This is a genomic window from Modestobacter sp. VKM Ac-2983 (assembly GCF_026967885.1).
GTDB lineage: Bacteria > Actinomycetota > Actinomycetes > Mycobacteriales > Geodermatophilaceae > Modestobacter.
On sequence record NZ_JAPVBK010000003.1, the window covers coordinates 667,002 to 723,798 of the forward strand.

Here is a 56,797-nt window from a genome sequence, read left to right on the forward strand (position 1 = left end):
GGAGGCTGGTCCGTTGGGTTATCCGGTGACCGGGTTGATCTGTGGGATGCGGGATGGTGGTTGTGGTCAGGTGTTCCAGGGTGGGCGGATCTACTCCTCGCCGGCCACGGGGGCGCATGCGATGAGCGGGGCGATCCACACCGCGTGGGTGCAGCAGGGCTATGAGGTGGGCCCGCTGGGCTACCCCTCCTCGGGCGCCGTCCTCGTTCCCGGCGGCACAGCCCAGGGCTTCCAGGGTGGCCGACTGGAACACGACCAGGTCACCGGACGGGTTGTCCGCTCGTGAGAGCGAGACCTGCCCGGGACGAGCCGATCGGGGGAGTTACTCGGCGTCGGCGATTGTGCAGAGGATGGCGCCGCTGGTGACGCTGGCGCCGACCTCGGCCGACAGCCCGGACACCGTGCCGGCCTTGTGCGCCGCGATCGGCTGCTCCATCTTCATCGCCTCGAGCACGACCACCAGGTCACCGGCGGCGACGGTGGCGCCGTCGGTCACCGCCACCTTGACGATCGTGCCCTGCATCGGGGCGGTGAGGGAGTCGCCGGAGGCGGCCGACCCGCCGCCGCTGCGCTTGCGCGGCTTGGCCGCACCGGCGCCCGGCGCCGCGCCGCCGGCGGCCAGCCCGGCGGGCAGCGACACCTCCAGGCGGCGGCCGCCGACCTCCACCACCACGGTCTGCCGCGGCTCGGGCTCGTCGGTCTCCGCGGCGGGGCCGTACGGCTGGACCTGGTTGTCCCACTCGGTCTCGATCCAGCGGGTGTGCACCGTGAACGGCTCGCTGGTGAAGGCGGGGTCGGCCACGACCGCGCGGTGGAACGGGACGACGGTCGGCATCCCCTCGACGACCAGTTCCGCCAGCGCACGACGGGCCCGCTGGAGGGCCTCGTCGCGGGTGGCGCCGGTGACGATGAGCTTGGCCAGCATCGAGTCGAACGCACCGGCCACCTCGCCGCCGGTCTCGACCCCGGAGTCCCAGCGCACACCCGGGCCCTGCGGGATCTCCAGCCGGGTCACCGGGCCGGGGGCGGGCATGAAGTTGCGGCCGGCGTCCTCGGCGTTGATCCGGAACTCGAAGCTGTGCCCGCGCGGGGTGGGGTCCTCGGTGATCTCCAACGGCAGGCCCTCGGCGATCCGGAACTGCTGGCGGACCAGGTCGATGCCCGAGGTCTCCTCGCTGACCGGGTGCTCGACCTGCAGCCGGGTGTTGACCTCCAGGAAGGAGATCGAGCCGTCGGTGCCGACCAGGTACTCCACGGTCCCGGCGCCGACGTAGCCGGCCTCGGCGCAGATGGCCTTGGCCGAGGAGTGGATCCGCTGCCGCTGATCGTCGGTGAGGAACGGCGCGGGGGCCTCCTCGACCAGCTTCTGGTTGCGCCGCTGCAGCGAGCAGTCCCGGGTGCCGACGACGACCACCGCGCCGTGCGTGTCGGCCAGCACCTGGGCCTCCACGTGCCGGGGCTTGTCCAGGAACCGCTCGACGAAGCACTCGCCGCGGCCGAACGCCGAGACGGCCTCGCGCACCGCGGAGTCGAACAGCTCGGGGATCTCCTCGAGGGTGCGGGCGACCTTCAGGCCGCGGCCACCGCCGCCGAAGGCGGCCTTGATGGCCACCGGGAGGCCGTGCTCCTGCGCGAAGGCGACCACCTCGTCGGCGTCCGCCACCGGGTCCTTGGTGCCGGGCACCAGCGGCGCGCCCGCGCGGGTGGCGATGTGCCGGGCGGCGACCTTGTCGCCGAGGTCGATGATCGCCTGCGGTGACGGCCCGATCCAGGTGAGGCCGGCGTCGATCACGGCCTGCGCGAAGTCGGCGTTCTCCGACAGGAACCCGTAGCCGGGGTGCACGGCGTCGGCGCCGGACCGGCGGGCGGCGTCGAGGACCTTGGCGATGACCAGGTACGAGTCACCGGGAGTGCTGCCTCCGAGGGCGAAGGCCTCGTCTGCCGTGCGCACGTGCAGCGCGTCCCGATCCGGGTCGGCGTACACGGCGACGCTGGTGAGCCCGGCGTCCCGGCAGGCGCGCGCCACCCGCACCGCGATCTCACCGCGGTTGGCGATAAGGATCTTCTGCACGCTTGCACCCCTTTGATTGGACCGGCTGGCACTTTAGCCAGTGCGGCTAGGCCGTCCGCCAGCGGTGCGGCCGGGGGCTCATGCGTCGATGAGTTCGTCGTCAGATGGGCTGAGCCCGTGCTCGACCACGCCGATTGGGCGGTCATTCGGGCCGGACGGTGCGGTGACGCCCGACCGCCGGGCACGACGCACCGTCTCGAGGTGTCGGCCCAGGAGCTCGGAGCCGACTTTCAGAGCCGTGGCCCGGAGCCTCAGGATCCCGTGCCGCTCGGTGTCTTCCGCTCTGTCCGTCGCCTGGCTCGTCCTCTCTGGACGGATCAGGTCGCTGGTGAGGGCGAGACCGCAGGGGCTGGGGAGGGGCTCGGGCTGACCAACGTCGACCGGCGTCCGCTCCAGCGTGGCGGACTGGATCGTCGCCTCAGAGGCAGTCGGCAACTCCTCAGCGAGTCGCGGCGGGACCTGGTCTCGGCGCAGGAGTCCGATGAGGGCGTCGAGGGCTGCATCCAGTACCTCGGGCTCCCCGATCGACCTCCGGTCGGGCTCGGGCGCGCACGGGCGGATGCGGAGGTCCTCCAAGTCGCCGACGACCGTGCACCCGAGCGCGGTCACCTTCGCGATCATCTCGTCGGCGTGCACCGAAGCCCAGGCACGGGCGGACTGCGGGAGAACGAGAGGAACCGAGTCGGGCCGCTGGGTCAACTCGGTCACTGCGAGGTCGTGCGTGATGCGTGGGCCGTACAGAGGCCATTCCAGGTGGTAGTCCAGCCGTTCGTTGAGCCGACGCAGCAGCTCGCTCTCTGCACGGCCGAGCGAGGTGTTGCGGTGGGACGTTGGTAGCGTGGCAACCGTCGGGTCGACGCCGAGAACCTGCGCGAAGCGGTGCCACAGCTGGGAGGAGCCGGCCCCGGTTTGCGGGAGCGTCACCACGTGCACCTGTGCGGGCGGCAGACTGGCTCCCCAGCGCCCCAGGACGGCGGCGATGTCCTGACGCCTCCAGAAGGCCTCCCCGTGTCCTTCCTCGCCGCGGGCCCAGGGGCGCATGACGTCCGGGCGCGACGTGTCATGTCGGACCACCTCGAGGAAGTCGGCGAAGGGCAGGTACCAACGGTTCTTGAGGTCCTCCTGCCAGACCGCGGGTAGCTGTCGGATCAGGTCGCGGCAGGTGACCACGACGTGCACCTCAGCGAAGTCCAGGTCGGCGACTGCCTGGGCAGCTGCGTCCTGGGACAGGTCGCCGAACAGTTCGTGAGAGATGACCGTCGTGTCCTCGTGGAGACGTGCCGCTTCGACCAAGCGTCCCCACGCGCCCGATACGGCCGGGTCGCGCCAGCCGTGGAAGTCCCCAGCGCTGAGCTCGACCGCAGCATGGAAGTGGTCGACCATCGACTCGCCGGGGACTGACACGCCGACCTCGGCGAGTTCGGCCCGGGACTGCCAGAGGAGTTCCTGGAGGTAGGTGGTGCCGGACTTCGGTGTCCCGACATGGAGGACCACGCGCCGCTGCGTCACCCGTGGAGGGTGACGGCCGGCCGGCCGTCCGCGTCGTCACGCATGAGGGATCTGCGACGTGTGTGGCTCCCGGCGGTGCGTGAGAAGACTGAGGTGCAGATCCGACTCAGCGTCGCCAGAGGTCGGTGATCGCCAGGCCGAGCTTGGCGAGCTGGGTGCGCAGCAGCGGCATCGAGAGGCCGAGCACCGCGGACGGGTCGCCCTCGATCCGGCGCACGAACGGGGCGCCCAGCCCGTCGAGGGTGAAGGCGCCGGCCACCCCCAGCGGTTCACCGGTGGCGAGGTAGGCCTCCAGCTCCTCCGGCGTCGGCGTGGCGAAGTGGACCACGGTGGAGGAGACGCCGACGTCCCGTTGTGCCACGCCGCCGTCCCGCACGTCGAAGACCGCCTGACCGGTGTGCAGGACGCCGCTGCGCCCGCACATCCGCTGCCAGCGGACCCGCGCGTCGGCGGTGTCGGCCGGCTTGCCGAGCGCCTGGCCGCGGAACTCGAGCACCGAGTCGGCGCCGATCACCAGCGCGTCGGTCTGGTCCGCGGCGACCGCGGCGGCCTTGGCGGCGGCGAGCAGGGCGACCAGTTCGCCGACCCGGGGCGCGGTCACCGCCGTCTCGTCGACGCCGCTGACCACCACCTCCGGGTTCAGCCCCGCCTGGCGCATCAGCTGCAGGCGGGCGGGGGACTGCGAGGCGAGCACGAGACGCCGGGTCATGACGCCCGCCCCGAGGCGCGCCAGCCACCGGGGCCGACCAGCAGCGGCCGGCGCAGCACGTCGGCCCGTTCGGCCCACGCCCCGACCGGGGTGGGACGCCGACGGGGACGGCGCTGGGACAGGGCCGCGACGACGACGGTGAGCGCGGCGAGCTCCTCGGCGCTCGGCTCACCGCGGACCACCTGGAGCAGTGCGGGCTGGGTCTGTTCGGTCATCAGAGTGGGATGTTCCCGTGCTTCTTGGCGGGCAGGGTCTGGCGCTTGTTGGCCAGCAGCCGCAGCGCCCGGACGACGTGGACGCGGGTGTGCGACGGCGGGATCACCGCGTCGACGTACCCGCGGTCGGCGGCGATGTAGGGGTTGGCGAGCGTGTCCTCGTAGTCGGTGACCAGCTCGGCGCGCAGCGACTCCGGGTCCTCGGCCGCGGCGAGCTCCTTGCGGTAGAGGATGCCGACGGCGCCCTGGGCGCCGATCACCGCGATCTGGGCGGTCGGCCAGGCCAGGTTGACGTCGGCACCGAGGTGCTTGGAGCCCATCACGTCGTACGCGCCGCCGTAGGCCTTGCGGGTGATCACGGTGATCTTCGGGACGGTTGCCTCGGCGTACGCGTAGATCAGCTTGGCGCCCCGCCGGATGATCCCGTCCCACTCCTGCGAGGTGCCGGGCAGGAAGCCGGGGACGTCGACGAAGGTGAGCACCGGGATGTTGAAGGCGTCGCAGGTCCTCACGAACCGCGCGGCCTTCTCGCTGGCGTCGATGTCCAGCGTGCCGGCGAGCTGGGTGGGCTGGTTGGCGACCACGCCCACCGGACGGCCCTCGACCCGGCCGAAGCCGATCAGGATGTTCGGCCCCCACAGCGCCTGGACCTCGAGGAACTCCCCGTCGTCGAGCACGTGCTCGATCACGGTGTGCATGTCGTAGGGCGTGTTCGGCGAGTCCGGGACGAACGTGTCCAGCTCGCGGTCGTCGTCCGTGAGCGCCTCGGGGAGGGCGATGTCCACCGGCGCGACCTCGATCGCCGGCAGCGGGTCGAGGTTGTTGCTGGGCAGGTGCGACAGCAGCGCCTTCACGTAGTCCAGCGCGTCGGCCTCGTCCTCGGCCAGGTAGTGCGCGACGCCGGACTTGGTGTTGTGGGTGCGGGCGCCGCCCAGCTCCTCCAGCGTCACGTCCTCCCCGGTCACCGTCTTCACCACGTCGGGCCCGGTGATGAACATCTGGCTGGTCTTGTCGACCATGACGATGAAGTCGGTGAGCGCCGGGGAGTAGACGTGGCCGCCGGCGGCGGCGCCCATCACCAGGGAGATCTGCGGGATGACGCCGGAGGCGTGCACGTTCCGCCGGAAGATCTCGGCGTAGAGGCCGAGGGAGACCACGCCCTCCTGGATCCGGGCGCCACCGCCCTCGTTGATCCCGATGATCGGGCAGCCGTTGCGCATGGCCAAGTCCAGCACCTTGACGATCTTCTCGCCGTAGACCTCGCCCAGGCTGCCGCCGAACACGGTGACGTCCTGGGAGAAGACGCAGACCGGCCGGCCGTCGACCGTGCCGTACCCGGTGACGACGCCGTCCCCGAACGGGCGCTTGGCGTCCATCCCGAAGTTCGTGGACCGGTGCCGGGCGAACTCGTCGAGCTCGGTGAACGAGCCGGGGTCCAGCAGCGCATCGATCCGCTCGCGGGCGGTCATCTTGCCGGCGGCGTGCTGCTTGTCGACCGCGCGCTGCGACCCGGCGTGCGTCGCTTCCTCCACCCGCCGCTCGAAGTCGGCCAGCTTGCCGGCGGTGGTGTGCAGGTCGAGGTCGGCAGGGACGGGTTCTCCCGCGCTCTCCAGTTCGGCGGCACTCACAGCGCCGTAGCGTAGGTGACGTGCCCGACAGTCCCCGCACCGCAGCTCCTCCCACCGATCGGCCGGGCCTCGACGCCGCCGCGCTGACCGCCGCCCTCACCCCCGGCAGCAGCCTGTGGCGGGCGGTCGGGGTGGTCGAGGTGGTCGGGTCGACGAACGCCGAGCTGGTCGCTCGGGCGGCCGAGGGCGCCGCCGAGGGGCTGGTTCTGGTCGCCGAGCACCAGGCGGCCGGGCGCGGACGGCTGGACCGCACCTGGGTCTCGCCGCCGCGGGCGGGGCTGACGGTCTCGGTGCTGCTGCGCCCGGACGTCCCCGCGGCCCGGCGGGCCTGGCTCTCGCTGCTGACCGGGGTGGCGCTGGCCGAGGCGGTCGGGGAGGTCACGGGCGTCCGCACGTCGCTGAAGTGGCCCAACGACCTGCTGGCCGCCGACGGCCGGAAGCTGGCCGGCATCCTGGCCGAGAGCTCGGGCACCGCCGTGGTGGTGGGGGTCGGGCTCAACGTCTCGACCCGCCCCGACGAGCTCCCCGACACCGGCACCTCCCTGGAGCTGGTGCGCCAGGAACCGGTCGACCGGGCCGCTGTGCTGCTGGCCTTCCTGCGGGTGCTGGAACGGCGCTACGCCCGCTGGGCGCAGGTGCTCGGTGACCCGGTCCCCTCCGGCCTCGCCCAGGACTACCTGGCCTGGTGCAGCACGGTCGGTTCCGCCGTGACCGTGACGATGCCCGACGGCTCGGCCCTCGACGGGGTCGCCGAGGCGGTGGACTGGGACGGCCGGCTCGTCGTCCGCACCGACGCGGGGGTCCTGGAGCTCGCCTCCGGCGACGTGCGACACGTGCGGCCGAGCCGGTGACGCGCCGAGCCGGGTAGGTCATCCTGGCGGCGTGGCCTACCCCGACAAGGTGCTCGGTGCCGATGAAGAGGTCGAGCGCCATCTGCACCCGCACTGGCTGACCGTCTTCTGGCCGATCGTGGCGTTCCTGGCGCTGGTCGGACTGGCCTCCTTCGGCGCCGCCATCGTCCCCGCGGGGGATCAGCAGGGGCTGTGGCGGCTGGTCGTCGTCGGGGTCGCCGTCGTGCTCGTGGTGTTCCTGGTCGTCACCCCGCTGCTGCGCTGGCGCACCACGCACTACGTGATCACCACCCACCGGCTGCTGTACCGGGTCGGCATCCTGTCCCGGCACGGCCGGGACATCGGCCTGTCCCGGATCACCGACGTCTCCTACCGGCAGACCCTGTGGGAGCGGCTGGTCAACTCCGGCACCGTCTCGATCGAGACGGCAGGGGAGGGTGGCCCGACCGTGTTCCGTGCCGTCCCCGACAGCGAGGGGGTGCAGCAGCTGCTCAACCAGCTCGTCGAGGAGGACGCCGACCGGCGGGCGCGGGAAAGCGCCGCGTACCTGGGCGAGCACCACCGCGTCGACACGCACCCGACCGAGCAGTTCTGAGCCGCACCAGCTCACCCCGGCTTCCCCACGGGTCCGCCCGGACCGGTCCGTCACGGCGTGCCTGGACGGTTCTGTCGGAGGGGACACCTAACGTCCCGGGCATGCGGCTGCTGCACACCTCGGACTGGCACATCGGCCGCTCCCTGCACGGCACCGACCTGCTCGCCGAACAGGAGCAGGTGCTGGGCGGGCTGGCCGACGTCGTCCGCGCGGAGTCCGTCGACGTGGTCCTGGTCGCCGGTGACGTCTACGACCGCGCCGTCCCCTCGGCCGATGCCACCGGGGTGCTCGACCGGGTGCTGATGCGGCTGCGCGGCGCCGGCGCCCAGGTCGTCCTCACCCCCGGCAACCACGACTCGGCCCGCCGGCTGGGCTTCGGCGCGGGGTTGCTGGCCCGGTCCGGGGTGCACGTCCGGGCAGTGACCCCCACGCTCGACGAGCCGGTGCTGCTGAGCGACGAGCACGGTGACGTCGCGGTGTACGGCCTGCCCTACCTCGAGCCGGAGGTGGCCCGGCACGAGCTGGGGCTGCCCGACGCCCGTGGCCACGAGGCGGTCGTTGGCGCGGCGATGGACCGGGTCCGGGCCGACCTGTTCCTCCGCCCGGGCACCCGGTCGGTCGTGCTCGCGCACGCCTTCGTGGGCGGCGGGCTCCCCAGCGAGAGCGAGCGGGACATCTGCGTCGGTGGGGTGGACCTGGTCTCCGCCGCGATCTTCGACGGCGTCGACTACGTCGCACTGGGGCACCTGCACCGGCCGCAGTCCCTCAGCGACCGGATCCGGTACAGCGGCTCGCCGCTCGCCTACTCCTTCGGCGAGGCCGGTCAGCAGAAGCAGGCCTGGCTCGTCGACCTGGACGCCCGCGGCCTGGCGCAGGTGCAGCCCGTCCCGCTCCCGGCGCCCCGTCAGCTGACCGTGCTGCGCGGCGAGCTCGCAGAGCTGCTCGCCGACCCGGAGCTGGCGGCGGTGACCGAGCACTTCGTGTCCGCCCAGCTGACCGACGCGGTCCGGCCGGCCGACCCGATGCGCCAGCTGCAGGGCCGCTTCCCGCACGCGGTGCACCTGGAGTGGGCCGGCACGGGCACCGCCGTCGACCAGCGCAGCTACACCGAGCGGCTGGCCGGCCGCAGCGACCTGGAGGTCGCCGAGGAGTTCGTCGCCCACGTCCGCGCGGTGCCCGCCACCCCGGCCGAGCTCGAGCTGCTCGGCCGTGCGCTGGCTGCGGCCGCGCACGAGGAGTCGCTGGCATGAGGGTCCACTCCCTCTCCCTGACCGCCTTCGGGCCGTTCGCCGACCGGGTCGAGGTCGATCTCGACGACGTGGGCCGAGACGGGCTCTTCCTGCTCTGGGGCCCGACCGGAGCCGGCAAGACGACGCTGCTCGACGCGGTCGTGTACGCCCTGTACGGCACCGTCCCCGGGGCCCGGGGTGAGGAGAAGCGGCTGCGCAGCGACCACGCCGACGAGCAGGTGCGCACCGAGGTGACCTGCGAGGTCACGCTCGGCGGGGAACGGCTGCTGGTCGTCCGCCGGCCCGAGCAGCAGCGGCCCAAGCGGCGCGGCACCGGCTGGACGACCGAGCAGGCCAAGCTCACCGTCCAGCGGTGGACGGCGGACGGATGGGAGCCGGTCAGCACCCGGATCGACGAGGGCTCCGAGCACCTGCGGAGCCGGCTGGGCCTCTCGGCCGAGCAGTTCTGCCAGGTGGTGTTGCTGCCGCAGGGTGACTTCGCGCGCTTCCTGCGCGCCGAGCCGGAAGACCGTGGCCGGCTGCTGCGCACCCTCTTCGACGTCGGGCGCTTCGCCCGGATCGAGGACTGGCTCGCCGACCAGCGCACCGTCGCGCGCGGGCAGTGGGAAGACGTACGGCTGCGGGCGAGCACGCTGCTCGCCCGGGTGGCGCAGGTCGCCGACGTCGACGTGCCCGAGGAGCTGGCGCCGGAGCTGGTCGGCGCCACGCCGCACGCCTCGGCCGGCGCCTGGGTGCAGCGGGTCCGGGCCGAGGTGGCGGCACGGCTGGCCGAGCAGGAGCGGGAGGCCGAACGGGCGGCCACCGAGGTCCAGCGGGTCGACGCCGTGCTGGCCACCGCCCGGGCCGAGGTCGACCGGCACGACCGGCGCGAACGGGCCCGGGCCGAGCTCGGCCGGCTGGAGGCCGAGGCGGCGGAGCTGCTGCCGTTGCGTGCAGCGCTGGACGCCGGGAGTCGGGCCGAGCCGGTCCGGGACGTGCTGGAGGCGGCCGGCCGTGCGGCACTGGACGCCGAGGGTGCGGCGGACCACCTGGCGTCGGCCCGTGACCGCTGGGCGGCGGTGGCCGCCGGCCGTCCGGCCGACACGGCCCTCTCCCGGGCCCTGCGGGACGAGATCGCCGCACTGCGGGCTCTGCTGCCCGACGTCGACCGTGCTGCCGAGCTGGCTCGCGAGGTCGGCCAGGCCACCAGCCGGGTCGAGGCCCTCCACGCCCGCTGCGCCGGCGACGAGGCCGCTGCGCTGGAGTGGCCGGCCCGGCTGGCAGAGCAGGAGGCCCGGGTCGTCGAGGCTGCGGAGGCGGCATCGAGCCTGCCCGGGCTGACCGCTGTGCTCGAGGGGCGGCGTGCCGCCCTCGCCGCGGCCCGGGCCGCCGGTGAGCTGGCCGGGCGGCGGAAGGAGCAGCGCAGCGCCGTCGACGCCGCCCGGGAGGCGTGGCTGGACGCCCGCGAGACGTGGGGCGACCTGCGCACCCGGCGGCTGGAGGGGATGGCCGCTGAACTCGCCGCCGGTCTGGCCGACGGCCAGGACTGCCCGGTGTGCGGTGCGCTGGAGCATCCACGGCCGGCCCGGCACGGCGGCTCCGTGGTGGCCCAGGCCGATGAGAACGCCGCCCGCGCCGTCGCGGAAGCGGCCGAGAGCCGGCTCGCCGATCTGCGCACCGCGCTGGAGGAGACCGACCGGGAGCTGGCGGTGCTCCGGGCCCAGGCCGGGCCGGAACCGCTGGCCGACAAGGAGCACGCGCTCGCCGAGGCGGCCCAGCAGGAGGCGCAGGCACGCACCACAGCCGGGGTCCTGGACGGGGCACGCCGGGCGCTGGCCACGCTCACCGCCGAGCGGGACGCCGCCCTGGCGGCCGCCGCCGCAGCCCGCGAGGAGCTGGCTCGGCGGACAGCCGAGCGCGCGGCAGCGCAGGAGACGCTCGCGACGGTGCAGCAGCGGCTGCTCGCCGCGCAGGGGGAGGACCGCGGCATCGCCCCCCGGATCACCCGCCTCACCACCGAGGCCGAACGGTGCGAGGCCCTCGTGGAGGCCGAGGGTGCGGAACTCCGCGCCCGCACGGCGGCCGATGCAGCGCGCCGGCTCGCCGAGGAGCGCGTCGCCGACGCCGGGTTCCCCGACCTGCTGGCCGCCGCGGACGCGCTGCTGGACCGGGCCACCGCCGCCTCGACCGGTCGGCGGGTGGCCGAGCACGACCAGCGGTGGTCGGTGGTCACCGCGACGCTCGCCGAGCCGGAGCTGGCCGACCTCGCGCCCCGGCCGGACCTGGACGCGCTCACCGCCACGTGCCGAGAGGCAACGAGCACCCGGGAGGACGCCGTGGGTGCACTGGCTGAGGTGCGCCGCTGCGCCGACGCCCTGGAGTCGCTCACCGCCGACCTCACCGAGATCGAGGTGGAGCTGGACGAGTGCCGGGCCCGGGCCGAACAGGTCACCGCGCTCGCCGACCTGGTGAACGGCCGCGGGGCCAACACGCTCCGGATGCGGCTGCAGTCCTTCGTGCTGGCCGCCCGGCTGGAGCAGGTCGCGGCGGTGGCCAGCCGGCGGCTGCGGGACATGTCCGGCGGCCGGTACACGTTCCTGCACAGCGACGCCCAGGGCCGGCACGGGGCCCGGGGCGGGCTGGGTCTGGACGTGCTCGACGAGCACACCGGCGCTCGGCGGCCGACGAAGACCCTCTCCGGTGGCGAGAGCTTCATGGCCTCCCTGGCTCTGGCCCTCGGACTGGCCGACGTCGTCACGGCCGAGAGCGGCGGGGTCCGGATCGACACCCTCTTCGTCGACGAGGGCTTCGGGACCCTGGACCCGCAGGCGCTGGACGCCGTGATGACCGTGCTCGACGAGCTCCGCCGGGGCGGCCGCACCGTCGGGGTGATCAGCCACGTGGAGGAGCTGCGCACCCGGATCTCCAGTCGCCTGGAGGTCGTCGCCGGCCGGCAGGGCTCGCGCCTCGCCGCCTGACCAGCTGCGCCTCGGCTCTGCGCTATCGCCGGGTCGGGGTGGCTGCTGGGGTGGGAACCGCAGCCGGGTGATCGGGGGCGAGGAACACCCAGCGTCGGTAGGACAGGAACCGGATCACCGTACCGACGGCGATCGAGCCGATGTTGGCCACCTGGAGGACGAGTGGCTCCGTCTGGCCGAGTGGGTAGCGCACGGCCGCCACCACGCCGAGCGACAACAACAGGGTCAGCCCGTTCACCATGGCGAACACGAGGTACTCCCTGCGCACGCCGGTGTGGGCCCGATGGCTGAAGGACCAGTACCGGTGCGCGACGAAGGCCACCGACATCGAGACCAGCGTGGACAGCAGTTTTGCGGTCACCGCACCCGTGCCGAGGTGGGCGTACAGCACCTGGAAGAGGCCGACGTCGAGCACGAAACAGGCGAACCCCACCACGCCGAACGCGCCGAGCTCTTTGACCAGCCGGCGCCGGACCGCGGCCGGACCGCGGCCGGCGACCCCGCTGCTCCGCACGACGCCACTGTACGTAGCGGAGGTCCGGTCCCGCAGACGCACCAGACGGCGGTGGGCTTGGCGCCCGGATTCGGGGATGATGGTCCCGTGCGGGCTAGGGCTGGGGCTGGGGCTGGGGCTGGTGTGGTGGGTCGGCGACGTCAACGGGCAGCCCGGACGGTGTGGGCCTCGCTCGTCACCGTGACCCTGTCAGGTTGCGCCGCCTCGGCGGGTGACGAGGAGGTGGCGGCCCGGGTCAGCAGCTCGGCGCCGGTGTCCTCAGCGGTCGCGGATCCGACCAACGCGACGTCCTCGACCACTCCGGCCGTCCGGAGTCTGACGTTCACGGCGGTCGGTGACTCCATCACCGCCGGCAACGTCCCCGACGGCGTCGCCGTGCCCTACAGCGGGTCCTGGGTGCCGGCGGCCACCGGCGGAGCACTGGAGTTCGTGCCGAGCTGGGCTGTCTCCGGCGCCACGACGCAGGACATGCTGGCTGGTGTCACTCCCATCGTCGCTGACGTGGTGGTGGTCATGGCGGGAACCAACGACCTCACCTCGATCCCCTGGGAGGTCTCAGCCGCCAACATCAGGGGCATCGTCGACTCGGTGGGCGTCGACGACGTCGTGCTGTCGGCCGTTCCGCCCTTCGACCCGGCGCCCGAGGTGGCAGTGGCGTTCAACGGTCGGCTGGAAGCGTTGGCGGCTGACGAGGGCTGGCGCTTCTTCGACCCGTGGGCCGACCTATCCCTGGAGGGCACGTACGCCGCCGGGGCAAGCACGGACGGCGTCCACCCGACGCCGGAGACCGCCAGCCTCGTCGGTACCCGAGTTCGGGGCGAGCTGCTCTCCCGGCCCTAAGGTTCGCGCCCTGGGGGCGAGCGGTCGGTCAGCGCGTTCGCCGCCTGACGGGTCAGCGCACACGTAGCCGTCCGTTCCCCCACACCTCTCGCACTCCGGCCCGAGCCGCTCCGTGCACCTGGTGACCGTCCGTCAGGGGGGGGGGGGGGGGGCCGGGGGGCCCCCGCCCCGCCCCCCCCCCCAGGTCGGCGCCGTCCGCTCACGCCACCGGTCGCGGGCGTCCGGTACCGGACGGGCGTGGGCGGACGGCGGTTCATTAGCATCGTCGCCGAGATGACCACCTCCCTGGACCCCCGTACAGGCCTGCCCGTCGTCGCGATGGTGGGCGGCGGACAGCTCTCCCGGATGACGCATCAGGCGGCGATCGCGCTCGGTCAGTCGTTGCGGGTGCTGGCCGCCGAGTCCGCCGAGTCCGCCGCACTCGTCGCCGCCGATGTCCAGCTCGGCGACCATCGCGAGCTCGCTGACCTGCAGCGCCTCGCCGACGGCGCGACGGTCGTGACCTTCGACCACGAGCACGTGACCACCGAGCACCTGCGCGCACTCGAGGCCGCCGGTCACCGGGTCGCCCCGGGCCCGGCCGCCCTGGTGCACGCCCAGGACAAGCTGGTGCTGCGCCGGGCGCTGGCCGAGGCGGGGGAGCCGCAGCCGGCCTGGGCGGAGGTCACCACGGTGCACGACGTCACGGCCTTCGCCGACGGCGTCGGCTGGCCGGTGGTGCTGAAGACCCCGCGCGGCGGCTACGACGGCAAGGGCGTCTTCGTCGTCTCCGGCCCCGACCAGGTCGCCGACCTCCTCGAGCGGCACGGCACCCTGCTCGCCGAGGAGCGGGTGGCCATGGTCCGCGAGCTGTCGGCGCAGGTGGCCCGCTCCCCGTTCGGCCAGGTCGCGGTGTGGCCCGTGGTCGAGACGATCCAGCGGGACGGCGTCTGCAACGAGGTGCTCGCCCCGGCGCCCGGTCTCGCCGAGGAGCTGGCCACCGCCGCCCAGGAGCTCGCCGTCCGGATCGCCGACCGGCTCGGCGTGGTGGGCATGCTGGCCGTGGAGCTGTTCGAGGCCGCGGAGGGGGTGCTGGTCAACGAGCTGGCCATGCGCCCGCACAACTCCGGGCACTGGACCATCGAGGGCGCCCGGACCAGCCAGTTCGAACAGCACCTGCGCGCCGTCCTGGACTACCCGCTGGGGTCCACGGCGATGACCGCGCCGGTGGTCGTGATGGCCAACGTGCTCGGCGGCGCGACCGCGGACGCAGGCTGGGACGGGCCCGGCCTGGACGAGCGGGTGCACCACCTGATGGCGCACTGGCCCGACGTGAAGCTGCACTGGTACGGCAAGGGGCAGCGGCGCGGCCGCAAGCTCGGGCACGTCACCGCGCTGGGCGAGGACCTGGCCGAGGTGCGCGCCCGCGCGGTGGCCGCGGCCCGCTACCTGGCCGACGGCGTCGTCGACCCGGCGTTCGCCTTCGAAACCGAGCACTGAGGAGTGGCTCTGTGAGCGACCCGATCGTCGGCATCGTCATGGGCAGCGACTCCGACTGGCCGATGATGGAGCCGGCCGCCCAGGCGCTGGCCGAGTTCGACGTCCCGTGGGAGGCGCACGTCGTCTCCGCGCACCGCACCCCGCGGCGGATGCTCGACTACGCCGAGTCCGCCGCGGGCCGGGGCCTGCGGGTGGTGATTGCCGGCGCCGGGGGAGCAGCGCACCTGCCCGGGATGGTCGCCGCCGCGACGCCGCTGCCGGTGATCGGTGTGCCCCGGCCGTTGGACCGGCTGGACGGGCTGGACAGCCTGTTGTCGATCGTGCAGATGCCGGCCGGCGTCCCGGTGGCGACGGTGTCGATCGGCGGCGGGCGCAACGCCGGCCTGCTCGCGGTGCGCATCCTGGCGGCCGGCGACGACCGGTTGCGCGCCGCCGTGGAGCGGTTCCAGGCGGACCTGGCGGCGTCGGTCGTCGCCCGGGACGACGCGCTGCAGCAGCGGATCGCACCCTGACCGATCACCACCCCGCCGTGGGGTGAGTCGCTTCTTCCCTGGGCAGCCCGGCCGGGCTTAGCATCTACTGGTGGGTAACAACGCCGGGCCGTACGCGCTGACCGAGGAGCACGAGGCGATCCGGGAGGCGGTCCGCGAGATCGCCGAACGGGAGATCGCCCCCTTCGCTGCGGAGGTGGACGGCGACTCGCGCTACCCGGTGGAGGCGCAGAAGGCGCTCACTGCGGCGGGCTTCCACGCCACGCACGTGCCGGAGTCCTACGGCGGTGAGGGCGCCGACGCGATCGCCACCTGCATCGTGATCGAGGAGGTCGCCCGGGTCGACGTCAGCGCCTCGCTCATCCCCGCGGTCAACAAGCTCGGCTCGGTGCCGGTGATCTTGTCGGCGTCCGAGGACCTGAAGCAGCGGGTGCTTCCCTCGATCGCCGCCGGTGACGCGATGATCAGCTACGGGCTGTCCGAGCGGGAGGCGGGCTCCGACGCGGCGGCGATGCGGACCCGGGCGCGGCTCGAGGGCGACAGCTGGGTGCTCAACGGCACGAAGGCCTGGATCACCAACGCCAGCGTCTCCGAGTGGTTCACGGTCATGGCCGTCACCGACCCGGAGAAGGGCGCCAGCGGCATCTCCGCGTTCGTCGTGCACCGCGACGACCCCGGTTTCGCCGTGGGGCCCAAGGAGAAGAAGATGGGGATCAAGGGCTCGCCGACGTGCGAGCTCTACCTCACCGACTGCACCATCCCGGCCGACCGGATCGTCGGGGAGCCCGGCACCGGGTTCAAGACGGCGCTGCGGACGCTGGACTTCACCCGGCCGACCATCGGCGCCCAGGCGGTCGGTGTCGCCCAGGGCGCACTGGACGCCGCGATCGCTTACACGAAGGACCGTCGCCAGTTCGGCTCCGCGGTCAGCGACTTCCAGGGCGTCCAGTTCATGCTCGCCGACATGGACATGAAAATCCAGGCCGCCCGGCACCTGGTGTACGTCGCTGCAGCGGCCGGTGAGCAGGGGAGCCCCGACGTCACCCGGGTCTCCGCCGCGGCCAAGGCGTTCGCCTCTGACGTCGCCATGCAGGTGACCACCGACGCCGTCCAGCTGTTCGGCGGCGCTGGCTACACCCAGGACTTCCCGGTCGAGCGGATGATGCGGGACGCGAAGATCACCCAGATCTACGAGGGCACCAATCAGGTGCAGCGCATGGTGATCGCGCGGAGCCTCCTGAGGTAGGACGCTCGACCGGCGGCCCGCAGGTCGAGCGTGCGGTGGGGGCCCGGCGGGCCTGCGGGTCGGTGGTCCGTTCGTCCTCGCCGCGACGGTCCGCTCGCCCGGAGCTCATCGATCGGCGGCGGCCCGCTGCGTCGGCATCCTTCCCGGACGGGCCCTGCCGCGCTGACACGCCCATCGGTCGCGCTTTCGTCGGCCCCCGTTCACTGCGAGGATGTCCCGGTGCTGAGAACCGTGCGCGAGCGACTTCGCGAGAAACTGGGCCGCGCTCTCCAGGAGTACGTGGTCGCAGAGCTGCGGGAGCAGGCCGAGGCGAACAGGGCCGCGGTGCAGGCCGCCGCCGACGGCCTGCGGGTTGAGCTGGACCGGGTGGCTCGTGAGCTCCGCGAGGAGCAGGTCGCGGCGGCCGATCGTCTCGATGCGTCGATGCGTGCGTGGGAACGTCGTCAGCGCCGCGATCTCCTGACGGCCAACGACGCCCACGCCGTCGACGCCTCGGCGCGCTTCGTGCACGCAGAGATGGTCCAGGCCACCCCGTACTTCGCGAAGGACGACACCCTCGCTGCAGCGCTGAAGGCGGCCCCGGCCTCGGGACTCCACCTGGAGTTCGGAGTGGCCAGCGGGGGCACGCTGCGGCAGATCGCCGAGGCGGCACCCCCCGGGACCGTCTTCGGCTTCGACTCCTTCGAAGGCCTCCCGGAACACTGGCGGGCCGGCTTCGATGCCGGTGCCTTCGCCATGGACGCACCCCCGGAGGTGCCCGGCGCCGAGCTGGTGATCGGCTGGTTCGACCAGACCCTGCCCGGCTTCCTGGCCGAGCACCCCGAGCCGGTCGCGTTCCTCCACCTGGACGCCGACCTGTACTCCTCGACGGTGACCGTCCTGGAGGCGCTCGAGGGGCGGCTGCGGGTGGGCACGGTGCTGCTGTTCGACGAGTACTTCAACTTCCCCGGCTGGGAGCAGCACGAGCACCGCGCGTGGACCGAGTTTGTGTCCCGGACCGGTGTGGAGTTCGAGTATCTCGGCTTCACCGCCGACGACGAGCAGATGAGCCTGCGGATCACCGGCGTCCCGGGCCGCGCGGCCGCAGCCGGCTGAGCCTACCGCCCGGAGAACGGCGAGACGACGAAGCGCCCGAGACCACACGGTCCCGGGCGCTTCGTCCGTACAGGTAGGTCAGGAGGCGTCGAACAGGCGTGCCCAGTTCTCCCGGCTGGTCAGCTGTGGCATGGCCGCCCGGTACTCCGCGCGCAGGCTCGCTGCCTGCCGGATCAGCCGATAGCAGGCCTTGGCGCCGCGGATGCCGAGCTCACGGGCAGCCTCGGGGTCCCGCCGCCGGATGCGCACGCCCTCCTGCGAGGAGTCCGTGACGACGGTCGTCTCGAAGCGGGAGACGTGGTACCAGCTCGCACCAGCGGCGGGGATGGCCACCGGGTGCTTGATGGTGCGCCCGAGGGCCTGGCCGACGACCCGCCTGGCCAGCACCAGGCGGGACAGGCTCGGCGGCGGGCCGGGCGGGGTGATCGAGACGTCCGCGGCGCGCAGACCCGGCATCGAGGCCGCCGGGTGCCGCACGGTCTCGCCGTACGCCGCGCGCTCCTTGCGGATCTCTGCGGCAGCGGCGACACCGCCGTCCTGTAGGACGGCGGGGCCCTGGCAGAAGTCCTCGACCGCCTTGATCAGCGTGTGCGCGAGGCCGTACTGCATCGACAGCAGGTAGCGCCCCAGCTGCGCCGCGAGTCCCCGGGCCACCTGCCGGCCGTCGAAGTCGCTGTGAAGTGCTGCGGTGACCATGGCGTTGCGCAGGTTGAAGTACCGGTGCCAGTCGTCCCAGTCCTTCCAGCCGAAGTCGGCGTGCCACACGCCGGCGCCGGGCAGGGTGATGGTCGCGTAGCCGGCCTCGCGGGCGCGTACGCCGTACTCGATGTCGTCCCACTGGAAGAAGAGCGGCAGGGGAAGGCCCACCTCGGCGACGATCTCGGCCGGGATCAGGCAGGACCACCAGCCGTTGTAGCCGGCGTCCACCCGGATGTCCTGCTGGTTCTCGATGGCGTCCGCAGCGGTCAGCGCGTTCGGCGACGCGATCCCGGCTGCCAGCAGCGGGAGGTCGGCGGTCTCGGCGCCGACGTGCAACTGGTCGGGGTGCAGCAGGTACAGCATCTGGGCGCCGATGATCGCCGGCTCGGCGGTGCTGTTGGCCATCGCGTTGAGGCGCACGACGGTCTCCGGCTCGCACAGCACGTCGTCGTCCATGAAGATCACGTTCGCGTGCTCGGTGCCGGGCATGCCGGCCACCTCGAACAGACCGCGGGTGAACCCGCCGGCGCCGCCGAGATTGGGCTGGTTGATGTAGACCAGGCGCGATCCGAGGGTGGCGGCGATCTCGGCGAAGCCGGGACGCGAGTCGACCCGGTCGGTGCCCTGGTCGACCACGTAGACGGCGTCGGCGGTCTGCAGCGAGGCCGGGTCGTCGGCGATGGCCGCCAGCGTGTTCAGGCAGTCGTCGGCCCGGTTGTAGGTGCAGATGACGACAGCGACCGGCCGCAGCCGCTCCGGCGGTGCCACCGTCCACACCAGGTCGGAGACCTCGAGCTCGGCCCCGGCGGTCTCGAACTCCAGCCACAGGGCCCCGCCGTCGAGGAAACGGTCGATCCGGCCGACCAGCTCCAGCGCGTCGGTGCCCTTGACGTCGGCGACGGCGATGGAGCGCTCGTCGCCCTCAATGTCGCTTGCCCGCATCGATACTCGGCCCGCGCCGGAGACCTGGGCGGTGACCCGCACCTCGGTGTGCGTGGTCCAGCGCTGCCAGTAGCTCGCCGGGAACCGACCGAAGTAGGTGTTGGTCGTGACGTGCGAGTTGTCTTCCAGCCGCAGTCGGGTCCGCTCGCGGTGTGCGCGGCCGCTTTTCGCGCGGGAGTACATGTCGTCGGAGACCAGTCGGGAGGGTCCGCCGAACAACCCCCGTTGGGCGACGAGCCGCTCGGGCGGCGCGTGCTCGACCAGCGCCTCCTGTACGGCGTCGGCCGTGGTTGGGATGTTGACCATGTGCGTGAGTCCTCCCGGTGCTGCGAGGGCGTCTCGACCCCTCGTCCTGCGTCGGTGCCCCGACGAGGCGGGAGCGACCCCCCGGGGGTCGGATCCGGCGCCGGGCACCCTTTGTCTGCTCGGATCCGGACGGCTCGGCGCGGGTCCGCGCCCGGCCGGTCGGTCGTCATGGCCAGGCTAGCAAGCCCGCCGGGGAAGAGGTGGCCGATGTGGTGGCCGGGTCAGGTGTCGAGCAGGCGGGAGACTGCGGCCAGTCGGGCGTTCCCGGCCATGGAGGCGAGCCAGGTCGACCAGCCCGGGCGGGCGCGCACCGCCTCCAGCGCGCTGCGGGCTCCGGCCCGGTCCCCGCGCCGGGAGGCGGCCAGGGCCGCGTACAGGTCCCGGGCGCCCTCCGGGGCGAAGACGGCGAGGGTCTCGTAGTCGCGCTCGTCGTAGGCGCGCTGCAGGTTGCGCAGCATCCGCAGCTGGGCGACCGGGTCGCCGGAGTCGTCGACCCGCAGGTCCACCCGGACGCCGTCGTCGTCGTCGCTGGCCGGGACCCCGCTCACCACCTGCAGCGCGGCGGACTGCCGGCCACGCAGGTCGCCGCCGGCGTCCTGCCCCGCGGTCAGCGCGGCGATCAACCGATCGGCCAGCGCCCCGCTGGTCGCGGCGAGGGCCTGCGCCATGGCGGGCAGGACGTCCGGCGACGCCAGCATGTTGCCCTGCACGCTGAACCCCTCGCCCAGCACGTGGCCACTGGTCGGCAGGGACCCCGGGCCGGTGTCGGCGGCCACCCGGCCCGCCGGGTCCAGGACGGCGATCTGCCGGTCGGCGTCCTCGGCGTCGTGCGCGGCCCGGCGCACCAGGTCCTGCGGCGAGGCGCCATCGGCCAGGCCGGCCAGCAGGGAGGTGCCCAGCCCTCGCCGGCTGCGCGCCTGGACCGCGATCACCCCCACCCCGGGCCGGACCGTGGGAACGGCCCGGCCGACCGCCAGGATGCAGGAGGAGACCGCGATGCCCAGGTCGCCCGTCGCGGCGTCCCGGGCGATGACGGAGAAGGTCATCGGCTCTCGTTCCTGGATCGTGCACGGCCTCCCTGTAGGGGCCCGCGCCGAGCGTGCGAGGCGTGGGGGGCAGGGGGGTCCTTGCTCAGACTGTGGCCGGCAAGGCCATGGTGGGCACCTCGCCGCCGACCCGCAGGGGGGCGCCGGTGGCGGCGACGACCTGCTCGACGGTGACGCCCGGTGCGGTCTCGCGGAGCACGAGCCCGGCGTCGGTGACGTCGATGACCGCCAGGTCGGTGATCACGCGGTCGACGCAGGTCTTGCCGGTCAGCGGCAGGGAGCACTCCTCGACGATCTTGGGGGAACCGTCGCGGGCGACGTGCTCCATCATCACGATCACCTCACGGGCACCGTGCACGAGGTCCATCGCCCCGCCCATCCCGTTGACCATCTTGCCGGGGATCAGCCAGTTGGCCAGGTCACCGCGGGTGTTGACCTGCATCGCACCCAGGACGGCGACGTCGATGTGGTGGCCGCGGATCATGCCGAAGGACAGCGAGGAGTCGAAGAAGCTCGCCCCGGGCAGGATCGTGATCGTCTCCTTGCCGGCGTTGATCAGGTCGGCGTCCTCCTCACCCTCGAAGGGGTAGGGGCCGACCCCGAGCACGCCGTTCTCGCTCTGCAGCACCACGTGCACCCCGTCGGGGATGTGGTTGGGCACCAGGGTGGGCATGCCGATGCCGAGGTTGACGTACTGGCCGTCCTGCAGGTCGAGGGCGACCCGGGCGGCGAGTTGGTCGCGGGACAGTGCCATCTCAGGCCTCCGTGGTCTCGGTGCCGGCGGCTGCGGGAGCGGCTGCACCCGGACGGGGACGGGTGGTGCGCCGCTCGATCCGCTTGCCCTCCGGGCCCACGACGACGACGCGCTGGACGAACACCCCGGGCAGGTGCACCGACTCAGGGAGGATCTCCCCGGGCTCGACCAGCTCCTCGACCTCGGCGATGGTGATCGCCGCGGCCATGCCGCACAGCGGGTTGAAGTTGCGCGCCGACTCGTGGAACACCAGGTTGCCGTGCCGGTCGCCGACCGCTGCCCGGACCAGGCCGAAGTCGGCGGTCAGCGCGGTCTCCAGCACGAAGTCCTGGTCGCCGAAGCGACGGACCTCCTTGGGCTCGCTGGTGACCACCACGTTGCCCTCGGCGTCGTAGCGCACCGGGATGCCGCCGTCGGCCACCATCGTGCCCACCCCGGTGGGGGTGTAGAAGGCCGGGATCCCGGTGCCACCCGCACGGAGCCGCTCGGCCAGCGACCCCTGCGGCGTCAGTTCGACCTCCAGCTCGCCGGAGAGGTACAGCCGCGCCAGCTCCTTGTTGCCGCCGACGAAGGAGCTGATCGTCTTGGCGATCCGCCCGGCGTAGAGGAGCACCCCGAGCGCCTGGTCGTCGACCCCGCAGTTGTTCGAGATCGTCGTCAGGTCCGACGCGCCCTGCTCCAGCAGTGCGTCGATCAGGGCGACCGGCACCCCGCACAACCCGAACCCGCCGACCGAGAGGGTCGCTCCGTCGGGCACGTCGGCCACGGCCTCCCGTGCGCTCGCGACGACCTTGTCCATGCGCTGACCACCATCCGTTCGAGGGCTGGGCAGGTGGTGCGTCAGGCGGGGCGGCCCAGCTCGCGGATCCCGTCGAGCTTCAGCCCGAGCGTAGCGGTGACCCGTTCGGTCTCCGCGCGACGGAGCAGGCCGGACGGTGCGGCCGCGCGGCAGAGCACCAGCGAGGCCCCGGCGGCCAGCGGGGCGAGCAGCCACGCCACCGGCCCGGCCTCCGTCGCCGCCTGCTGGTCGACCAGGACCCGGTCACCGGCGACGAGGCCCAGCCGCCCGGCCAGTTCGGTCGCCGTCTCGACCAGGGCGGCCAGGCTCAGCTGGCCTCCGCCGAGCACCAGCCCGACCCCGGCGGGGTCGACCGGCTGCCAGGGGGCGAACACGTCACCGTGCCCCCGCACCTCGAGCGCGAAGTCGCGCGCCGGGCCGGTGTAGCCGGTCATGCCCATGCCCAGTGGGTGCAGGGACAGGCCCAGCAGCTCGTCCAGGCCCAGCTCCTCCAGGGCGGGCAGCCGGTCGGCGTCGGCCAGCACGACGTCGGCGTCGGTGAGCCGGTCATCGTCCTCGGCGGCGGTCTCCCAGACCGCGGCGCCGCAGCTCCACACCCCGAGGAGCACCGCGGCGGTCTGCCAGTGCACCGGCAGGGCCAGGCCGACGGTGCTGCCCGGGCCGACGTCGAACTCCTCCTGGAGCAGGTTGGCGGTCTTGGCCACCCAGTTGGCCAGGGTGGTGGCCGACAGCTCGGTCCGCTCGCCGGAGACGTCGTCGTAGAAGGTAATCAGCGGGGCCGCGGCATCGCGGCGGAGGGCTGCGACCAGCAGGTCCGCGGGTGTGGGCCGCATCAGTTGATGCACCCGGTGTCGGCGGCGGTCCGGGCGTCCTCGCCCTCCGTCACCGGCGCCGGGGGTGCGGCGGTCACGGCCTGCCCCACCCCGTTGAAGTCGGATCCGAGCACCAGCTGGACGGTACCGGTGACCGCGTCGTCGACGACCTTGGTCACCGCACCCGGGATCTGGGCGGCCAGCGCCGCCGCCAGCGCCTCTTCCCCGGCGGCGTACCGGATCTCGGTGACCTCGTAGTCCATCGAGTCGGCGTTCGCCGTCCCGGTGACCGGGAAGCCCGCCGCCGTCAGCTCGTCGCCGGCGCTGCCGGCCAGCCCGGAGATGCCGGAGCCGTTGTAGACCTCGACGTCGACGTCGGCCGGGCTGACGACCTTTGCGGCCTCGGGCGTCGGGGCCTCCGCCGCCGGCTCGGGGTCCGCACTGAGCTCGGCGAAGAAGACGTGCAGCGTGTCCTCGTCCTCCAGACGCAGGATGTAACGGCCGTCCTCGTCAGCGTCGTCGCCGACGTAGGGCACGGTCTGGAAGTCGATGCTGTCGGCGGTCACCGACTGCATCTGCTGCGCCAGCTGCAGCAGGTTCAGGTTCTGGTCGATCGTCAGCGACTCGGACGCCGCCGCGACCAGCTCCCGCTGCTTGCTCAGGTCCAGCAGGACCTCGTCGGACAGCATCTTGCGGAGTACGCCGGCGATGAACACCTGCTGGCGGATGATCCGGTCGAAGTCGCCGCGGGGCAGCCCGTGCCGCTGACGGACGAACTCCAGCGCATCGGCGCCGCTGATGGTCTGCGGGCCGGCGGGGAAGACGGCGCCGGAGTAGTACGAGTCGTCGACGGCCTGACAGAGGTTGACCTCGACGCCGCCCACCGCGCTGCTCAGCTCGAAGAAGCCCAGCAGGTCTACCTCGGCGTAGTGGTCGATGCGCAGCCCGGTCAGCTGGCTGATCGTCTGCACCAGCAGCTGGGAGCCCTGCGCCGACCTGGCTGCTTCCGAGGCGCCGTCCGGGACATTCTGGCGACCGTAGGCGTAGGCGGCGTTGAGCTTCCCCTTGCCGTGGCCGGGGATGTCCACGTAAGAGTCGCGCGGGAAGGAGACGAAGGAGGCCTTGGTGCCGTCCGCGGGCACGTGCACGAGAATCACGGTGTCGGTGTTGATCCCGGAGTCCTCCCCGGCGTTGAGCTGCGCGAGCTGCTCCCCGGTGAGGTTGGCGCGGCTGTCGTTGCCGACCAGCAACAGGTTCATCGCCTCACCGGTCTGGACGGCCTGGTCGTTGCCGGAGTCCGGGATGGCGTCGGTGCGATTCACCGACGCCTCGGCCACCCGGGTCAGGTACCAGCCCCAGCCACTGCTCGCCAGCACGGTGACCGAGAGCAGCGCGGCCACGATGCGCCCGGTCCACGCCAGCCGACGTCCGGCCGGGAAGGCCGCGGCGCCGGCGCCGCGGTGGCGGGGCGGGCGGCCGGCACGAGGGTCCAGCTTCGGGGGGAGCGGGCGGCGCGGTGCCTGCGGATCCTGCCCGTCGTGGTCGTCTCTGCGCATGTCCTGGTCCCTCACGTCGAGGTGCCGACGTCGGTCTGCTGACCGGGTGGTCAGTCGTCCAGCGGCGTGATCGAGGGCGACTCTACGACGCAGGGCTGTGTCGGCTGGTCGATTCCGGACCTCGACGGCTGCCGTGTCCGGCTCCCCGTGACCCAGGAGTCACACCGGACTCAGGAGTGGTCGGCCGTGCCCTTGACGCAGGGTGTGCACGGGCGGTTCGCTCCGAGGAGCGCTTCGGGCCGCAGGTAGCGTGCCGGTCATGACCCCGAGTGTGACCGCAGCCGGTCGTAGCTGGCAGCGTGCCTTCGACGACCTCGGCCAGGGGTGGCGTCAGCGGCAGCTGTGGGGACACCTGGGCTGGCAGGACATCCGGCAGCGCTACCGGCGTTCCGTGCTGGGACCCATCTGGATCTCCATCACGATGGCCGTCACCGCCGTCGCCCTGGGCATCCTCTATGCGGGTCTGTTCGGCAACGACCTGTCGACCCAGCTGCCGTACATCCTCGTCGGCTTCATCATCTGGGGCTTCATCAGCGGCTGCATCGCCGAGGGAGCCGAGGTCTTCATCGCCAACGTCGGCCTGATCACCCACCTGCCGGCGCCGCTGAGCGTCCACGTGTACCGCCTGGTCTGGCGCCAGGTGCTGTTCTTCGTGCACAACCTCGTCGTCTACGCCGTCATGTTGATCGTGTTCCCGCAGTCGCTGGACTGGTCGTCGCTGCTCGCCTTCCCGGCCTTCGCCCTGCTGGTCGCCAACGGCGCCTGGGCGGCCCTGCTGCTGGGCATCGTGACGACCCGGTTCCGCGACCTCACGCCGATCACGCAGTCGTTCGTGCAGTTGGCGTTCTTCATGACGCCGATCGTGTGGATCTACGAGGACCTCATCAACAGCGCCAACGAGTCGATCGCCGAGCGCGCCCGGCTGGCCGAGCTCAACCCCTTCCTGCACTTCGTCGAGATCCTGCGCCGGCCCATGCTGGGTGAGTCGATCGAGTGGCGGAACTGGCTCGTCGTCGCCGTCATCACGGTCGTTGGTTGGGCGCTGACGCTCGTCGCGCTGCGCCGCTACCGTTCCCGAATCGCGTATTGGGTGTGACCATGACCGAGATCGCTGACCGGGTGAGCATCACCACCGAGGGCGCGGCCGTCGACTTCCCCATCTTCGATGCGAAGAGCCGGTCGCTGAAGAAGACGGTGATGGGCGTCGTGGGCGGCAATATCGCCAGCGACCACAAGGTGCCGGTCATCGAGGCCCTGCGGGACGTCACCCTGCACCTCGAACACGGCGCCCGGGTGGGCCTCATCGGGCACAACGGCGCCGGGAAGTCGACCCTGCTGCGGCTGCTGTCGGGCATCTACGAGCCGACCCGGGGCACCGCGCAGATCAACGGCCGGGTCGCGCCGGTCTTCGACCTCGGCGTGGGTATGGACCCCGAGGTGTCCGGCCTGGAGAACATCGTCGTACGCGGTCTCTTCCTCGGCATGACGCGCAAGCAGATGGAGGCGCGGGTCGATGACATCGCCGAGTTCACCGAGCTCGGCGACTTCCTGCGGATGCCACTGCGCACCTATTCCACCGGCATGCGGGTGCGCCTGGCCCTCGGGGTGGTGACCAGCATCGATCCGGAGATCCTGCTGCTCGACGAGGGCATCGGGGCCGTGGACGCAGGCTTCCTGGAGAAGTCGAAGAAGCGCCTCTCGGAGCTCGTCGAGCGGGCCGGGCTGCTGGTGTTCGCCTCGCACTCCGACGAGTTCCTGCGCGAACTGTGCGACACCGCGATCTGGATGGAGCACGGCCGGGTCCGCCAGCAGGGCGACCTGGAGGACGTACTGGCCGCCTACCGGGACTCGCGGCGGTGACCGTCGACGGCGAGCGGGTCGTCGCAGTCATCGTCACCCGGCACCGTCGTGAGCTGCTGGCCGAGAGCCTGGCCGCGATCGCCGGGCAGAGCCGGCCGGTCGACCACGTGGTCGTCGTCGACAACGGGCCTGACCAGTCCGCCGAGGACGTGGTGGCCTGCAGCGGGCTCCCGGCGACCTACCTGCCCAGCCAGCGGAATCTCGGCGGGGCGGGTGGGTTCGCGCTGGGCATGCTGCACGCGCTCGGGCTCGGGGCCGATTGGGTCTGGTGCGCCGACGACGACGGGCGGCCGGCCGACGACACCGTGCTCGCCACCCTGCTCGAGGCCGCTCGCCGGCATGGGCTGGTCGAGGTCTCCCCGCTCGTCGTCGACCTCGCCGATCCCGACCGGCTGGCCTTCCCCCTGCGCCGTGGGTTGCGGTGGCGTCGTCAGCGGAGCGACTTCGCCGGCATCGACGTCCTGCCCGGGTACGCCTCGCTGTTCAACGGCGCCCTGTTCGGCGCCCGTGCCCTCGAGGAGGTCGGCGTCCCCGACTACCGACTGTTCTTCCGTGGGGACGAGACGGAGGTGCACCGTCGGTTGGTCCGCTCGGGGCTCCCGTTCGGCACGGCCACCGCAGCGGCGTACCTGCATCCCGAGGGCACCAGCGAGTTCGAGCCGATCCTCGGTGGCCGGTTGTCCGCCCAGTACCCCGGCAACGAGGTGAAGCGGTACTTCACCTACCGCAACCGCGGGTATCTGATGGCGCAGCCCGGGATGCGCTGGCTGTTGCCCCTGGAGTGGCTGCGCTTCGGCTACTTCTTCCTGGTGCACCGGCGTGACCGCGCCGGCTGGCGCGAGTGGCGCCGGCTGACCCGCTCGGGCCGCCGGGAACGGTTCATCCGGCCCGACTGAGCCGCAGCCGGCACGACCGCGACGACGACGAAGGCCCTGCCCCTCCGGAGAGGGGCAGGGCCTTCGTCGTGGTGGTGTCGGGGTCAGCCCCTCGTCACCGTCCCGGTCGCCTGGTCCAGGACGAGCTTGCCGCCCTGGAAGTCCTGGGCGGTGCCGCCGGGCACCGCGTAGGCCTCGGAGGTGGGGTAGCCCAGCGGACCCGTCTCCCAGCCCTGGCCGATCCAGGCGTCCTGGATGGCACCGGAGATGCTGTGGCCCCCGGTGTCCGCCGTGTGGTAGACCCGGCCACCCTGGAACACCTGCCCGCAGCCGCCGTTCCTGAGGCCGCAGATCAGCCCGCTGGTCGGGTAGCCCAACGGGCTGCCCTCTGCGCCGGCCTCGGTCCAGGCGGTGCCGACCGCCCCCGGGACCACGGGGAAGGTGCCCGAGGCGGGGGACGTGTAGAGCGTGCCGCCCTGGAACTGCTGCCTGCACCCGCCGTCGGCCAGGCCGCACACCTGGTCGCCGGTGGCGTACCCCAGCGGGCCGGTCTCCCAGCCCTGCGCGACCCACGTGGTGTGGATCGGGCCGCTGAGCGCGCGGGCGCCGGTGGCGGGGGTGTCGTAGACCCGGCCGCCCTGGAACACCTGCCCGCAGCCGCCGTTCTTGAGGCCGCAGATCAACCCGGTGGTCGGGTAGCCCAGCGGGCCGCCCTCTCCGCCGGCGGCCTGCCAGGCGGTCGCGATGGCCCCGGACACAGTGTGGTTGCCGGCCGTCAGGTGGGTGTAGAGGGTGCCGCCCTGGAACTGCTGCTCGCAGCCGCCGCCGGCCAGGCCGCAGTCCGCGGCGCCGGTCGGGTAGCCGAGCTTGCCGACCTCGTACCCCTGGGCCATCCACGCGGCGTGCAGGACGCCGGTCATGGCGTGCGCGCCGGTACCCGGGGTCGAGTAGATCCGCCCGCCCTGGAACACCTGGCCGCAGCCGCTCTCCTTCATGCCGCAGATCAGGCCGGTGATGGGATAACCGAGCCCACCGCCCTCGCCGCCGGCGGCCGCCCAGGCGGTGGCGATGACCCCCGAGACGGCGTTGGTGCCGGCCGTCGGGTGGCTGTAGAGGGTGCCGCCCTGGAACTGCTGCTCGCAGCCGCCGCCGGCCAGGCCGCAGACCGCGGCGCCGGTCGGGTAGCCGAGCTTGCCGACTTCGTAGCCCTGGGCCACCCACGCCCGGTGCATCGTGCCGGTTATCGCATGCGCGCCGGTCGCCGGGGTGGAGTAGACCCGGCCGTCCTCGAAGACCTGGCCGCAGCCGCTCTCCTTCATGCCGCAGATGACCCCGGTGACGGGGTACCCGAGCGGGCCGTCCTCGCCGCCGGCCGCTTGCCAGGCCGCGGCGATCGTCCCGGAGGTCGGGAACGCGCCCGCCGTCGGTGAGGAGTAGATGGCCCCGCCCTGGAACTCCTGCCGGCAACCCCCGTCGGCCAGGCCGCACACCTGGTCGCTGCGCGGGTAGCCGAGGGGGCCGTTCTCCCAGCCCTGCGCCGTCCAGGCCGTCTGGATCGGGCCGGAGAGGATCCGGGTGCCGGTGCTCCAGGTGCTGTAGATCCGGCCGCCCTGGAACGCCTGGCCGCAGCCACCCTGCGCCATGCCGCAGGCGTAGCCGCTGATCGGGTAGCCCAGGGGGCCGTTCTCATAGCCCTGCGCGGACCAGACCTGACGCACCTCGCCGCTCAGGGCGTGGGCGCCCGTTCCGGGGCTGGCGTACATGACGCCGCCCTGGAAGGTCTGACCGCAGCCGTCCTCCTTCATGCCGCAGCTGAGGTCGGTGGTCGGGTAGCCCAGCGGGCCGGCCTCCCAGCCCTGGGCGATCCAGGCGGACTCGATCGCCCCGCGGACGGCGTGGGTCCCGGTGCTCCAGGTGCTGTAGATGCGTCCGCCCTGGAAGATCTGGCCGCAGCCGCCGTCCTTGAGGCCACAGATCTCCTCGCTCGTCGGGTAGCCGAGCGGGCCGCCCTCGCGCTGCCTGCCCCAGGCAGACAGGTACGGCTCCTTGACGGCGTGCGCGCCGGAGGCCGGGGACCAGTAGAGGGTCGCGTTCTGGAACACCTGACCGCAACCGCCCCCGGGGAGGCCGCAGATCACCCACGTCACCCAGGGGCCCAGGGGGCCCGAGGCGCCGCCGCGATCGGCGTAGGCGGCGATGATCGCGTCACCGCCGGGGGACTGTGTGGAGCCGAACCAGTCGCTGAAGTACAGGAAGAAGTTGCGGTTTCCGTAGGCCGAGCAGCTGTCACCGATGCCGTAGCCGGCTCGCAGTGCCGCCGAGTTGGGCCGGTAGGGCGTGTAGTTGTACAGGCCTGCCGTCGCCTGGTTGGCGATGTAGACCTGCGACGTCCCGCAGGACGCGGTCGGCGACCAGTAGATGGTGTTGGTCAAGCCTGCCCGGTAGGCGTAGTTCCTCGGGTAGGTCGCGTAGCGCTGGTACTGGCGGGCCGCCGAGTAGACCTGGTTGTAGAAGCCGTAGTACTGCGTGTCGCAGGCTGCGGTGTCCGGGCAGCCCATGCCGGCGGCGATCTGGTAGCGGCGGGCGGTCAGACCCGAACCCGTCGCGGTGACCAGCGCCTGCTCCTTCTGCAGCAGGACGAGCAGTGCCTTTGGGCTCAGGTGGCAGGCCTGGCCGACCTTCCAGATGATCATCCCCGCGGACTCGCCGGCGGCGCCGTGGTACCAGCCGTCGCAGATGCCGTCCGGCGCCCGGGTGAACGTGTTCTCCCGGTAGTCCTTGAGGCAGGGGACCCCCGCGCTGGACGCCCGGCAGTTGGCGCCTTTCGCCGCGATGAAGTCCTGCGTCTGCTGGGCGGTCAGCGCGCTGTGGTCGAAGAACATGGCGTCGCTGATGATGTTGCCGGGGTCGAACTGGTTGGTGTCGGCGGCCGTCTGTAGCTCCGGTGAGGCCGGAGCCGTGCTCGCGGCGACACTGAGCAGTCCGGCCACCGTGCAGAGTGCGATGGCGAGAGCGAGCGTGACTCGCGCCCAGGCCGGTGGACGGGTCATCGGACGGTCACCTTCAGCTCGTCGCTGGTGCCCTCGGCACCGGCGGATGCGTAGCTCAGCACCGCCTCCCATGTGCCGGCGGCGAGGTCGGGGGAGGTCTCGAGCAACCCGCACGACGTCGTCGTCGCGTCGGCGGTGGCGTTCGTGGTGGCAATGACCTCGGTGTCGCCGCGGGTGAGGGTGAGGGAGCACGTGCCGCCCTCCTCGATCACCCCGCGGACGTAGCCGTTGGCCTGCACGACGCCGGTCGACTCGTCCTGACCGGCGTAGGTCAGCACCACGAGGACGTTCCCGTCGGAGTCCTCCACCGGTGCCTCCGTGGCGACCTCGGTCGGCTCGGGCTCGATCGTGTACGGAGCCGACGACGTCTCGGCGGCGGGCTGGGCCGGCACCCCGTCGGTGGTCCCGGCCGTGGCCGTGGCGGCCGCTTCGGCGGACGGCCGGTCGTCGGACAGGCGGGGGTTGAAGAGGAAGGCCGCGACCGCGGCCGCCGCGGCTGCGACGAACAGGGCCAGGACGAGCTTGTTCTTACGACGGGGGGTGGTGGACACGAGACCTCGCAGCTATGTCGTGCGGCCGTCACGACCGACGCGCCTCTGGGGGTGAGCAGTTCGCCGCAGGGGCAGGCGAACGCAGGTGCTGACCGCTACGGGTAGAGGTCCAGCACTTTGAGTAACCGGATGATTTCATACCGCGACCTCGACGGCGGGGAGGCGGGCCCGTCGGCGGTTTCTCGGTGGCTCCGTGGCCGTGCGGCCGGTCAGTCCCGGGCGGAGGCGGGCACCGGCACCCGTGGTTCGGGGCGCCGGTGCCGGGGCCGCTGCGGCGAGGCGGTGGTGTGGAGGACGGCCAGCGGATGGGTGGGCAGCCCCCCCACCGCCCGCGGACGGGCCTGGGTGGCGCGCTCAGGCGCGCGGTCCGCGCCGGTGGCGGTGACGGACTCGAGGTCGGGGCGTGCGGCAGCGGGCGTGGCCCGGTCGGTGCTTCGCTGCAGCATGCGAAGCGTCGCGGCGCGCAGGCGGCCACCGAAGGGCTTCTCCACAGCGTGGTGGAGCAGCGTCGCGACCAGCAGTGCGGCCGCGGTGGCTGCCGCCAGGGCCAGCCATGGCGAGACCTCCCCACGCAGCAGGTGGAGGACGTAGTAGCCGACCTTCTCGTGCACGAGGTAGACCGGGTAGGTCAGCGCGCCGAGGACGGTCATCCACTGCGCGCTGAGGCGGGCGACCGGGCTGAGGACGAATAGTGCGACCAGGCCGAAGCAGGAGAGGGAGATCGCGGCGATCACCGTGGTGGACGTGCCCCAGCCCGTAGCCTGGGCGAGCGCCTCGGGGTAGTGGTCGACGGCGAAGTGCAGTGCCAGCAGGGACTGCAGCCCGACGAGCAGCCAGGTTCCCAGGTCGTGACCGTCGCGGTAGATGACGTACAGCAGCATGCCGCCGGCGAAGTAAGGGGCGTAGTCCGCGATCAGCAGAGTTGACAGCAGTGGGCTCTCGGCGCGGGCGGCCATCAGGCCGGCCACCGGCCAGAGGGTCGCAAACGCCAGCACCCGGGCCCGGTTGATGCCGATTAGGATCAACACGGCTATCAGGAGGTAGAACCGCGCCTCGGTCCACAGCGTCCAGAATGCGCCGACCAGGTCGGGCGTCCCGATGCCACCCTGGAGCATCGTCAGGTTGACGAGCGCGTCGACCCTGGTCGGGGCGTATCCCCCGGCGACGGAGCCGGCGGGCCAGATGACGAAGGCGAACAGCGCGGCGATGGCCACGGCGGCCCAGTAGGCGGGGAACAAACGCCCTGCTCGGGAGGCGACGAAGCTCGGCACGTCCCGTCCCCACGCGGTCATTAGCACGACGAAGCCGCTGATGACGAAGAACAGGGGTACGCCCATGGCGCCGTAGGCGGCCCACCTGCCCAGGACGTCGACCTCGATCGGGGCCTGGCCGTCCCACGCAGGGTTGATGCCGGTGAAGTGGAAGGCCACCACGGCCAGGGCGGCGGCGAAGCGCAATGCGTCGAGGGTGCCGAGGCGGGCGGTGCGAACGCCGGCGGAGGGAGCGGCAGGCACCATGTCGGGTTCTCCTGGGTGGCGTCGGGGACGCACCCTCGGTGGTGGAGCCGGCCGGACCGGTTGACTCACACCTAGGATGCTGGCATCGACGCTAACTGACGCAGCGCAGTCGTCCTATGACAACAAGCGACAATCGAACCAGTCCGTCACGGGCGTCTTCTCGTCCCCGTGTGACCCGTGGTGCGACATCGGCGGGGCGGGACGAGGTGACGGGCCAGGCCGGCAGCGTGGCCACCGGTGCCCTTCATCGCCAGGCGCGCAGCCTCGAGTGCGGCTCGGCCAGGGCGACCAGCTGGGCGTGGCTGTCGGGATCGGCGGTGGCGGTCGCGCGGGCCAGCACCCGGCTGGTGCAGGCGTCGAGGGCCGCGGCGGTGTGTGTCTGGCTGTGGGTGTCGACGCCGAGGACGACCTTGACCAGTCCTGCCAGCATGGACGTGCGTCTTCTTCTCACCATGGGACGCAGCAGGTCCCGGTCCGGTGCGGAGATGGCAGGACTGCGATGAGACGGACAAGTCGCCTCGAAGGGACGAGGACGTTCAGACCTGGAGTCACGCCAACCACCGCTGGCCGCCAGCCCATCACCGATGAACCGAACCGGCCAGCCTCACCGTCAGTCCTCGAGGCGCCCGTCGAGGGTCGTGCCGGCGTCGAAGAACGGCCGGATGCGGTTGTCGAACATGCTCAGGGCCGAGCCGATGGCCATGTGCATGTCCAGGTACTTGTACGTGCCCAGCCGGCCGCCGAAGAGCACGCGCTTGTCCGCGGCCTCCTTCTTCGCCAGCTCTCGGTACGTCTCTAGCTTGGCCCTGTCCTCGGGGGTGTTGATCGGGTAGTACGGCTCGTCGCCGGTCTCGGCGAATCGGGAGTACTCCCGCACGACCACGGTCTTGTCGGCCGGGTAGTCGCGCTCGGGGTGGAAATGCCGGAACTCGTGGATCCGGGTGAACGGGACGTCTTCGTCGGCGTAGTTCATGACCGACGTGCCTTGGAAGTCACCGATCGGGAGGACGTCCTGCTCGAAGTCCAGCGTGCGCCAGCCGAGCTCGCCGGCCTGGTAGTCGAAGTACTTGTCGATCGGCCCGGTGAAGATTGTCGGGACGTCGGCGGGGAGCTCGTCGCGCACGTCGAAGTAGTCGGTGGACAGCCGCACCTCGATGTTCGGGTGGTCGGCCATCCGGGTCAGCCAGGCGGTGTAGCCGTCGACCGGCAGGCCCTCGTGGGTGTCGTTGAAGTACCGGTTGTCGAAGGTGTAGCGCACCGGCAGCCGGGCGATGACCGCGGCGGGCAGCTCGGTGGGGTCGGTCTGCCACTGCTTCTTCGTGTAGCCGCGGATGAACGCCTCGTAGAGCGGGCGGCCGATCAGCGAGATCGCCTTCTCCTCAAGGTTGGCCGCCGACGCCGTGTCGATCTCGCCGGCCTGCTCGGCGACGAGGGCGCGGGCCTCGGTGGGGCTGAAGCTCTTGTCGAAGTACTGGCAGATGGTGGCCAGGTTGATCGGCAGGGAGTATGTCTTGCCCGCGTAGATCGAGTAGACCTTGTGCTGGTACTTCGTGAACGCGGTGAACTGGTTGACGTACTGCCAGACCCGCTCGTTCGACGTGTGGAACAGGTGCGCGCCGTACCGGTGGATCTCGATGCCGGTCTCCGGCTCGGGTTCGGAGTAGGCGTTGCCGCCCAGGTGGTCGCGACGGTCGATGACCAGCACCCGCTTGTCCAGCTGGGTCGCCACCCGCTCTGCGACCGTGAGGCCGAAAAAGCCGGAGCCGACGACTACGAGGTCCACAGCGCCAGAGTTCACGGCTGGGACGCTACCTGGTCCCGGGTCTGCGGGCGCCGACCGGCAGAGGTCGCGCACGAGATCCGCCGGGCTCGTACCCACCCCGACGAGCGGTGCCGCCTGCTCACGCCCGGGCGAGCCGCCACAGCAGCGGGACGGCGCACCCGAGGGCGGCGAGAGGACCGACTAGGGAACCCACGGCGGTGGTGGCCACGACGTCCAGCGGGCTCGCCAGCAACCACACGACGGTGGCCGCCACGGCCAGCGCCCACATCGAGATCATCGCGCGGTGGGCGTCCAGGGCGATGAACGCCGCGGACAGCAGTTGGACCCAGGCGAGGAGGCACGCCGACAGCACGAGCAGCGCGATCGCCGATCCGGCGATCCGGTAGGCGTCGCCGTAGACGAGCCGGACGACCCAGGGGCCGACCACCCACGCCACGACTCCGGCCGCTGCCCCCAGCACGACGAACCCGACCGTGCCGAGGACGAGCCCCCGGCGCAGCCGTGAGGTGCTGTCCGGACCACTGTCGGCCCGCGCGCGGACGACGTAGGGCACGGTCAGGGCCTGGACCGGGGAGACCACCAGCAGGGGCACCCGGGAGACGGTCAGCGCCGCGAACACGGTGCCACCCGCAGCGCCGGGGACCTCGCCGGTCAGGACCGTCACCAGCGACGGGAAGCCGGTGATGACGCTCGCGGTCAGGCCGGCGCCGAGCATGAGCGACCCGGCGCGCACCCCCGCCGACCGCCAGATCGCGGTGGACAGCCGCCGGCGGGGGAGGAACTCCCGCGCCCGCCCGAACCAGGCCAGCCACGCGAACGAGCCAGCGGCGACGGCGATCGCTGCGGTGACCAGGCTCAGCTGGAACAGGGCCAGGAGTGCCAGCAGCACGACCAGTCGCGCCGCCGGTTCCACGACGAGCAGCCAGGAGTAGCTGCCGACCGCGTCCGAGCCGATCAGCACGCCACGGACGGCGAACTGAACGGCGAACCCCAGCGCGGCGACCACGACGACCAGCCCGACCCTGCTGTCGGAACCGCCATAGACCCGGTCCGCCACCGCGGGCACCAACGTCAGGGCCGCCACCAGACCGGCGAGGAGGGCGGCGGCGGTCGTCACCGCCGCCACCGGCGGTCCGGTGCCGTCGTCGGCGCCGCCGGCCGCCCGGCGGGCGGTCTCCTGCTCGATGGTCGACAGCGAGGACCCGAGCCCGAACAGGACGCCCCAGAAGGCGACGAACAGGCCGAACTCCGCGGGGTCGAGCGCCCGTCCCACCAGCGCAAGGAGCACGTAGCCGGCCGCGCTCGAGGCGGCGACCGCGACGCCGATCCGCGCCACGCCGGCGCCGGCCCGCTCTCCGGTGGCGCTCACCCCTGCGGTGCTCCCCGGCCGCGTCGTCCCAGCCGGACGGCGGCGAGGGCGAGACCCCGCAGGACGCCGGCCCCGAAGGTGAGCGAGAAGACGGGGGCCAGGAGCGCGGCGCTGCGGACCTCGTCCCGGGAACCGCCGACGGCCGATACCACGACGGGCGCGGCCACCGAGACGGTGCCGAGTCCAAGGACCGCCACGGCGGGCCGGCGGAGGCTGGCCGCGGCGACCACGCCCCCCGCGCCGAGCGCGGCGAGGAGTGCCCGGCGCACCGGCCCGGGCTGACCGAGGTAACCGTCGACAAAGGTGGTGCCGCGGAAGTAGGACTGCCGCAGGAACCCCCGGGCGCCCTGCTTGCCGTGGTATCGGAAGCGGAAGTCGGGGGACAACCAGATGTTCGTGCGGCCGGCGACGTCGCGCAGCAGTCGGGTGTCGTCGCTGGAGAGGTTCTCGTCGTCGAACAGCGACTCGAAGTCGCGCACAGCCTCGTCGAGGAAGGCGGCGGGGATCAGCAAGCCGGTGGTGCCCTTGGGATAGGCGTCGAACTCCTCGGCCCCGAAGGAGACCAGCCGTGGGTCCGACGTGTAGCGGCGCCATCCGATCTTGACCAGCCCCGACCAGAAGGCGGCGTACGGGTTGCCTTCGGTCTCGACGTCCACGTGGCCGCACCAGACGAGCCGGTCGGGGTGCTCGGCGATCGTGCGGCGGACCCAGGACAGCGCAGTGCGGTCGATGATCACCCGGCTGTCGAGCAGCAGCAGCCACGGCTCGCGGGCAGCGGCGCAGCCCGCGGTCCGGGCGGCGAGCCGACCGGCGTTGGCCTGGGTGACCACGCGGATGTCGTGCTCGGCGGCGAGTTCGCGGAGGACCTCGGGGGTGCGGTCGGTGCTGCCGTCGTCGACCACGACGACGTCCAGCAGCAGGTCTGCCTCCTGACCGGATGCCATGAGGGCGGTGACGCACGTCCGGATCCAGGTCTCCTCGTTGTAGACCGGGATGACGACGCTCAGAGCGTCCAGCGGGGGGAGGGGCGCGCCATGACCACGAGCAGCCTGAGTCACCCGATCAGCCTACTGGTGGGCCTCCCGGCCAGGAGCGCACGTGGGACGGGCGGCTCCGGGGTCCACGTCCGGGCCACCTATCCTCTCCTCACGCCGACGACCTAAGGGGACCTGTTGATCGCGTTCATCGTCGGGACCACTGCTGAGCTGATCAAGATGGCTCCCGTCTTCCACGAGCTCACCGGCCGCGGCCGCAACTGTGAGATCTGGTACACGGCGCAGCACGTCGAGGAGCTCTCCGGCACCTTGATCGACCTGGACCTGCCCGCGCCCGCGGAGTGGCTGGTGCCCGAGGACGGGGCCGGCAACCTGGCCAAGGTCAAGGACGTGCCCGGGTGGGGGCTGCGTCTCCTGCGCACCGTCGCGTCGCGCCGCCGGCACCTCGCGCAGCGGTTGGCGAGTGACGGGCAGCCGCCGCTGGTGCTCGTGCACGGCGACACCTTCACCGCCCCGCTGGGCGCCCTGATCGGCCACCGGCTGGGCGCCCGGGTGGGCCACGTCGAGGCCGGCATGCGCAGCGGCAGCCTTCGCCACCCCTTCCCCGAAGAGCTCAACCGCCGGGTCGCCGGCCGGATCGTCGACGTTCACTTCGCGCCCACCGAGACCGAGGCGCACAACCTGCGCGGCCGCCGGGGTGCCGTGGTCACGACCGGGGCGAACACGGTCGTCGACGCCGTCAAGTACGCGCTGGCCCGACCGGAAGGGCCGTCGGTGGAGCTGCCCGCGGAGTTCGCGGTCGCGACGTTGCACCGCTTCGAGCTCGTGCGCCAGGAGAACCAGTACCGCGAGGTGCTGGAGATCTTGCGGGAGCACTCCGAGCGGCTGCCCATTGTCTACTTCGCCGGGGCGTCGGAGCGGGCGCGGCTGTCGTCCTGCGGTCTGCTCGACCTGTTCGACGGTGAGCGCTTCCGCATCGAGGACAAGCTCAACTACGTCCACTTCCTGCCGGTGCTGGCCAGGGCGCGGTTCGTGGTCACCGACAGCGGGGGTCTGCAGCAGGAGACCGGGCACCTGGGCATCCCGTGCGCCGTGCACCGGGCGCACACGGAGGTGATGGCCGGGGAGGGGGAGCGGTTCGTGCTCACCCGGCTGGACGCCGGCCGTCTCCGCGGCTTCCTGGACGACCCCGAGCGCTACCGGTCTGCGGGGACGCTGGGCACCTACCACCCCAGCCGGGTCATCGCCGACGCGATCGAGACGCTCACCTAACACCCGGCGCGCCGCACTCCGCCTGCCGTCGGGGTGCGGCGCGTCAACGGGTAGGGGCCGCCTGCCCGATCCGGACCGTCGCCCCGGTCCGGGCCGACTCCAGAGCGGCCTCGGCCACCTGAAGGGTGCGCAGCCCCTGGCGCATGGTCACGACGCGGTTCTCCCGGCCGAGGACGGCGTCGCGGAACGTCTCGTGCTCGACCAGGAGCGGCTCCCGCTTGGCCAGTGCATAGCGCACGATGTCGCCCTCGGTCACGCCGCGGAAGGGCGTGAGCGACTCCCACTCGGTGAGGAACGTGCCGTTGGCGTAGAAGCTGAGGTCCGCGCTCGCCGTGTCGGCGACGAGCGCGCCCCGCTCTCCGGTGACGGTCGTGGTCCGGACCTTCATCGGCGACAGCCAGTTCACGAGGTGGCTGGTGATGACGCCGTTCTCCAGGATGCCGGTCGCGGCGACCATGTCCTCGTGCGGGCGACCGCTGCGGTGGGCGGTCTGGGCGGCCACGGACACGTAGTCGCTCTGGGACACCCACGAGGTCAGGTCGATGTCGTGTGAGGCGAGGTCCTTGATCACCCCGACGTCGGCGATGCGGCCGGGGAAGGGGCCCTGTCGCTGTGTGGAGATCTGGTACGTCTCACCCAGCTGGCCGTCCTCGATCCGCCGGCGCATCTCCTGCAGGGCGGGGTTGAAGCGCTCGATGTGGCCGACCGCGCCGACCAGGCCGGCGGACTCGAACGCCTCGGCCAGTCGGAGCCCGGCCGTGCTGTTCTCCGCGATCGGCTTCTCGACCATGACGTGGACGCCGGCCGCGGCCAGCGCCAGCCCGACCCGTTCGTGCAGGGCGGTCGGGACGGCGACCACGGCCATGTCGATGCCGGCGGCGATGAGGTGGTCGATGTCGCGGCCCACGGCGAGGTCGCCGGCGACACCGTGGGAGTCGCCGACCGCGTCCGCCACCGCCACCAGCTCGACACCCTCGAGCTGGCGTAGGACGCGGGCGTGGTGACGCCCCATCGAGCCCAGTCCGATGAGCCCCGCGCGCAGCGCGGCCATCAGGCGCCGGCCTTCGCGACCGCGTTGACGGCCTCGACAACCCGCTCGAGGTCACCGGTCGACAGTGACGGGTGCACCGGCAGCGAGATCACCTGGCGGGCGGCCCGCTCGGTCTCCGGCAAGTCGATGTCGAGGTCGAACGAGGGGAGGCGGTGGTTCGGGATCGGGTAGTAGACGCCGCTGCCGACGCCGTGCTCCTCGCGCAGCGCCTGCACCATGCCGTCGCGGTCACCGTCGACCCGGATCGTGTACTGGTGGTACACGTGCGTGGAGCCCTCGCGGACGGTCGGGACGACGACGTTCTCGAGGTGGGCGTCGAGGAACGCGGCGTTGCCCCTGCGGTCCTCGGTCCAGCCGGCTAGACGCCGGAGCTGGACCCGCCCGATGGCCGCGTGGATGTCGGTCATCCGGTTGTTCAGCCCGACCAGCTCGTTGGCGTACTGCTTCGCCATGCCCTGGTTGCGCAGCAGCCGGACCCGGTGGGCGACGTCGCCGTCGCAGCTGACCATGCCGCCCTCGCCCGAGGTCATGTTTTTCGTCGGGTAGAGGCTGAACGTGCCGAAGGTGCCCAAGGTGCCGACGGGGCGGCCCTCGAAGGTGGCGCCGTGCGCCTGCGCCGCATCCTCGAACAGCGCCAGGCCGTGCTGCTGGGCGATCGAGCCCAGGCCGGCCATGTCTGCCGACTGGCCGTACAGGTGCACCGGCATGATGCCCCGGGTCCGGTCGGTGACGACGGCGGCGACGCTGGCCGGGTCGAGGCAGAAGGAGTCCGGCTCAATGTCGGCGAACACCGGCGTGGCCCCGGTCAGCGCGACCGAGTTCGCGGTGGCGGCGAAGGTGAAGGACGGGACGATCACCTCGTCGCCGGGGCCGATGCCGGCCGCGAGGAGGCCGAGGTGCAGCCCGGAGGTTCCGGAGTTCACGGCCACGCACTCGCGGCCGGCGACCAGCGCCGCGGCGAACTCCTCCTCGAAGGTCGCGACCTCGGGGCCCTGCGCGACCATGCCGGAACGCAGGACGCGGTCGACCTCGGCGCGCTCCTCGTCGCCGATGATCGGCTTGGCCACCGGGATGGTCGGGGGTGTCGTCACGGGGTGACCTCTCTGATCGAGTTCTCGAACTGCTCGTACGTGCGCCCGGTGACCGGGCAGTGGAGGCTGCCGTCCCGTTCCTCCAGGCGGGCGCCGGCATGGCCGACCCAGCCGATCCGCCGCGCCGGGACGCCGGCGACGAGCGCGTGCGGCGCCACGTCGCGGGTCACGACGGCGCCCGCTGCGACGGTTGCCCACGCGCCGATCCGCACGGGAGCGACGCACACGGCACGCGCGCCGATGGCGGCACCGGTGTCGACCGTGACGCCGACGGCGGTCCAGTCAGCAGCGCTCTTTGCCGTCCCGTCGGCGTTCACCGCGCGGGGATACTGGTCGTTGGTGAACACCGCGGCGGGCCCCACGAAGACGCCGTCGGCGAGGGTCGCCGGTTCGTACACCAGCGCGTGGTTCTGCACCTTGCAGCGGTCGCCCATGCGCACGCCAATGCCGATGTAGGCGCCGCGTCCGATGATGCAGTCCTCGCCGAGCACGGCCTGCTCGCGCACTTGGGCGAGGTGCCACACCTGCGATCCCTCGCCGATCTGCGCGTCCGGCGAGACGTCGGCCGAGGCCTGGATCCGTGTGCCCATCGATGCGTCGTCCCCCTGCGATTGTGCCGATCGGGCCACCGGGAGCCTAGCCCAGTCGTCCGCCCGGGGCCCCGGCCGAGCGGTGGTCGGGCCGCCCCGGCGAGGCTCGTGGGGAAGGTGGGACACCCGGTGGGGAAGGGGTCCGGCACGTCGCCGGCACCGGCACCGGGCGCCGTCGCTCGGGTACCGTCCGGACGACCGAGGGCAGGGCCACGCGCCCACGACCCGCCCCGGCCGGTGACGCCTCCGGCTGTCCGTCCTGCCGTCCGCGGGACGGCAGGACCTCCTCCACCGCCCATCGGCGTCCGACCAACGGGAGTTGTGCCATGAGCTGGCTCGGCAGTGTGCTCGTCGTCGCCCTGTGCGTGGTCTGCCTCGTCGTCCCCGGCCTGCCGATCGCCCACCTCCTGGGTCTCCGGGGCCTGGCGGCCGTCGGGCTGGCGCCCGTCGCCGTGGTGGGCGTGGTCGGGGTGACCGCGATCGGCGCATCGCAGGTCGGGGTCGAGTGGTCGCCCCTGCTGCTCCTGGCCGTGTTCGCCGGTCTGACCGCCCTGGTCGCGTGCATCGCACTGCCCCTCCGGCAACGCCTGCCCCGGCCGCTCCCGGCGGACCGCCGATCGGTCCTGGGGGCCGCGTCGGCGGGGTTGGTGGCCGCGATGCTCCTGGGTGCGTTCACCGTGCGGCGGGCGATCGCGAGCCCCGAGGAGCTGATCCAGAGCTCCGACTCGCCGTTCCACTACAACGCCGTCGTCACCATCCTGAACTCCGGCGACGCGTCGAGCTTCGCCCTCGACACGCTCGGCGTCCCCGGCCAGGCGCAGGGCTTCTACCCCGGGGCCTGGCACGGGCTGGCCTCGCTGCTGGTGATGATGTCCGGGGTGTCGGTGCCCGCGGCGGCGAACATCCTGTCGGTGTCGATCGCCCTCGTGGTCTGGCCGCTGGGCTGCCTGCTGCTGATGCGTCAGTTGGCCGGTCCGTCGCCCCTCGCACTGGGGCTCGCAGGGGTGCTGAGCATCGGCTTCGGTGCGTTCCCCTGGGAGCTGCTCGGCTGGGGGGTCCTCTGGCCGAACCTGCTCGGGCTGGCCCTGGTCCCGGCGGGCCTGGCCACCTTGCTGTCGGCGGTCGGCCTTGCGGAGGAGGACGTCATCGGCCGCTGGCGGGCGTGGTGCCTGCTGCCGGTGATGGTGGTGGCCATCGGCCTGGCCCACCCGAACGCGGTCATCAGCCTCAGCGCGATCGCCGTGGCTCCCACGGCCGTGGCGTTGGGCCGGGCTGCGCGACGGCGGTACCGGGCGGGGGACCGCCCATGCGCCGTCTTGCTCGCCGCGCCGCTGTTGCTCGCCGCACCGGCCTACTGGCTGGTGGTCGCGGAGTCCGGCCTGTTCGACCGCACCATGGAGGCGGACTCGCCGCCGTTCGAGTCGCCGTCGCACGCCATCGGCGAGGTGCTCACCGGGGCGACGAACGGGTGGGGCGCCGGCTGGGTGCTGGCCGCGCTCGTCGTGGTCGGAGCGGTGTCGACCTTCGTGCACCGCCGTCGGCGCTGGCTGGTGGCCAGCCACCTGGTTGCCGGGGGCCTGTACGTGCTGGCCGCCGGCGTCCCCGGAGCGGGGCGGCGGATCTTCACGGGCTTCTGGTACACCGACTCACACCGGCTCGCGGCCATCCTGCCCGTCACGGCGGTCCCGCTCGCCGTCACCGGGCTGCTCGCCCTGATCGCCCTCGCCCAGGCCCGGGTCGGGGCACTCGCCGACCGGCGGGCGCTCGGCGGCGCGCCCCGGTGGTCCGCCCTCGTGGTGCCGGCGGCACTGGGCCTGTTGCTGCTGGCGTCGGTCGGCCTGTACTCCACCGACAACCGGGACCGTGTCCTGGCCGCGTACCCCAAGGTGGACCCCCTGGTCGACCAGGCGGAGTACGACCTGTTCACCCGGGCGGCGGAGCACGTCGAGCCGGGCGCGGTCATCGCTCAGATGCCCCTAAACGGCAGCCCGGCCGTGATGGCGCTGTCCCGACGGCAGGTGCTGTTCCCGCAGATCAACACCGGCCGGGTCACCCCCGACCAGATGTACCTGGCCCAGCACCTGGTGGACGCGGCGACGGATCCGGAGGTCTGCCGGATCGCCGACCGCCTCGACGTCCGGTACCTGCTGACCAACGACCGGCCCTGGGGCACGGTCTGGGACGGGCTCACCTATCCGGGAGCCTCGTCGGGCTTCGAGTTGCTCGACGAGGGAGGGACTTTCGACCTGTACCGGCTCACCGCCTGCGACACCGCTCCCGGCGCCGGATCGGGACGCTAGGCCACCCGGCCACGGGCAGCGGGACGACCGGCGCCCGATCGGGCCTCCACACCCCGTCTGCCCCCTCGCCCGCAGTCGTCCCGCTGACCACGTCAGCGCCACGGGACCGACGCCGACCGCCCGTACGCTGGCTCGGCCAGCTGGCGCACCAGACCATCAAGGGAATTCATGTTCGTCGTCGTCCCCGTCCTGTTCTTCGTGCCCGGGCTCGTCGTCGCGGCGGTGCTCGGGCTCCGCGGCTGGCGGCTGGCGGCAGTCGCGCCCGCGTTGACGTTCGGCCTCGTCGCCACCGGCGGACCGGTACTGGAGGCGCTGGGCGTGCGCTGGTCGCTGCTGTCCTTGGGGCTGTGGACGGCGGCGATCGGACTGCTGCTCGCCGGGGTGTCCTGGCTCTGGACGCGCCGGCGTGGCACTCGGGGGGTCGAGGCCCCGAACGACGGTGAGGGGCCGGTCCCCCGCCCGCTCCGCGAGCACCTGCTCGTCGGTGGCGGCGTGGTCCTGGGCATGGCCGTGGGTGCGCTCACCTTCCTGCGGGGCACCGGTGGCCTGGACGTCACGCATCAGGACTGGGACGCGCCCTTCCACGCCAACGCCGTGCGCTGGATCGCCGACCACGGGCAGGCCGTGCCGAGCGCGATCGCGCCGATCGCCAACGTGCCGGCCGGCGACCCGTACTTCTACCCGGTCACCTACCACTCGCTGCTGGCGATCGTCGTGCAGCTGTTCGATGCCGCGCCGTCCTGGGTGCTCAACGCCGCTGCCCTGACCGTCGTCATGATCTGGCCGCTCGGCATCGCCGCCTTGGGCCTGTCCTGGCGGATCCCGGCCCCGGTAGTCGCCGTGGCGGCACTAGTCAGCACCTGGTTCACCGCCTTCCCGTACGACTCCCTGTCGCGGGGGCCGTTGTGGCCGTTCGTCGCCGGGCTGGCGCTGCTGCCGGGGGTGCTGGCGGCCGGGCGGCTGCTGCTGGAGCGGACCCCGGCGGTGAGGTCGGCCCTGGTGGTCGCCCTGGGCGTCACTGGTGTGGTGGCGATGCACCCCAGCCTGGCGTTCGTCCTGCTCGTCTACGTGCTGGCCCTCGCCGTCGCCCTGCTGCTGCGGCTGGAGCCGGTGCGGTGGCGCGCCGCCGCCGTGCCGCTGGCGCTCACCGGCGTCTTCACGGTGCTGGTGCTGCTCCCGGTGGTGCTGCCGGCCCGGACCGCCAGCGGCGGTGTCCAGGCTGCCCGGTGGGACGAGTTCGCGACCCAGGCCGAGGGCTTCGGTCAGGTGCTGCTCTACTCGCCGGTCATCGAGAGCCCCCAGTGGTGGCTCGGGCTCACCGCGATCGTCGGCATGGTGGTCATGGTGCTGCGGCGGCGGCTGCTGTGGGTGCTCGCCGCCTACCTCGTGCTGGGGGCCGCCTACGCGGCCACGGCCTCGATGGACACCGCCTGGGTCAACATCCTCTCCGGCCCCTTTTACAACGACGCCTGGCGGCTGGCCGCCGCGCTGCCGCTCGCCGGTGCTCTCGCGGTCGGGACGGCGGTGGTCGCGTTCGCCGAGTGGCTCGCACCGCGACTCCGGCTGGGCGGCACCTCGGCCGGTCCCGTGGGTGTCACCGCGGCTGCCGTCGTCGTCCTGGCGCTGCTCGCCAATGGGGCGTACGTGGACCGCAACGTCTCCCGGCTGGCGGTGCCCTACGCCGACGGGCCGACCGTCAGCGAGGGGGAGCGGGAGGCCTACGAGTGGCTGGCCGACCACGTGCGGCCCGGTGAGCAGGTGATGAACGATCGGCTCGACGGGTCGGTCTGGATGTACTCCTATGCCGGGGTGGAGCCGATGGTGTTCACCTTCTACGGCCCCCCGGCCGGCTCGGTGGCCGACCGGCTGCAGGAGCGGCTCAACCAGCTGGATACCAGCGCGGCGGTACGGCGCATGGTGGAGGAGGCGAACGTGCGCTATGTCTTCCTGGGTGGCGGGTTCATCCGCGAGGGCATGCAGCGGATCGAGGGGCTCCGCGACCTGGACGCCGTCGACGGCCTCAAGCGGGTGTTCGCCAACGAGTCGGCGATCGTCTACGAAGTCGTGCCATCCGGGGGGGACCCCGAGCCCGCTGCCTAGACTCGCCGGTCATGGGCCCCGACGCAGGAACGGCACCGCTGCGCGTCGTCGTGGTGACGTACTCGCCGGGTGAGGCGCTCGACCGCTGCATCGAGTCGCTGGCCGACGCGACCGTGCGGCCGGTGGAGGTCGTGCTCGCCGACAACGGCTCGACCGACGGCAGCCCGGAGCGGGCGGCCGCCCGCTACCCGTACGTCCGGCTGCTGCCCATCGGTGGCAACGTGGGCTACGGGGCCGCGGCGAACGCCGGGCTGGCCGGGCTGACCTCCGGGTACGCCGTCGTGGCCAACCCGGACCTGCGGTTCGAGTCCGGCTCGCTCGATGCACTTCTCGAGGCCGCCGGCCGCTGGCCGCGGGCCGGCACCGTCGGCCCCGCCATCCGGACGCCGGACGGCGAGCTCTACCCCTCCGCCCGCGACCTGCCCCGGCTGTCCACCGGCATCGGTCACGCCTTGCTGGGCTGGGTATGGCCGGCCAACCCGTGGACGGCCCGCTACCGCCGTGAGCGCGAGGCGCCCCGCGAGCGCCCGGCCGGCTGGCTGTCCGGCTCGTGCCTGCTCGTCGACATGGCGGCGTTCCACTCTGTCGGCGGCTTTGACCCCGGCTACTTCATGTACTTCGAGGACGTCGACCTCGCCGCGCGGATGGGCGCCCGCGGGTGGCTCCACGTCTATGCGCCGGGGGCGGTCGTCGTCCACGAGGGCGGCCACGCCACCCGCCGCGAACCGCATCGGATGCAGCGGGTGCACCACACCAGCGCCCTGCGCTACCTGTCGGGCCAGTACCCCGGTCGCCGCCACGCGCCGCTGCGCGCCGCCCTCCGAGCCGGGCTCGGTGGCCGGATGCTGGTCTCCTACATCAGCGCCCGGGTGGCCGCCGGTGCCCGCTTTCAGCGGCGCGCCGGTGAGCTCGCGGTTGTTCCCACCATGCCGTCCGCCTCCGCCGAGCCGTCCGCGACGCGGACGTCGGCGTGGGTTCGACCGGCCATCGATCGGAGTTCGGCATGCGACACGCGGTGATCATGGCCGGGGGATCGGGCACCCGGCTCTGGCCACTGTCCCGCGCGGACCGGCCCAAGCAGCTGCTCGACGTCGTCGCCGGACCCGCGGGGGCGCGCAGTCTGCTGGCCGAGGCCTTCGACCGGGTCGGGACGGTGGTGTCCCCGGACTGCGTCTGGGTGTGCACTGCCAGCCGTTACGCCGACCAGGTCCGGGCCGCGCTGCCGGGGTTGAGGCCGGACCGGCTGGTGCTCGAGCCGGTTGCCCGGGACACGGCGAACGCCGTCGGGCTGGCTGCGGCCCTCGTCGAGGACGCCGACCCGGGCGCGGAACTGGCCGTCGTGAGCGCCGACCACGTTATCCGGCCGGTCGAGCGGTTCACCGCCGCGCTGGAGACGGCCTTCGACGCGGTGGCGGCTCGGCCGGCGGCGCTGGTCACGCTGGGCATCGTGCCGACCTCGCCGGCCACCGGGTTCGGGTACGTGCAGCGCGGCGGGCCGACCGGAGTGCCGGGGGTCGCCGAGGCCGCCTCCTTCCGGGAGAAGCCGGATCTCGCCACCGCGGAGCGCTATTTGGCCGCCGGTGACCACCTCTGGAACTCCGGGATGTTCGTCTGGCGGGCCCGGACCGTGCTCGACGCCCTCGCCGCACACCTGCCGGTGACCGCCGCTGCCCTCGCCCGCATGATCGCCGTCCCGCCGGGTCCCGGGCGGGACGCCGTCCTGGCCGACGTCTTCCCGGCTCTGCCGGCGATCAGCATCGACTACGCCGTCCTCGAGCCGGCGGCCGCCGAACCGGGGCGGGTGCTGGTGGCCGACCTGGAGGCCGACTGGCTCGATGTCGGCTCCTGGCCGGCGCTGGGAGAGACGCTGGGGCACGACGAGCACGGCAACGCGGTCCGCGGGCGGGCCGTGGTGGTCGACGGCACCGGCAACATCGTCCTCAGTGACGACCCGGACCACCTGGTCGCCCTGGTCGGGGTCCGGGACAGCGTGGTGGTGCACACCCGCGATGTCACGATGGTCTGCCCGGTCGCGGACGCACAGCGGGTCAAGGAACTGCTCGGGGCCGTTGAAGCCCGGTGGGGCGCGCGGTACAGCTGAGGTGGCGACACGGCCGGGTCGGTCCGCGGACGGTCGTCACGTGACGTCTCCGGGCTACGCTGGCTCCTGATGAACGACTTCGAGCTGGGGCAGCGGCACGAGACCGTGGACGCGCCCAACGAGCCCGCGGGGCCGTGGGCCGACACGGTCGTCATCGTCCGTGTCTACAACGAGGCGCCGGTCGTCGGGTCGGTCATCTCCGAACTCGTCAACGCCGGGCTGTCCGTCATCGCCGTCGACGACGCGAGCACCGACACGTCGGCCGACGAGATCGACAAGGCTGGCGCGTTCCGGATCACCCACCCGATCAACCTCGGCGCTGGTGGCGCCCTGCAGACCGGGTTCGAAGCGGCGCTGCGCTTCACCGACGCCCAGTACATCGGCTGCTTCGACGCCGACGGCCAGCATCAGCTGGCCGACCTGCTCGGTATGATCCGGCTGATCCGGCAGGGCTACGACGTCGTGATGGGCTCGCGGTTTCTCGACGAGAAGACCGAGATGAGCCCGGTCCGCAAGGCAATCCTCAAGCTGGCCGCCAAGGTGATGAACCGGGGCGAGGGCGCCAAGCTGACCGACGCGCACAACGGCCTGCGGCTGGTCTCCCGGTCGGTGGTGGCCCGCGTCCGGCTCTCCCATGCCGGCATGGCCTACGCCTCGGAGCTGGAGCACCAGCTCACCCGGCCCGAGTACCGCGTCGTGGAGCACCCGGTGCACATCCTCTACACCGACTACTCACGCTCCAAGGGCCAGCCCCTGCTCAACAGCGTAAACATCCTGGCGGACACCATCGTCCACCGGCTCACCCATGGGAAGCGCCGATGATCATCAAGTGGCTGTTGGTCCCGGCGATCATCGCCGCGGTCTACCTGTCCCTCCGTGCTCGTGCCTCGCTCCGCGGGCAGGCACGGCGCAAGATCGTCGCGATCCTGACCGTGGTGCTCGGCGCCGTCTCGGTCATCTTCCCGAGCACCCTGCAGGTGCTGGCCGAGGCGGTAGGCGTCACCCGCGGCACCGACCTGTTGCTCTACGTCCTGGCCCTGGTGATCATCTACCTGGTCGGGAGCGCGAGCGTGCGGTTCCGGGAGCAGGAGGCCCGCCTGGTCCTGCTCGCCCGGGCGCAGGCGCTGGCCGAAGCCGAGGTGCGTTACCGCACCCAGGGCGTGGGGTCCTCGGGGACCGTCGCGGCGGCCTGAGTGCCCTCGTCGCCGCCCGGTTAGCCTCGGCGGCATGAAGAACCTCGACGTCGCCGCTGTCGTCACCGGAGGAGCCTCCGGCCTCGGTGAGGCCACCGCCCGGGCGCTGACCGCCGCCGGGGTGGCGGTCACCGTCCTCGATCTGCAGGAGGACCGCGGGCAGGCGCTGGCCGCCGAACTGGGTGGCCACACGACCTTCGTGCGCACCGACGTCACCGACGAGGCGTCGGTGCAGGCGGCGATCGAGGACGCGACGGGGAAGGACCGGCCGCTGCGGATCGCGGTCAACTGCGCCGGCATCGGCTGGGCCCAGCGGGTGCTCGGCCGTGACGGGTCCCCGCACGACCTGGCGCCGTTCAGCCGCACCGTGACGGTCAACCTGATCGGCACCTTCAACGTGCTGCGGCTGGCCGCCGCCGCGATGGCCCGCACCGAACCGGACGAGGACGGCGAGCGCGGCGTCGTCGTCAACACCGCCTCGATCGCCGCGTACGACGGCCAGATCGGGCAGATCGCCTACGCCGCGTCCAAGGGCGGCATCGTCGGGCTGACCCTGCCGGCGGCCCGCGACCTCTCCTCCGTCGGCGTGCGGGTCTGCACGATCGCCCCCGGCCTGGTCGACACCCCGCTGCTCGCCTCGCTGCCCGAGGAGGCCCGAACGGCGCTGGCCGCCGGCATTCCGTTCCCGAAGCGGCTGGGCCGCCCCGAGGACTTCGCCGAGCTGGCGCTGGACATCGTGCGGCACGGCTACCTGAACGGTGAGGTCGTCCGGATGGACGGCGCGCTGCGGATGGCACCGCGCTGACGGCAGCACGTACCGGGGGGAACGCGGTGGGGGAGCAGTTGTCGGTCGTCGATGCACCGGCCCACGACCAGGTCTGGACGCCGGACTGGCCGCTGGACGTGCGCCGGACGCTGTCCCGGGACCGCCGGGGCACCGGCGACCCGACGCTGCGCTACGCCGAGGACGGCGTCTGGCGGACGACGACCACCCCCGACGGCCCGGCCACCGTGCGGCTGACCGGAGGGGCATCGGCCATCCGGGTGCAGGCATGGGGACCGGGGGCGGCGTGGGCGGGCCGGCGCGCGCCCCGCTGGCTGGGTGCCGACGACCGGCCGGACGACTTCGACCCGACCCCGCACCCACTCGTGGCCCGGCTGCACCGCGGTGCGCCGTGGCTGCGGCTGGGCAGCACCGGGCGGGTGTGGGACGCACTGGTGCCCGCCGTCCTGGAGCAGAAGGTGACCGGCATCGAGGCGCACCGCACGTGGCGGGAGCTGCTGCGGCTGGCCGGTGAGCCGGCGCCCGGACCGGCGCCGGCGGGGATGCGGGTGGTGCCCTCGGCCGCGCGGGTCCTCGCAGTCACCGACTGGCAGTGGCACGGCTGCGGGCTGGACGGCGCCCGCCGCCGGTCGCTGCGGGCGGTCGCCTCGGTCGCATCCCGGCTGGAGGCCGGCGTCCACGACGACTGCGAGGACCTGCGCCGCCGGTTGCAGTCGGTGCCGGGCATCGGCGTCTGGACCGCGGCCGAGGTGGCCCAGCGCGCCGTGGGCTGCCCGGACTCGGTGAGCGTCGGTGACTACCACCTGAAGAACCTGGTGGGCTGGTCGCTCGCCGGCCGGAAGACCGACGACGCGGGGATGCTGGAGCTGCTGGAGCCCTGGCGCGGGCACCGGCAGCGCGTCGTCCGGTTGCTGGAGGTCGGCGGCAGCATGCCACCCAAGCGGGGTCCCCGGATGGCCCCGACCCAGTACCGCTCGATCTGAGGCGTTCAGCCGTCGAGCAGGCCCAGCAGGTAGGCGCCGTAGCCGCTCTTGCCCAGTGGCTCGGCTGCGGCACGCATGCCGTCGTCGTCCAGCCAGCCGTTGCGCCAGGCGACCTCCTCGATGCAGCCGATCTTCAGCCCCTGCCGCTCCTCGACCACCGAGACGAACTCGGTCGCCTGGCGCAGCGAGGCGAAGGTGCCGGTGTCCAGCCAGGCGGTCCCACGGTCCAGCACGGTGACGGTGAGCCGGCCCTGCCGCAGGTAGTGCTCGTTGACGGCGGTGATCTCCAACTCGCCCCGGGCGCTCGGGGTGATGCCGCGGGCGACCGCGACGACGTCGGGGCCGAAGAAGTACAGCCCCGGGACGGCGTAGGAGCTCTTGGGCCTCGCCGGCTTCTCCTCGATGGAGAGCACCCGGCCGGCCTCGTCGAACTCCACGACGCCGTAGGCCGCCGGCTCGGCGACGTGGTACGCGAAGACGTGCCCGCCGTCGGGCTCGGGCAGCCGGGACAGGGCGGTGCCCAGGCCGGCGCCGTAGAAGATGTTGTCGCCCAGCACCAGGGCCGCCGCCTGGCCGTCGAGGAAGTCCGCGCCGATGAGGAACGCCTGCGCGAGCCCCTCGGGCCGGGGCTGCACCGCGTACTCGATCCGCATGCCCAGCCGGCTGCCGTCGCCGAGCAACCGGGCGAAGGAGTCGTGGTCCTCCGGGGTGGTGATGACCAGGACCTCGCGGATCCCGGCCATCATCAGCGTGGAGAGCGGGTAGTAGATCATCGGTTTGTCGTAGACCGGCATGAGCTGCTTGCTCACGCCGAGGGTGATGGGCCACAGTCGGCTGCCGGTTCCACCGGCGAGGATGATCCCGCGCACCCGGCGACCTTAGGTGTCGGGCGCCGTGTGGTGGGAGTGCCGCTCACCCCGGTGGATGAAGAGCGCCGTGGCACGCCCCACCGTCCGCCGGCGTCGCCTAGCGTCTCGGGCATGCGCGTCTTCGTCACCGGCGGTGCCGGCTTCATCGGTTCGCACTACGTGCGCACCATGCTCTCCGGCGGGTACCCGGGCTTCGAGGACGCCGAGGTGACCGTCTTCGACAAGCTCACCTACGCCGGCAACCTGGCCAACCTGGCCCCGGTCGCCGACAGCCCGCGCTACCGGTTCGTGCAGGGCGACATCTGCGTCGCCGCGGACCTGGACGCCGCCCTGCCCGGGCACGACATGGTGGTCCACTTCGCCGCGGAGTCCCACGTCGACCGCTCGATCACCGGTGCCGCCGGCTTCGTGCTGACCAACGTGCTGGGCGCCCAGCAGGTGTTCGACGCCGCGCTCCGGCACGGCGTCCGCCGGGTCGTGCACGTCTCCACCGACGAGGTCTACGGCTCGATCGACTCCGGCTCGTGGACCGAGGACCACCTGCTCGAGCCCAACTCGCCGTACTCGGCGGCGAAGGCGGGCAGCGACCTGATCGCCCGGGCCTACGCGAAGACCTACGGGCTGGACGTCTCGATCACCCGGTGCAGCAACAACTACGGGCCCTACCACTTCCCGGAGAAGGTCATCCCGCTGTTCGTCACCAACCTGCTGGACGGGCTCACGGTGCCGCTCTACGGGGAGGGCGCCAACGTGCGCGACTGGCTGTTCGTCGACGACCACTGCCGGGGCATCCAGCTGGTGCTGGAGAAGGGCCGGCCGGGGGAGTTCTACAACATCGGCGGTGGGCGGGAGCTGTCCAACAAGGAGCTCACCGAGCAGCTGCTGGCGGCCACCGGCCGCGACTGGAGCCACGTGGAGAACATCGTGGACCCGCGCGGCGGCGGTCACGACCTGCGCTACTCCGTCGACCACTCCAAGACCGCTGCGCTCGGCTACGCCCCGCGCATGAGCTTCGAGGACGGTCTCGCGCTGACCGTCCAGTGGTACCGGGACAACCGCGCGTGGTGGGAGCCGCTCAAGGCCGCTGCGGCCACCGCCCGCTCGTGACCGCCCCGACCTCCTGGCTGGTCACCGGCGCGGGCGGACAGCTCGGCACGGACCTGCAGGCCGTGCTGGCGGCGGACCGTCCGGACGACACCGTGACCGCGCTCGGCCGGGCCGGGCTCGACCTCACCGACGAAGCGCAGGTGCGCGCGCAGGTCCGGGGGTGGCTGGACCGGTCGGGGGCCAGCGGTGCGCGGCCCGTGGTGGTGAACGCGGCCGCCTACACGGCCGTGGACGCGGCCGAGGACGACGAGGCGACCGCGCTGTTGGTGAACGGGGCCGCTCCGGGCTGGCTGGCCGAGGAGCTGGCCGGGCGCGGCCGGCTGGTGCACGTCTCCACCGACTACGTCTTCGCCGGCACGGCCAGCACGCCGTACCGGGTCGACGACGAGCCCGCACCACGCACCGCCTACGGCCGGACGAAGCTGGCCGGGGAGCAGGCGATCGCGGCGGTGGACGACGACGCCGTCGTCGTCCGGACCTCCTGGGTGCACGCCGCGCACGGCAGCAACTTCGTGCGCACCATGCTCCGGCTCGAGCACGAGCGGGACACCGTGTCCGTCGTCGACGACCAGACCGGCAGCCCGACCTGGTCGGCCGACCTCGCCCGCGGGCTGGTCGAGGTGGCGCTGGCGCCGGCCCGCGGTCTGCTGCACGCCACGAACGGCGGCGCGACGACCTGGTTCGGGCTCGCCCGGCTCGTCTTCGAGCTCGCCGGCGCCGATCCGGGGCGGGTGCAGCCCACCACGACCGACGCGTTCCCCAGCCGGGCGGTGCGCCCTGCCTACAGCGTGCTGGATCCCGCCGCCTGGGTGGCGGCCGGCCTGACGCCGTTGCCGCCCTGGGCGGCGTCCGTGCGCGCCTGCGTCGACCGGCTCGGCGCCCTCCACAGCTGACGCGAGGCGGCCGGAGCCTCGCCCCCGCCCCGAGGGGTCAGCTGGCACGCACCTCCGCGTACCGCGCCCGGCACTGGGCCATGGTCGGCAGCAGACCCTGCTCACGGGCTGCGGCGAGGGTGGGCGCGGCGAGGTCCTTGGCCGACAGCTCGAACTCGACGTCGGCCGGCCAGGGCAGGTCCAGCTCGGGGTCCATCGGGTGCACGCCGAACTCCCGGCCGGGGGAGTAACCGGTGGACACCAGGTAGGTGACCGAGCTGGCATCGGCGAGGGAGATGAACGCGTGTCCCAGCCCCTCGGCCAGGTAGACCGCGCGCGGCCGCTCGCCGTCCAGCAGCACCGTGTCGTGCACGCCGAAGGTGGGCGACCCGACCCGCAGGTCGACCACCACGTCGAGCACCGTGCCGGCCGGGCAGTAGACGTACTTCGCCTGGCCGGGGGGCACCGAGGCGAAGTGCACGCCCCGCAGCGCGCCGCGGGCGGAGACGCTGTGGTTGGCCTGGGCGATCCGGAAGCCCGGGCCGATCGCCTCGGCGAGCACGTCGGCGCGGAACCACTCGGTGAACCGGCCGCGGGCGTCGCCGTGCGGGACCAGGTCCAGCGCGTAGGCATCGGGGACGGCGAGTTCACGGATCTGCACGGGTCGACGCTAACGACCGCCGTCGGAGGCGTGCACCGGGTCTCCCCCTCAGGTGGGGGTGCGCCCCAGCCACAGCCGGCCGGCCAGCGACGCACCGCCGAAGGTCGCGGCCGGCTCCCACCGGGTCGCCCAGCCCTCCGCCTGCAGCTGGACCAGCGCCGCGCCGACGACCGCACCCAGGGCCAGCGAGGTGACCGGGGTGATCGGGTCGGCCAGGTGGACGTCGACGACGTCGCCGTCGTCCCCCTCTTCGCTGCCGTACCGGAAGACCACGGGGAACTCCGGCAGCGCCGCCACGGCGGTCCGGAAGGCCTCCGTGACCGCGAGCAGGGCGCCGTCCCGGTGGGCGATCGAGGGGGCGCTGGTGCGGCTGCCGACCAGGTCCCGGGTACCGGTGGGGAAGAGGTCGCCGGCGCCGATCCGGACCAGTGGACGGGTGCCCTGGTCCGGCGCCGGTGGCCGGAAACTGAGGCCGCGCACCACCGCCACCGGGAGGCCGCCGAGCTTGCCCTTGACCAGGTCACCGGCGGCGGCCAGTTCGTCGACCACCGCCACCTGGGTGGTCTCCAGCCGGTTGCCGTGCGTGTCGACGGCGCCGCGGTGGTCGACCAGTGCGGGGAGCCCCGCCGCTCCGATCGCCACGTCGGTGACGCCGTCCCGCCAGGGCCGACCGAAGGTGTCGCTGACCACGACCGCCACGGTCACCCCGAGCAGCTCGTGCAGCCGGTCGCGGAGCTGCCGGGCCGAGGCGTCGGCGTCCTCGGGCAGCAGGACCAGGGTGTCGGAGGCGACGTTGGAGGCGTCGATGCCGGCGGCGGCCACCACCCAGCCGTGCCGGGTCTCGACGATCGACAGCGGCCCGCGGCGGGCGACCACCCGCACCGTCTCGGCGGTGATGGCCTGCTGGCGGGCGGTCTCCCGATCGGTGCCCGGGGGGACCGACACCAGGTTGCCCTCGACCTTGGACACGACCTTCGAGGTCACCACCAGGACGTCGTCGTCGCTCAACCAGGGGGCTGCGGCGGCGACGGCGCCGGCGAGGTCGTCGCCGGGGGAGAACTCGGGCAGCCCGGCCACCGGCAGCACCGAGATGCCCGCCGGCGGTCCGCTCACCGGTGTCCTGCTCCGGCTGCGTCCAGCGCGGCCCGGGCCAGCGCCCGGGTCGCCTCGGGTGAGCTCATCAGCAGCGGGACGGCGCGCACGTCGACGCCGGGCACGGTGGCCCGGTCGCCGGTGTGCACCAGCCAGGCGTCCAGGAGACCGTCGGCGGACCGGGCGCCGTAGTGCCGGCCGACGCCCTCCGCACTGACCTCGACGCCGACCACGGGCAGGCAGCGGTCGGCCATGCCGCGCAGCGCAGCGCCGTCGACGATGGGGGAGATGCCGACCACGCGCCCGGACGCGGCACGGACGGCGTCGCGGATGCCGGGCACTCCCAGCACGGTGCCGATCGAGACGACCGGGTTGGACGGCGCGAACAGCACCGCGTCGGCAGTGGTCAGGGCCTCGACGACGCCGGGGCCGGGCCGGGCGTCGTCCACCCCGACCTGGACGAAGCTGCTGGCCTCCAGGGCCGCCCGGTGCCGGACCCACCACTCCTGGAAGTGGAGGGCCCGGGGACGGCCGGTGTCGGGGTCGGTCACCACGACGTGCGTCTCGACCCGCTGGTCGCTCATCGGCAGCAGCCGCACCCCCGGCTGCCAGCGCGCCGCGAGGGCGGCGGTGACGTCGGAGAGCGGGTAACCGGCGTCGAGCATGCGGGTTCGGACCAGGTGGGTCGCGATGTCCCGGTCGCCGAGGCCGAACCAGGTCGGTTCCGCACCGTAGGCGGCCAGTTCGTCCTTCACCGTCCAGCTCTCGCCCCGGCGGCCCCAGCCACGCTCCTCGTCGATCCCGTCACCCAGCGTGTACATCACGGTGTCCAGGTCGGGGCAGATCCGCAGCCCGTGCAGGGTCACGTCGTCGCCGGTGTTGACCACGGCGGTCACCTCGGCGCCGGGGGCCGCCGCGAGGAGGCCGCGGAGGAAGCGGGCGCCGCCGACGCCGCCGGCGAGTACGACGATGTGCACCCGACCATCGTGCCTGATCGGCAGAACTCCACGGCGGACCCGGGTCCACTGCAGACGATCTACACGAAACCGTTCGGTCTCGATGGCAGATGGTGTGGAAGAACACGGCGTGTCGGGGTGGGCTGTGACCGCTCCCGGACGAGTTGTTACCGGTGGGACGGAGGTGGTGCTGCGTTACACCGGCCCGACTTGACCTCGACTCAACGACACGCGTGTAATTCCGATGTCGTCATCAGGTGCTGGCGACTGGGACCCGCCCAGCAGCACGTACCGGGACGCAGCGAGAGGGGACGCAACGTGATGGCCGAGGTGTCGTGGTTGACCGAGCACGAGAGCTCTGCAGCAGGCCCCACCCCGGCCTCCGGGCGGGACGTGCTGGGGAGGGCGGACGTCTTCGACGCCGTGCTCCCGGGCGTGGACGCCGAGGAGCAGAGCTGGCAGGAGCGAGCGCTGTGCGCCGAGACCGACCCGGAGGCGTTCTTCCCGGAGAAGGGCGGCTCCACCCGCGAGGCCAAGAAGATCTGCACCGGCTGCGAGGTCCGCGCCGAGTGCCTGGAGTACGCCCTGACCATGGACGAGCGCTTCGGCATCTGGGGCGGGCTCTCCGAGCGCGAGCGCCGCCGCCTGCGTCGCCAGGCCGGCTGACGAGGACCCCGCACGTCCCACCTCTCCTCCCGCACGGTCGGCGCGACGACGCGCCGACGATGCTCGTCACCGAGTGCTCCACCCGGCTGCTCGGCAGCCCGGTCCCACGGCCCCTCGCCCGTGTGGTCGACTGGGCCCCGTGCACACCCGGGTCGCCGACGGCCGCACCGCCGTCGTCCGTGAGGTCCGCGCCGCCGCACCCCTGCTGACCGGGGTCGCCGCCCCCCTCCCCGCCCGTCCGCCATGGCTGACCGCCGCGCTGAACGTGCAGGCCGGACACCTGTTCGGCCGGGTTCACCCCCGGGCGGTGCTGGTCGGCCAGGACGCGGACAGTCGTCCCGTCGGGGCGGCCCTGCTGTCCTTCCGGCGTCGCGGCGTCGGCACCGTGGTCACCCTGCTGGGCGCCGAGCCCGGCCCGCTGCCCCCGGGACGACCGCAGTCCAGGCTGCCGGCCCGGGACGACGAGGTCGCCGCGCGGCTCGCCGCCGGGGTGATCGGCCTGCTCGACCGGGTCCGGGGCCCGTGGACCCTCCGGCTGACCGGGCTCCCGCTCGGCGACCCGACGGTGCGGCACCTGGCTGCCGGGCTGCCGGACGCCCAGCTGGCCACCGCGCGCAGCCGGCGCCTGGTCGACGAGCTGGACACCGTCGCCGACGTCGTCCGCAGTCGGGACCCGGTCGAGGTGGAGCGCTGGTTGCCGGCCGTGCTGGCGCAGCTCCCCACCGCACAGCGGGACTTCGTCCGC

The 56,797-nt window shown here is 72.9% G+C and carries 52 protein-coding genes (1 of these 52 running past the window's edge); 26 read left to right on the top strand and 26 right to left on the bottom strand.

Features of this window, described 5'->3' with window-relative positions; genetic code table 11:
* On the top strand, positions 1-286 hold a 286-nt coding region (locus O2W18_RS15195), incomplete at its 5' end, for an LGFP repeat-containing protein (protein WP_442929142.1).
* Between the two features lie 36 nt (positions 287-322).
* Here O2W18_RS15195 and O2W18_RS15200 read toward each other — a convergent pair.
* The 5 genes from O2W18_RS15200 to O2W18_RS15220 all read right to left on the bottom strand — a co-directional run bounded on the left by O2W18_RS15200 (position 323) and on the right by O2W18_RS15220 (position 6,132).
* Entirely contained in the window at positions 323-2,071 is a 1,749-nt protein-coding gene (locus tag O2W18_RS15200) for an acetyl/propionyl/methylcrotonyl-CoA carboxylase subunit alpha (protein ID WP_269188309.1), read from the bottom strand.
* 78 nt (positions 2,072-2,149) lie between these two features.
* The gene (locus tag O2W18_RS15205) at positions 2,150-3,580 is read right to left on the bottom strand and encodes a hypothetical protein (protein ID WP_269188310.1); all 1,431 of its coding nucleotides are present in this window, start codon (positions 3,578-3,580) and stop codon (positions 2,150-2,152) included.
* Between the two features lie 106 nt (positions 3,581-3,686).
* Positions 3,687-4,289, bottom strand: coding sequence for a Maf family protein (locus tag O2W18_RS15210; RefSeq protein WP_269188311.1), 603 nt, complete (start codon positions 4,287-4,289; stop codon positions 3,687-3,689).
* On the bottom strand, positions 4,286-4,504 hold the full coding sequence (locus O2W18_RS15215; RefSeq protein ID WP_269188312.1) for an acyl-CoA carboxylase subunit epsilon: 219 nt from the start codon (positions 4,502-4,504) through the stop codon (positions 4,286-4,288). Before O2W18_RS15215 ends, O2W18_RS15210 begins: the two co-directional genes overlap by 4 nt.
* Positions 4,504-6,132, bottom strand: coding sequence for an acyl-CoA carboxylase subunit beta (locus tag O2W18_RS15220; protein WP_269188313.1), 1,629 nt, complete (start codon positions 6,130-6,132; stop codon positions 4,504-4,506). The genes O2W18_RS15215 and O2W18_RS15220 overlap by 1 nt, the downstream gene beginning before the upstream one ends.
* A gap of 20 nt (positions 6,133-6,152) precedes the next feature.
* On the opposite strand from O2W18_RS15220, the gene O2W18_RS15225 reads away from it, so the two are divergent.
* The 4 genes from O2W18_RS15225 (at position 6,153) to O2W18_RS15240 (ending at position 11,785) form a co-directional block, all read left to right on the top strand.
* Positions 6,153-6,983, top strand: coding sequence for a biotin--[acetyl-CoA-carboxylase] ligase (locus O2W18_RS15225; protein WP_269188314.1), 831 nt, complete (start codon positions 6,153-6,155; stop codon positions 6,981-6,983).
* 31 nt (positions 6,984-7,014) lie between these two features.
* Positions 7,015-7,578 (top strand): PH domain-containing protein, encoded by a 564-nt coding sequence (locus O2W18_RS15230; RefSeq protein WP_269188315.1) that lies wholly within the window; start codon positions 7,015-7,017, stop codon positions 7,576-7,578.
* 101 nt (positions 7,579-7,679) lie between these two features.
* Positions 7,680-8,828: an exonuclease SbcCD subunit D gene (locus tag O2W18_RS15235; RefSeq protein ID WP_269188316.1), complete on the top strand. Its 1,149-nt coding sequence runs from the start codon at positions 7,680-7,682 to the stop codon at positions 8,826-8,828.
* Positions 8,825-11,785, top strand: a complete 2,961-nt coding sequence (locus O2W18_RS15240; RefSeq protein WP_269188317.1) for an AAA family ATPase — start codon at positions 8,825-8,827, stop codon at positions 11,783-11,785. Before O2W18_RS15235 ends, O2W18_RS15240 begins: the two co-directional genes overlap by 4 nt.
* A gap of 22 nt (positions 11,786-11,807) precedes the next feature.
* Here the strand turns inward: O2W18_RS15240 and O2W18_RS15245 are convergent, their stop codons facing one another.
* Positions 11,808-12,299 (bottom strand): GtrA family protein, encoded by a 492-nt coding sequence (locus O2W18_RS15245; protein WP_269188318.1) that lies wholly within the window; start codon positions 12,297-12,299, stop codon positions 11,808-11,810.
* Between the two features lie 180 nt (positions 12,300-12,479).
* Here O2W18_RS15245 and O2W18_RS15250 point away from each other — a divergent pair, with 180 nt between their 5' ends.
* From O2W18_RS15250 to O2W18_RS15270, 5 genes are all read left to right on the top strand, one after another.
* The gene (locus O2W18_RS15250) at positions 12,480-13,139 is read left to right on the top strand and encodes an SGNH/GDSL hydrolase family protein (RefSeq protein WP_269188319.1); all 660 of its coding nucleotides are present in this window, start codon (positions 12,480-12,482) and stop codon (positions 13,137-13,139) included.
* 273 nt (positions 13,140-13,412) lie between these two features.
* Positions 13,413-14,618 (top strand): 5-(carboxyamino)imidazole ribonucleotide synthase, encoded by a 1,206-nt coding sequence (locus O2W18_RS15255; RefSeq protein WP_269188320.1) that lies wholly within the window; start codon positions 13,413-13,415, stop codon positions 14,616-14,618.
* A gap of 11 nt (positions 14,619-14,629) precedes the next feature.
* On the top strand, positions 14,630-15,130 hold the full coding sequence (purE, locus tag O2W18_RS15260; RefSeq protein WP_036333774.1) for a 5-(carboxyamino)imidazole ribonucleotide mutase: 501 nt from the start codon (positions 14,630-14,632) through the stop codon (positions 15,128-15,130).
* Positions 15,131-15,200: 70 nt separating this feature from the next.
* Entirely contained in the window at positions 15,201-16,355 is a 1,155-nt protein-coding gene (locus O2W18_RS15265; protein ID WP_269188321.1) for an acyl-CoA dehydrogenase family protein, read from the top strand.
* A 219-nt stretch (positions 16,356-16,574) separates the two neighbouring features.
* Positions 16,575-17,450: a class I SAM-dependent methyltransferase gene (locus O2W18_RS15270; protein ID WP_269188322.1), complete on the top strand. Its 876-nt coding sequence runs from the start codon at positions 16,575-16,577 to the stop codon at positions 17,448-17,450.
* A gap of 78 nt (positions 17,451-17,528) precedes the next feature.
* On the opposite strand, the gene O2W18_RS15275 is transcribed toward O2W18_RS15270, so the two are convergent.
* From O2W18_RS15275 to O2W18_RS15300, 6 genes are all read right to left on the bottom strand, one after another.
* Positions 17,529-19,397 (bottom strand): glycosyltransferase, encoded by a 1,869-nt coding sequence (locus tag O2W18_RS15275; protein ID WP_269188323.1) that lies wholly within the window; start codon positions 19,395-19,397, stop codon positions 17,529-17,531.
* Positions 19,398-19,618: 221 nt separating this feature from the next.
* Positions 19,619-20,443, bottom strand: a complete 825-nt coding sequence (locus O2W18_RS15280) for a DUF1028 domain-containing protein (protein ID WP_269188324.1) — start codon at positions 20,441-20,443, stop codon at positions 19,619-19,621.
* Positions 20,444-20,528: 85 nt separating this feature from the next.
* Positions 20,529-21,197 carry a CoA transferase subunit B gene (locus O2W18_RS15285; RefSeq protein WP_269188325.1) on the bottom strand — a complete coding sequence of 223 codons (669 nt, stop codon included), beginning with the start codon at positions 21,195-21,197 and terminating at the stop codon, positions 20,529-20,531.
* Between the two features lies 1 nt (position 21,198).
* On the bottom strand, positions 21,199-21,996 hold the full coding sequence (locus O2W18_RS15290) for a CoA transferase subunit A (RefSeq protein ID WP_269188326.1): 798 nt from the start codon (positions 21,994-21,996) through the stop codon (positions 21,199-21,201).
* Between the two features lie 41 nt (positions 21,997-22,037).
* A complete protein-coding gene (locus tag O2W18_RS15295) occupies positions 22,038-22,829 on the bottom strand; it encodes a TIGR03089 family protein (RefSeq protein ID WP_269188327.1) in 792 nt (263 codons plus the stop codon).
* The gene (locus tag O2W18_RS15300) at positions 22,829-24,364 is read right to left on the bottom strand and encodes an LCP family protein (protein ID WP_269188328.1); all 1,536 of its coding nucleotides are present in this window, start codon (positions 24,362-24,364) and stop codon (positions 22,829-22,831) included. The genes O2W18_RS15295 and O2W18_RS15300 overlap by 1 nt, the downstream gene beginning before the upstream one ends.
* Before the next feature lie 259 nt (positions 24,365-24,623).
* Here O2W18_RS15300 and wzm point away from each other — a divergent pair, with 259 nt between their 5' ends.
* Genes wzm through glfT1 form a run of 3 tightly spaced genes read left to right on the top strand, consistent with a single transcriptional unit; the run spans position 24,624 to position 27,120 of the window.
* Positions 24,624-25,460, top strand: a complete 837-nt coding sequence (gene wzm, locus O2W18_RS15305) for a galactan export ABC transporter permease subunit Wzm/RfbD (RefSeq protein ID WP_269188329.1) — start codon at positions 24,624-24,626, stop codon at positions 25,458-25,460.
* A 2-nt stretch (positions 25,461-25,462) separates the two neighbouring features.
* Entirely contained in the window at positions 25,463-26,224 is a 762-nt protein-coding gene (wzt, locus tag O2W18_RS15310; RefSeq protein WP_269188330.1) for a galactan export ABC transporter ATP-binding subunit Wzt/RfbE, read from the top strand.
* Positions 26,221-27,120: a galactofuranosyltransferase GlfT1 gene (gene glfT1, locus O2W18_RS15315; RefSeq protein ID WP_269188331.1), complete on the top strand. Its 900-nt coding sequence runs from the start codon at positions 26,221-26,223 to the stop codon at positions 27,118-27,120. The genes wzt and glfT1 overlap by 4 nt, the downstream gene beginning before the upstream one ends.
* 83 nt (positions 27,121-27,203) lie before the next feature.
* On the opposite strand, the gene O2W18_RS15320 is transcribed toward glfT1, so the two are convergent.
* The 7 genes from O2W18_RS15320 to O2W18_RS15350 form a co-directional block, all read right to left on the bottom strand.
* Entirely contained in the window at positions 27,204-30,149 is a 2,946-nt protein-coding gene (locus tag O2W18_RS15320; RefSeq protein ID WP_269188332.1) for a hypothetical protein, read from the bottom strand.
* Positions 30,146-30,700, bottom strand: coding sequence for a hypothetical protein (locus O2W18_RS15325; RefSeq protein ID WP_269188333.1), 555 nt, complete (start codon positions 30,698-30,700; stop codon positions 30,146-30,148). Before O2W18_RS15325 ends, O2W18_RS15320 begins: the two co-directional genes overlap by 4 nt.
* A gap of 209 nt (positions 30,701-30,909) precedes the next feature.
* Positions 30,910-32,217, bottom strand: coding sequence for an acyltransferase family protein (locus O2W18_RS15330; protein WP_269188334.1), 1,308 nt, complete (start codon positions 32,215-32,217; stop codon positions 30,910-30,912).
* A 244-nt stretch (positions 32,218-32,461) separates the two neighbouring features.
* On the bottom strand, positions 32,462-32,647 hold the full coding sequence (locus O2W18_RS15335; protein ID WP_269188335.1) for a hypothetical protein: 186 nt from the start codon (positions 32,645-32,647) through the stop codon (positions 32,462-32,464).
* Positions 32,648-32,827: 180 nt separating this feature from the next.
* The gene (gene glf / locus O2W18_RS15340; RefSeq protein WP_269188336.1) at positions 32,828-34,015 is read right to left on the bottom strand and encodes a UDP-galactopyranose mutase; all 1,188 of its coding nucleotides are present in this window, start codon (positions 34,013-34,015) and stop codon (positions 32,828-32,830) included.
* Between the two features lie 103 nt (positions 34,016-34,118).
* Positions 34,119-35,369 carry a hypothetical protein gene (locus O2W18_RS15345; protein WP_269188337.1) on the bottom strand — a complete coding sequence of 417 codons (1,251 nt, stop codon included), beginning with the start codon at positions 35,367-35,369 and terminating at the stop codon, positions 34,119-34,121.
* A complete protein-coding gene (locus O2W18_RS15350; RefSeq protein ID WP_269188338.1) occupies positions 35,366-36,427 on the bottom strand; it encodes a glycosyltransferase family 2 protein in 1,062 nt (353 codons plus the stop codon). Before O2W18_RS15350 ends, O2W18_RS15345 begins: the two co-directional genes overlap by 4 nt.
* A gap of 114 nt (positions 36,428-36,541) precedes the next feature.
* On the opposite strand from O2W18_RS15350, the gene O2W18_RS15355 reads away from it, so the two are divergent.
* Positions 36,542-37,636, top strand: a complete 1,095-nt coding sequence (locus tag O2W18_RS15355; protein WP_269188339.1) for a UDP-N-acetylglucosamine 2-epimerase — start codon at positions 36,542-36,544, stop codon at positions 37,634-37,636.
* A 43-nt stretch (positions 37,637-37,679) separates the two neighbouring features.
* Here O2W18_RS15355 and O2W18_RS15360 read toward each other — a convergent pair whose 3' ends face one another.
* Genes O2W18_RS15360 through O2W18_RS15370 form a run of 3 tightly spaced genes read right to left on the bottom strand, consistent with a single transcriptional unit; the run spans position 37,680 to position 40,368 of the window.
* Entirely contained in the window at positions 37,680-38,687 is a 1,008-nt protein-coding gene (locus O2W18_RS15360) for a Gfo/Idh/MocA family protein (RefSeq protein WP_269188340.1), read from the bottom strand.
* Entirely contained in the window at positions 38,687-39,778 is a 1,092-nt protein-coding gene (locus tag O2W18_RS15365; protein WP_269188341.1) for a DegT/DnrJ/EryC1/StrS family aminotransferase, read from the bottom strand. Before O2W18_RS15365 ends, O2W18_RS15360 begins: the two co-directional genes overlap by 1 nt.
* The gene (locus O2W18_RS15370; RefSeq protein ID WP_269188342.1) at positions 39,775-40,368 is read right to left on the bottom strand and encodes an acyltransferase; all 594 of its coding nucleotides are present in this window, start codon (positions 40,366-40,368) and stop codon (positions 39,775-39,777) included. Before O2W18_RS15370 ends, O2W18_RS15365 begins: the two co-directional genes overlap by 4 nt.
* 326 nt (positions 40,369-40,694) lie before the next feature.
* On the opposite strand from O2W18_RS15370, the gene O2W18_RS15375 reads away from it, so the two are divergent.
* The 8 genes from O2W18_RS15375 (at position 40,695) to O2W18_RS15410 (ending at position 49,829) form a co-directional block, all read left to right on the top strand.
* Positions 40,695-42,668 carry a DUF6541 family protein gene (locus O2W18_RS15375; RefSeq protein WP_269188343.1) on the top strand — a complete coding sequence of 658 codons (1,974 nt, stop codon included), beginning with the start codon at positions 40,695-40,697 and terminating at the stop codon, positions 42,666-42,668.
* Positions 42,669-42,836: 168 nt separating this feature from the next.
* The gene (locus O2W18_RS15380) at positions 42,837-44,768 is read left to right on the top strand and encodes a DUF6541 family protein (RefSeq protein ID WP_269188344.1); all 1,932 of its coding nucleotides are present in this window, start codon (positions 42,837-42,839) and stop codon (positions 44,766-44,768) included.
* An 11-nt stretch (positions 44,769-44,779) separates the two neighbouring features.
* Positions 44,780-45,787: a glycosyltransferase family 2 protein gene (locus O2W18_RS15385; protein WP_269188345.1), complete on the top strand. Its 1,008-nt coding sequence runs from the start codon at positions 44,780-44,782 to the stop codon at positions 45,785-45,787.
* Positions 45,772-46,869 carry a mannose-1-phosphate guanylyltransferase gene (locus tag O2W18_RS15390; protein WP_269188346.1) on the top strand — a complete coding sequence of 366 codons (1,098 nt, stop codon included), beginning with the start codon at positions 45,772-45,774 and terminating at the stop codon, positions 46,867-46,869. Before O2W18_RS15385 ends, O2W18_RS15390 begins: the two co-directional genes overlap by 16 nt.
* Positions 46,870-46,938: 69 nt before the next feature.
* Positions 46,939-47,691 (top strand): glycosyltransferase family 2 protein, encoded by a 753-nt coding sequence (locus O2W18_RS15395; RefSeq protein WP_269188347.1) that lies wholly within the window; start codon positions 46,939-46,941, stop codon positions 47,689-47,691.
* On the top strand, positions 47,688-48,062 hold the full coding sequence (locus tag O2W18_RS15400) for a DUF2304 domain-containing protein (protein ID WP_269188348.1): 375 nt from the start codon (positions 47,688-47,690) through the stop codon (positions 48,060-48,062). Before O2W18_RS15395 ends, O2W18_RS15400 begins: the two co-directional genes overlap by 4 nt.
* Positions 48,063-48,096: 34 nt before the next feature.
* Positions 48,097-48,867 (top strand): SDR family NAD(P)-dependent oxidoreductase, encoded by a 771-nt coding sequence (locus O2W18_RS15405; RefSeq protein WP_269188349.1) that lies wholly within the window; start codon positions 48,097-48,099, stop codon positions 48,865-48,867.
* Positions 48,868-48,893: 26 nt separating this feature from the next.
* On the top strand, positions 48,894-49,829 hold the full coding sequence (locus O2W18_RS15410; protein WP_269188350.1) for a DNA-3-methyladenine glycosylase family protein: 936 nt from the start codon (positions 48,894-48,896) through the stop codon (positions 49,827-49,829).
* A 5-nt stretch (positions 49,830-49,834) separates the two neighbouring features.
* On the opposite strand, the gene rfbA is transcribed toward O2W18_RS15410, so the two are convergent.
* Positions 49,835-50,698 (bottom strand): glucose-1-phosphate thymidylyltransferase RfbA, encoded by an 864-nt coding sequence (gene rfbA / locus O2W18_RS15415; protein ID WP_269188351.1) that lies wholly within the window; start codon positions 50,696-50,698, stop codon positions 49,835-49,837.
* A 111-nt stretch (positions 50,699-50,809) separates the two neighbouring features.
* Between rfbA and rfbB the strand changes: the two genes are divergently transcribed.
* Positions 50,810-51,805, top strand: a complete 996-nt coding sequence (rfbB, locus tag O2W18_RS15420) for a dTDP-glucose 4,6-dehydratase (protein ID WP_269188352.1) — start codon at positions 50,810-50,812, stop codon at positions 51,803-51,805.
* Positions 51,802-52,698: a dTDP-4-dehydrorhamnose reductase gene (gene rfbD / locus O2W18_RS15425; RefSeq protein ID WP_269188353.1), complete on the top strand. Its 897-nt coding sequence runs from the start codon at positions 51,802-51,804 to the stop codon at positions 52,696-52,698. The genes rfbB and rfbD overlap by 4 nt, the downstream gene beginning before the upstream one ends.
* Positions 52,699-52,735: 37 nt before the next feature.
* On the opposite strand, the gene O2W18_RS15430 is transcribed toward rfbD, so the two are convergent.
* From O2W18_RS15430 to cofD, 3 genes are read right to left on the bottom strand one after another with little or no spacing between them, the layout of a single operon-like run.
* Positions 52,736-53,338 carry a dTDP-4-dehydrorhamnose 3,5-epimerase family protein gene (locus O2W18_RS15430; RefSeq protein WP_269188354.1) on the bottom strand — a complete coding sequence of 201 codons (603 nt, stop codon included), beginning with the start codon at positions 53,336-53,338 and terminating at the stop codon, positions 52,736-52,738.
* A 48-nt stretch (positions 53,339-53,386) separates the two neighbouring features.
* Positions 53,387-54,451, bottom strand: a complete 1,065-nt coding sequence (locus O2W18_RS15435; protein WP_269188355.1) for a coenzyme F420-0:L-glutamate ligase — start codon at positions 54,449-54,451, stop codon at positions 53,387-53,389.
* Entirely contained in the window at positions 54,448-55,407 is a 960-nt protein-coding gene (gene cofD / locus O2W18_RS15440; protein WP_269188356.1) for a 2-phospho-L-lactate transferase, read from the bottom strand. Before cofD ends, O2W18_RS15435 begins: the two co-directional genes overlap by 4 nt.
* 300 nt (positions 55,408-55,707) lie before the next feature.
* Between cofD and O2W18_RS15445 the strand changes: the two genes are divergently transcribed.
* Both O2W18_RS15445 and O2W18_RS15450 read left to right on the top strand, forming a co-directional pair.
* A complete protein-coding gene (locus O2W18_RS15445; RefSeq protein WP_269188357.1) occupies positions 55,708-56,052 on the top strand; it encodes a WhiB family transcriptional regulator in 345 nt (114 codons plus the stop codon).
* Between the two features lie 139 nt (positions 56,053-56,191).
* Positions 56,192-56,797, top strand: the 5' portion of a protein-coding gene (locus O2W18_RS15450) for a hypothetical protein (protein WP_269188358.1). It continues 258 nt past the right edge of the window; 606 of the gene's 864 nt are visible here — the first part of the coding sequence; its start codon is at positions 56,192-56,194; its stop codon lies off the right edge, out of view.

What these genes read in the sequence shown, in the direction of transcription:
- O2W18_RS15210 (WP_269188311.1), bottom strand. Translation starts at nt 4,289, where the DNA reads ATGACCCGGCGTCTCGTGCTCGCCTCGCAGTCCCCCGCCCGCCTGCAG.
- O2W18_RS15215 (WP_269188312.1), bottom strand. Translation starts at nt 4,504, where the DNA reads ATGACCGAACAGACCCAGCCCGCACTGCTCCAGGTGGTCCGCGGTGAG.
- O2W18_RS15235 (WP_269188316.1), top strand. Translation starts at nt 7,680, where the DNA reads ATGCGGCTGCTGCACACCTCGGACTGGCACATCGGCCGCTCCCTGCAC.
- O2W18_RS15240 (WP_269188317.1), top strand. Translation starts at nt 8,825, where the DNA reads ATGAGGGTCCACTCCCTCTCCCTGACCGCCTTCGGGCCGTTCGCCGAC.
- O2W18_RS15255 (WP_269188320.1), top strand. Translation starts at nt 13,413, where the DNA reads ATGACCACCTCCCTGGACCCCCGTACAGGCCTGCCCGTCGTCGCGATG.
- O2W18_RS15275 (WP_269188323.1), bottom strand. Translation starts at nt 19,397, where the DNA reads ATGGTCAACATCCCAACCACGGCCGACGCCGTACAGGAGGCGCTGGTC.
- O2W18_RS15280 (WP_269188324.1), bottom strand. Translation starts at nt 20,443, where the DNA reads ATGACCTTCTCCGTCATCGCCCGGGACGCCGCGACGGGCGACCTGGGC.
- O2W18_RS15285 (WP_269188325.1), bottom strand. Translation starts at nt 21,197, where the DNA reads ATGGCACTGTCCCGCGACCAACTCGCCGCCCGGGTCGCCCTCGACCTG.
- O2W18_RS15290 (WP_269188326.1), bottom strand. Translation starts at nt 21,996, where the DNA reads ATGGACAAGGTCGTCGCGAGCGCACGGGAGGCCGTGGCCGACGTGCCC.
- O2W18_RS15295 (WP_269188327.1), bottom strand. Translation starts at nt 22,829, where the DNA reads ATGCGGCCCACACCCGCGGACCTGCTGGTCGCAGCCCTCCGCCGCGAT.
- O2W18_RS15300 (WP_269188328.1), bottom strand. Translation starts at nt 24,364, where the DNA reads ATGCGCAGAGACGACCACGACGGGCAGGATCCGCAGGCACCGCGCCGC.
- wzm (WP_269188329.1), top strand. Translation starts at nt 24,624, where the DNA reads ATGACCCCGAGTGTGACCGCAGCCGGTCGTAGCTGGCAGCGTGCCTTC.
- wzt (WP_269188330.1), top strand. Translation starts at nt 25,463, where the DNA reads ATGACCGAGATCGCTGACCGGGTGAGCATCACCACCGAGGGCGCGGCC.
- O2W18_RS15320 (WP_269188332.1), bottom strand. Translation starts at nt 30,149, where the DNA reads ATGACCCGTCCACCGGCCTGGGCGCGAGTCACGCTCGCTCTCGCCATC.
- O2W18_RS15330 (WP_269188334.1), bottom strand. Translation starts at nt 32,217, where the DNA reads ATGGTGCCTGCCGCTCCCTCCGCCGGCGTTCGCACCGCCCGCCTCGGC.
- O2W18_RS15335 (WP_269188335.1), bottom strand. Translation starts at nt 32,647, where the DNA reads ATGCTGGCAGGACTGGTCAAGGTCGTCCTCGGCGTCGACACCCACAGC.
- O2W18_RS15360 (WP_269188340.1), bottom strand. Translation starts at nt 38,687, where the DNA reads ATGGCCGCGCTGCGCGCGGGGCTCATCGGACTGGGCTCGATGGGGCGT.
- O2W18_RS15370 (WP_269188342.1), bottom strand. Translation starts at nt 40,368, where the DNA reads ATGGGCACACGGATCCAGGCCTCGGCCGACGTCTCGCCGGACGCGCAG.
- O2W18_RS15375 (WP_269188343.1), top strand. Translation starts at nt 40,695, where the DNA reads ATGAGCTGGCTCGGCAGTGTGCTCGTCGTCGCCCTGTGCGTGGTCTGC.
- O2W18_RS15380 (WP_269188344.1), top strand. Translation starts at nt 42,837, where the DNA reads ATGTTCGTCGTCGTCCCCGTCCTGTTCTTCGTGCCCGGGCTCGTCGTC.
- O2W18_RS15385 (WP_269188345.1), top strand. Translation starts at nt 44,780, where the DNA reads ATGGGCCCCGACGCAGGAACGGCACCGCTGCGCGTCGTCGTGGTGACG.
- O2W18_RS15390 (WP_269188346.1), top strand. Translation starts at nt 45,772, where the DNA reads ATGCGACACGCGGTGATCATGGCCGGGGGATCGGGCACCCGGCTCTGG.
- O2W18_RS15395 (WP_269188347.1), top strand. Translation starts at nt 46,939, where the DNA reads ATGAACGACTTCGAGCTGGGGCAGCGGCACGAGACCGTGGACGCGCCC.
- O2W18_RS15400 (WP_269188348.1), top strand. Translation starts at nt 47,688, where the DNA reads ATGATCATCAAGTGGCTGTTGGTCCCGGCGATCATCGCCGCGGTCTAC.
- O2W18_RS15405 (WP_269188349.1), top strand. Translation starts at nt 48,097, where the DNA reads ATGAAGAACCTCGACGTCGCCGCTGTCGTCACCGGAGGAGCCTCCGGC.
- rfbB (WP_269188352.1), top strand. Translation starts at nt 50,810, where the DNA reads ATGCGCGTCTTCGTCACCGGCGGTGCCGGCTTCATCGGTTCGCACTAC.
- O2W18_RS15445 (WP_269188357.1), top strand. Translation starts at nt 55,708, where the DNA reads ATGGCCGAGGTGTCGTGGTTGACCGAGCACGAGAGCTCTGCAGCAGGC.